Raw genomic sequence first — 57,671 nt, forward strand, 5'->3', positions numbered from 1 at the left:
AATTCTTTCCCTGTTCGGCCGAATTTCATTCCCTGATCCGCTGATTTAAGTTCCCTGTTCCTGAGGAGCAGGGAATTTGGCCGTAACCCACGGAAAACGCGCGATGATTCCAGGTGGAAAATCGCCAAACTGGCCCTGGGAAATCGAAATTCCCTGATAATTCCCTGTTCTTCGCGCGCGGGCAAACCGAACGGGATGCGCAGCCTGCGGAGACCAGGGGCGGGTTTGCAGGGAACTGAGGGAGGGTGCAGCGTCTTTCCTACAGGGAAACCGCCGTAACCTGCGGTTATTGGGGGCAGATTCCTTCCAGAACGGAAAGAGCAGGAATATCAAGGGGTTGATGGCGGAGACGAAGAGCGATGAACCCGCGAAGGCTTCCTGTGATTATCAATATAAAACAATTGGTTAAACAGACTTACCCTTGGGCGTGTGTAGCAGAATGTGTAGCAAGATGTGCAGCAGAAAAGGGAACTTGGTGAGCCTTGTCAGGGCTCGTCCACAGAGGCGGAGTGGACGACATTTCCGTATGTCCTGTCCAGATTCGGGTGAAGGCAGAGTCAAAGGTCGTTCCGGAAGAGCTACAACGGCCTACGACCTGACAACGCGTCCTAACACTCGTCGAATGCGGGACGGCGGATGTTACTCGCCGTTGCCGTAGATCCGGAGCAGAAGATCGGGATTTCCGCCTTCTCCTGCGAGTTCCGCTTTCAAGTCCTTGAGAATGGGAAGGTATTTGATCTTCTTCTTGCTGAAAGCCTCCCGCGCGCGGGCGTCGCTGGGCAAGGGCTGCGTCGTCAGATCGTGTTCTGCATCTTCGATCACTTTCAGGAGGTCGTCGGCCAGCGGGTCATGACCGAGTAGGAGGCCGCGTGGTTCTGCAAGACGCCATCGCAGAACACCTGCAACGAGGAACGGTGAATAGTTGAATGTCGTGTATGAGGTCCTCAAATTTCTTTTGAACTCGATGACGATCCGCTGGACCAGTTTCGTGACATCTTTCCGGTCGAGGGCCAGGGGAGCCGTGTTTGAACGCGACAGCAGGAACGCAATCGTGGCGCTTTCGTGCCGCCAGTTCCAATCACGGACCTCGGTATCCAAGAGGATCCTCAGGATGCGCCGTTCCGTCGTCTCGTCGCCCGTGATGCGACCAAGCCCCTGGTAGACGAGGATCCAGCTCGGATCACGCTGCACGAAGGGATGTCGGAACATCGGCATCCCGCGGCTTTCGATACAGTCGATCAGCCAATCGGCCACGACCGGCGGACAGCGGCGGAACTGCCATGTCAGGAACTTCAGCGCAGCGTTGTCGCTGTTCGAAGGACCGGGCCTGGCACACAGGCGGGCCTGCGTCGTCTCCAAGGCTCGTCGAGTGAGCGCATCCAGGCGCTCAATGTCGACCGCGTCGATCTGGTCGGGCAGGTCCCCATCGCTCGAAATGCAGTATTCCCCGAACGGGCGCGAGGCCATCCGCATGGCGAGTGTGTCCCAATCGACCGTGGCCTTGCGGCTTTCCTTCTCGAGCAGGGTGAATAGCCCGTCGGCCCGCTCACCGTCCTGCCAGGGTGCGAGGCCGGTCTTCAAGACGAGGCGTTCGGGGATCGAGGGGGCCTTGTCCATGACCGAGCCGATGATCGCGTCCCAGTCGCGCGGGTCGTCCTCAGCCTGCTCCCAGTCGATGGTGAAATGTCGCCCGAGTGCCGGTGCGTCGAGCACGATCCGGGCACGCCCTGCAGCGGGCTTCTGCTCGACCCAGAGCGACACCGGCGACGGCGACTTCAGCGGCACGTCGAGGGTCACCGTGGCCTTGCGCGGACGAGGTTCGGCCTCCTTGCGCAGGAAGACCGAGACGCTTGCGTGCCCGGCCGGGATCTGGAACTCGGCTGGTTCGCGGCTGCGATAGACGTGACCGGCTTCGAGAGTTTCGGTCTCATCGATCAGGTCGAAGTTGCTCGCCCCGTTGCGGCCAAATACGATGGTCGACAGACGCGGCAGGAAGTCGAAGTAGACCGGGTCGCCGTCGCTTCGCCTGCGGGCGGCGACGAGGGCGCCATGGGCAACGGCGGTCTGGGGAAGTGAGACGGGGTCGCGCCCGACCTCACGCGCGACCAGGGCAAGGAGGGCGTCGCGGACCGGCCCATCGGACAGGGTTTCGACGAAGATCGCCGAGCAGTCGCCGAATCTGGGCATCGGAGTATCCAACGCGATCTTCGGCAAGACAGTCTCACGCCCGAGGTCGATAAAGTCCCAGTCTCCTGTCGGTTGGCGCAGGACTTCGGTCGGACAGGGCAGGCCAAGGGCCAGGCGGCCAACCGAGCGGGCCCTGGCGAAGTGCGCTGTGCGGGCCGAGAACCCCTCGGGTCCGATGGCGATTTCGCGGGCTTTGCGGACGAGCGGCCCATAGCCGATTGCGCCGGGCACGAGGTCCGCGGCGCGCCGCCGTTCGGGAGCGAGGATTTCGCCGCTCCGGCCGCACGCCCGACGCAGGCGCAGTGTCTGCACGGAGAGTCCCCGCGCGGTTTGCGAGATTACCGCGACAGGGCCTTCCTTCGTGACGAGCCCAGCCTCGATGGCGGACAGCGCCGCCAGCACTGACCGCCAGACCAGCATGGGATTGCGCAGCCGCGCCTCTCCCGCGGCGGCCAAAATGCGTTCTCGCACCAGTTCGGTCGTTTCGGGTGTGTCGTCGATGGCGATGGCGTTCCAAACGGCGCCCTTGGCTGCACCTTCAAAGGCGGCGGAGAGCTCGGCCGGGTAGGTGCCCTGCCCTTCGAGTAGGGTCCGAATGTCGACACGACGCCCTTCAAAACCAACATCGCCCCAGCCGCCGCCATTTCCATGCGGGGCCACGTCTGCCTGACGTCCGCCGACCCAGCGCGAGCTCCGGCCTTCCCCAACCTTGACCACCGAGGTCAACGGTCCGCTTTCGCTGAACACGACCTCGCCGATCTGTTCGTCTTCGCCGGGCAACGAGGACCAGTTGCGGGCGGTGAAGTCCCGCCAGCCATTTACGTCGTGGCCGCCGACCTTGCGTTCGCTCATGGCAGGTCCCGATAGATCTCGCCCTTGATGAACGACCGAACCGCGTCGAGCCCGCCAGCCAGCGCCGCCCCCGACGCGCCGAGCGCGATGGCCTGGACCTGGATCCGGGCCTGGGTTTCCCAGGCGACCGCGGCCTCGCCATGGGCCGGGGTCAGGATCAGACCGTGGCGCAGGACTTCCTGAGTGGCGAGGGGTTGTAGCTCGTGCAGCAACCGAGCGGCGTCTTGCGCAGCCTCTTCGAGGTCGACCGGGCCCATCGCGTGGGGGGTCCAGACCGCCACCCGGCGCGGCACTTCGGCTCGGCTTGGATCGGTTATCCGCAGCGCGACGTGGGCGCGGGCTGCGGTGAGCGGACCGCCGGGCTTTTCCGGCCTGGCCTGGATTTCCACGATCCGGTTGGTCTCGCGCAGCCAGAAGACGGCGATCGGGCGATCCTGCTCAAACCAGCGGCCTGTCACGGCTTCGGCCCGCCACGAGATCGGCGACTGGGCGATGAGCTGGGCCTCGTCCAGTTCGTCGATAGCCAGCGTAATCGCAAGCACAGCAAAATCTGTCCAGGTCTCGGCCTGCCAGGCCCAGAGGTCATCCTCGATCTTGCGCCGGCGCAAGAGCTTCTCCCAGGCTTCCAGCACCGCGTGATAGCTGCGGTCCTGCATCAGCACGTAGTTCGGGATGACCCCAGCCTCGGCGATCGAGACGTCGAGCTCTGCCATCAAGGCGCCTATCGAGCGACAGGTTTTGCGGAAGGCATCGACGTCGCGAAACCTTCGGCTTTCCTTGGCGCGTGGGTGTTCGCGCATCCATTCGCGGGCCACATCGCTGGCCAGGCGCGAATAGGAATGCAGGACTCGGTTCTCGAGCGTGTCGAAGTTTTCCTTGCGCACGGTGGCAAGAATCCGTTGGGCCGCACCCGCGCGCTCGGGGACGTTGCGCCCGGGCTGGCGGCTGAGCCAGATCATCGAGGCGCGGTCCATTTCCTGGACCCGGTCGATCGGGGTGAGTTCACGGTGGCGGCGCAGCACCCGCCGGATTCGAGTAAGGAGGTCGCGCAAGATCGGGTGAAGGTTGCGGGCCTGGCGGACGATCTCGGCCATGCGCGGATCGGCCTCGTTCTCAGCCCGCTTCCAGGCCGCGCGCAACCGTCCCCAGGTGTCGTCGGGAACGTCCAGTGCTTCTTCGAGCTCTTGGATCCGGGCGAGCACCTCGTTCATTCGCTGAAGCACGGCCGCCCCGGCTTCTTCCGGCGGGTTGGTCGGGTCGTTGCCCTTGCGCGGACGCAGCGGGAAGCCTTCCCGGTCCGGATGGGCGGCGTGGTCGCGCTTGGGGTAGGGGAAGAGGGCGAGGTTGATGTCGTGCTCACGCTGGCCCCCTTGGCTGTCGCGCCGGCGCACACCTCCCCTCATGATCACTACATGTTCGATACCATGGGGCGGTTTGCCCTCGAACTCGCCCATCAGGCAATCGTCTGGACCGAATGCAGCACCTTCGGCCAGGAACTCGCGAGACCACGGGCGGGCACGCATATGCATCAGCGGGTCACCCCGGTCCACACGAATTGCCCGGTGCCGTCGTTGGCCAACTGGATCGACGCGTTGATGGCCTCGGCCAACTTGTCGTCGCCGAACTCGTCGCGCACAAGGCCCTCGAGGCGAGTGAACTCAGCGCTCGCGGTCTCGACCTCGATGCCACGCAGTTTCGGCAGGAGCCGCATTTCGACCTGGTCGGCCAGCGCGTCCTCGAAGGGCCGCGCCCCCTCGACCTCGGGGTAGTTGGCCACATAGGCCATGATCGCGCGACCGAGCCTGTGCCCGAACGGCCGCTTGAAGTCCTTCATCAGGTCAACCAGCTTTTCGACCTGCTGGGTGGCGCCTCCACGACGATCGGCCTCCGAGATCGGTCGGACCCAGCGTTGCCAGGTCTTGCGCGACAGGGCGAGCGAGGGCTCGACCGTGCCTTCCGCATGACCGCCCTTGATCTTCTTCGGCGCGGCGAAGCGCAGGATGTTGGCGCGGTCTACCACCTTTTCCGACAGTGACTGGGTGCTCTCGTCCTCGTTCATCGTGCCTGCAAACAGCAGGTTGTAGCCAGGGAAGATCCGCGGTGGGTTCACCATCTTGGGGATCTCCAGCTCGATCTCTGCGTCCTTGCGTTCATTCTTGTCCAAGACGGCGCCGGCAACGGGGCGGCTCTCGAGGCGGCTCAGGAAGTCCGAAAAGTAATACTCGACCCGGGCAAGATTCATCTCGTCGAGCAGGATCATCATCATTCGATCCTTAACGGCATCCTCGTTGTTGATCTCGTCGAGTGCCCAGAGCGCGCGGGCCATATCGGTGGGGCGAAACTTGCCCTCGATGTAGTTGTAGAACCCCATGAGGTCCTGCGGGCTGTCCCAGCGCGGCTGCACCGGGACCTGCAGGAAGCCGATCCCCATCCCTGCCGCATACTGGCGCGGCAGTTGGCTTTTGCCGGTGCCCGAGATGCCGGCGAGGACGGCCATCTGTGTTGTCTCATTGACCTTCATGGCGGTGTGGAATGCGCGCAGGGTCCGCGACGGATACTCGAGGCCCTTGGCCTTCAGGCGGCGCTCCACGCGGTGCAGGGCATCGGCCTCGTTTTCGCGTGGGGCAGGTTCCCAGTCGGCAATCGCCAAGATGACTGGCGGAGCGACCTTGAGCTCGCGCAGCTGGTCCTCTTTCTCAGTGCCGTCGCCATCGACCGTGCGACCTTCCGCTTTTGCGATTTCGGCACGGAGATGGGCAAGGCGCGCTTCAAGACCGGCACGCGCTTCGCCCAACCCTTCGATCTCGCCCTGGGTGCGCCGAAGCTCCAGACTGATCGCGGCCAGTTCCGCTTCGATCCCGCCGTGTCTGGCCTGCGCGTCCGCCAGCGTGGCACGTTCTGCCGCGACCCGGGTGGACACCTCTTCCAACTCGTCGGCCTGGGCCTGAACCCTCCCTTCGATCCGCGCGCATGCGCCCTCGAGTTCGTGCTTGCGGTCAGTCAGGATCTCGACTTGCTTCTCGGCATCCTCAAGGCGATGCAACTCGTCGCGCATAGCCTCGACTTTCTCTGCAATTGCATGGTGATCCGCCGTAAGCCGGTCGATCTGCCCGACAAGCACTTCAGCCTTCTCGAGGCGCTCCTTGATCGAGTTAAACTCGGCACGCAGCGGGGCGATCTCGCTTTCAAGTGCCATCCGCTCGGTCAACGCCGCTTCGACCTCCTGCCGCACTCCGAGAACCTCGTCGCGCCGCTGGCGGAGTTGCTCCCATTCTTCGAGCAGGTCTTCCTTCTGGCGGCGCAGCCCATCGACTTCCGCCCCAAGGTCGGCAACGACAGCCATTGCTTCCCGCCGCTTTTCGATCTCCTCCTCGAGATCGGCCATCAGGAGTCTTTTCTCCTCGAGCCGCTTGGCATAGATCGCCAGCTCCTCGATCGGACCGGCGGCAGTGATCGCCCGGTCGTGCCGCGACGCGAGAAAGAGCTGGACCATCGCGAGCAGGACCAAGCTCACCGCCACGACGAAGACCACCAGGATGATATCGGTTTCCATGTTCAATCGTCCTTAGCGCTATTGGGCAGGTGCGTCGGTTGGGGTCGGTGTCGCCAGAAGCCGGCCGAGGCGTTCGCGCTCGGCCGCTTGCTTGGCAAGGATGTCGTCAAGCCCGGTGCCCGCCCGATCAATCTGGCCCTCAAGGTCCTGCTTCCGGGTGGTCAGCCCGTCGATGGTGGACCGCAGCTGTGTTGCCTCGGCCTTGAGGGGGCCAAGGGTCGCCTCCATGGAATCGGTTTCGGCCTGGAGCCCCGCAACTACCTGAGCCAGCTCCTCGCGGCGTGGTGCGAGCGTCGCGATCTCGACGGTGAGCGTCTGGGCCTTCGCCTCTGTGGCGGCGGCGTCGCTCTGCGCTTGGGCCAAGTCCGCTTCGGCAGCGATCACCGCGGCCCGGGCGGATTCGGCCCGTTTCTCGAGGTCTGGCAGGGTGCTTTCCAATGCAGTCCGCTCTGCGTTCATCCGCGAGAGGGTTTCCTGCAGGGTTGCGACCTGCTGGCGCAGCGCATCCAGACCGGTGACGTCCTGTTGGGCCGCCTCGACCTTGGCGGTAAGGATTGCGAGCTCCTGTTGTTCCGTCGAAAGGTCGGCCTGCACGGCGGTAACCTGGCTTTTCAGGCTGTTGAGCTTCCCCGCAGCCTCGGTGACCCGTGCCTCTGCGGCCTGCGCACGCGCCTCGGCTTCCGCGGCGGCGGCCTGTTTTGACTCGAGGTCCGCGAGGAGGACCGCACGTTGCTGTTCCAGCTCGGCCACCTGGGCTTTGAGCCCGGTGATCTGCTGGGTCAGCCCGGCGAGTTCGGTCTGCTTTTCGGCGAGCTGGGCCTCTGCAGTGCGAAGGGCCTCGGTCGCCTCGGCGAGGCCGCTGCGCGCGGTCGCCTCCTCCTGCTTGAGCGCAGCGACGCTTTCGGTGAGGCGGTCCTCGTCCGCCTGCAACTGCTCGACCCGACGCATGGCTGCCTCCAGATCCACCACCTGCGGGCCGAGTGACTCGACCTGTTCCTGCAGGCCGTCGCGGACGGGCGTCAGGCTGGAGATTACCCCGTTGATCCGGTCGGCCTCAGCCTTGCGATCCGCCACGTCCCGTTCGACCGTTGCGAGCTCGGTCCGCCCCTTGGCAAGTTCAGTTTCCAACGCCCGTTTATCCCGTTCGAGCGCCGTGACATCCGCCCGCAGGCTGGCGACCGTGGCGATGGTTTCTTTGGCCTCGTCGAGCTGGCCGGAAAGCCGCCCGATATCATCCGCGAGGGCATCCCTGCGGGCCAGGACTCCCGCCAGTTCCTGGTTCTGGGTGGTGAGGTTGGCCTCGACCTGCGACAGATCCTCGAGTTTCGCAGTTGCTTCAGCGGTGGACTGGGTGATCTGATCTCGCGTCGCCGAAAGCGTCACGCGCGCGCCTTCGAGCTGGGACCTGAAGAACGCCTCATCAGCAATGATTTTGCCATATTGCGCGTCGAGCGCGTTGACCCGGTAGACGAGAAAGCCGGAGGCAGACACCGCGACGGTCGCGAGGACGGCCGCGATCACGGTGTTGCGGGTCGCCTTAGGAAAGGTCACGTTCGATGATGTCAAGGCATGCCTCCAGATCCCGTGCCAGTTCGTCGACCCAGAAGCGGCGGACTTTCCACCCCATCGAGGTCAGTTGATGATCGCGCCAGAGGTCCGACGTTTTGCGTCGCCCGTCCGGCCCTTCGTGCCATTTGCGCCCGTCCACCTCGAGGTCGAGCTTCACGCCGGTCTTGCCGAACAGCGCGAAATCGAGCCGGCGTCCGGCGATTTCATGTTGCGGGAAGGGCTCGAGATTCCGGCCCTTTAGCGCGTGGAAGACTTTGCGCTCCCAATCGCTGTCGAACACATCCTCTCCGGCGCGAGCGCGTGGCTCGGTCGCCCAAGCTGCAAGGCGTCGCAGGGCACTCAAGCCGCCGGTGCGCGCGAAGTCGAGGTCGCCAAAGATCATTGCGACAGCCCGCGCCCGCGAAATCGCCACGTTGAGCCGCCGCGCGTCCTTCTGAAAGAAGGTCAGCCCCGATTGCGGGCTGCGAGGCCCGATGCAGGGCGAGAAGAGGACGAGGTCGCGCTCCTGCCCCTGGAAGCCGTCGACCGTGCCGACCTTTAGCTCAGCAGCAACCTGGCGGGTCTCGGGGATCGCACCGGCGATCGCCTCCTGCAGCGCCTGAACCTGGGCCCGGAAGGGGGAAATGACCCCAATCGAGCCCTTGTAGTCCTGCTCGATCAGAAGCTTGCGCAGGTGGCGCACGATGGCGCTGACCTCGGCCGGGTTGACGTTGCCGTTCTGCGGCACCGCGGGCGCCGGGACGTGTTGCCAGGCCAGTCCAGGCTTGACCCCCGGCGGCACCACGAGCCGGTTCGGATCGCAGCAGGTCTCGAGCTGGCTACCGTAGAAGTCTTTGCTGATGTAATCCACGATCGGACCAGCCGACCGATACTGGTGGCGCAACGTCACGCGGGGCACGTTCGGCACCCGCGAGGCAAAGTCGAACAACGATCGCCGACTCTGGGCAAAGCGCCCCATACCGGATACCGGCAAGCCCTGCGTTTGCATGAGGTTGCGATCCTGGGACTGGCCGAGCTGGGCAATGAACGAGAGCTGCTTGTCGTCCCCCACCACCACCGCGCGCTTCGCCCGCGCGAAGAGGGGAATGGCCGTGGCGATATCGCACTGGCTCGCCTCGTCGAAGATCACGAGGTCGAAAAGCTCGTCGTCGAGCGGGATTCGTTTCGGCGTGCCGAGGATCGAGGCCAGCCAGAGCGGGCGGTGAGCCACCACAGCACGGGAGAGGTCGGTCGGCAGCTGTCCGCGCCCGCCGTCGAAGCTCCAGTCGTCATGGGCATCGGCCACCTTCTGGCGGCGTTCCTCATCGATATGGGTGCGGAGTGCCATCATCGCCGGCACGATCGAGGCCGCGAGTCCTTCGATCTCGGCACCGAGCGTAAATGGGTCCGCAGGGGTGCCGAGTGCCTGGCTCTTGTTCCTCAGGTATTCGCGCCGGCCCTCGATCTCCCGCAGGGTGGCCCCGGCGGAAAGCCCCGCTTCTTCGGGAGGTGGCACGGCTTTTCGGCTGCGGTCGAGAAGGGCACGGAACCAGGAGAAGACCCGGACGAACAGCGACGGGCGGCGCTGCGCGGCGGGCACGGGTTCCGCCTGCGCCGCAGCTCCGCCGAGCGCGGCAAGGCCCTGTCGGAACTCGAGCTTTTCCCACAGCTCCGCAATCTCACATTCGAGCACGGCCTTGCGGGCGATGTCATCCACGGCAGCGGCCCGGTGCCGCGACAGCTCCAACATGTGGGCCAGCTTCAACTCGTCGACCACCCCTGACCGGTGCGGAGTGTCGCGGTCGAGGATCTGTTTCAGCGCTTCGGGGAAACCCATGTCGAGATCGTCTTCGGGCTTCAGCGTCCGGGTGACGAAAGGCACCTGCGGTGCCAGCGCGCCGAGCCGATCTTCGACCGCGTCCAGGGCTTGGTGGTTCTTGGAGGCGACGAGGACGCTGCCCCCGGACAATAGCACCGAGGCAGCCATGGAGACGATGGCCTGGCTTTTCCCGGTGCCCGGCGGACCGGTCACGACACTGAGGCGGGCGCTGCATGCGTTGCGGACCGCGCGCAGTTGCTCGCCGTTGAGCGGCCCGACGTTGATCGCGGGGATGTCGGGCAGGTCGTTCGCGGGCGGCAGGCCAAAGACAGTGGCAAGCGAGCTGCGCGCGAGCCGATGTTCGGGCCAAGTCGCGATCCGGTCCAGATCCCGAGCTGCACCGGCAGTAAAACTTGAATCCGTCGGCAAGAAGATCGCGGCACTGTCAAAGATCCCTTGCGCGTTCGCGTCAAGTTGCGAGGCGAGATCCTGCCCCGCAATCCGCCCGCGAACCTGGCTTGCCACCGCGTCGCGCAGACGATCGACAAAGTCCTGTGCCCGCAGCCCGGCACCGTCAGTGGCGTCGAACAGGTCGGCAAGGCCGTCCTGCCTCCATCCGGTCGTGCGGGCCGCAGCCTTGATCCAGTCCGGATTCACCAGGACGTCGTCGGCATCGACCTCGAGCACGAGCTTGCCATCCCGCCGCTCCCATTGGGCGGCAAACAGACCGACAGGGCGGAACACCGGCACGCCGCCGTTGCGGGCCACAGACATGGGCCAGCCGATGGCGAGCGCGTTCTCGTTGCCTTCGCGCCGAACGAGGGCTTCGCGAAAGGCGGGGTCAATGGCCTCGAGGTCGAGGGTGACAGTGAGGGCCTGGTCCGCGCCGGGAATCAGAGGGCCACGTCCCGAGATGAGCGCCCATTCGACCCCGTGCTTGTCGGCGACCTGCGTCGTCGCGCCGCGCGGATCGGCCCGCAGGGCCGAGCGCCAGTAGCGCAAGAGCGCGTCCGGCGCAATGCGCGTTTCTGTCTCGACGCCTTCGTCCTCGCCTAAGACTGTATGAAGGAGGAAATTCGCCGAAGCGGCGAACAACACGTCTGGCGTCAATGCACTTGTCGGTGTGAAATGGTCGGTCGCGTGGCCGGACCTGATGGTCGGGTTGACCTGGCGCTGCCGCCACCTGCCGTCCCGTCCGCGTTCGATGAGCCCTCTGAGCGCATGCTCTTGAAGCTCGGCAAGTGCCGCCACCCGCTTGTCGTGCGAAAAGCCTGCCCCGACAAGCACAAGGACCTCTTCGGTCGTTCGACCGCGCGGGAAGGCCGAGATTGTTTTGAGAATAAGCGACATGGTGTCTGTTTACTTGGGCGTCACTGTGATGCTGATGATCGTCGAACGGCTGCCGTGACGGAAATCCGGATTCTGTGCGCCCCACCCCCGACAAACCTATCTCGACACCGGTTTCATTTTTCCCGCTGGTATTCAACCAAGCTTATGAAATATTTCCTTTTTCGATTGGTTGGAATCTGTCGATGGGCGGTCTGGTTCCTGCAGCTTTCGAAGCGCTCCCCCGTAGACATTTGGCCGTGGAGCGAGCATTCAGAATAGTGTCCGGCGCGGATGTCATACAACTTATTTCGCGATTTCGGCCAGTGTAAGCACGCGGAGAGCGCTCACTTGCTCAGCCCGTTCGACCGTCGTCGCGGGAGTGGTCACGTCTGCCGTTTCATCTTTCATTCGCGCCGGCCGAGTTCCGCGAACTCCCCATCGGCCGCTCGCTATCTTTGAAGCATCGCACATCGACGTGCATCAGCTTCAAGGACACCAGACATGACGACCACCCCCTTCGCGACCTCGCGCCTTGCCCGCTTCATCGACAAGCGCATTGGCGAGTTACACCACAAGACTCAGGCCGAGGTCGCCCGCGAGGCCGGGTTCAGGAACGCGAACTTCATTACCATGCTGAAGACTGGCAACGCCAAGCTTGCCATCGACCGTGTTCCGGCTCTGGCCAAGGCGCTCGAGTGCGACCCCAGCCTGATGATGCGGCTGGCCATCGAGCAGACCTACGGGCCCGAAATGCTGAAGGTCTTCACGGAACTGCTGCGGGAGACGATCACCGACAACGAGCGCGAGTGGATTGAGTTGATCCGCAGAGCATCTTCCTACAGGGATCCGGTCGTCACCATCTTTTGCCAGGTGAACATGCCCAAGATCCTGAAGATATAGGTGGCGAGGATGGCTGACCGCGTGATCGAAGGCTTCAAGCTGCCCTGGGACGGGGCACTGACCGAGAACGAACGCCTGTGGATCGAGATCCTGCGGATCGTCTGCAACGACCGCGTCCCGGCGCCGGACTACCATCAGGTGGTCTGGTTGAGAGAACGCTACGACTGTGGTCCGCACGCCTGGCACCAGATCGGCCAAGACGAGACTGGGTGAGGACTGCATGGCTCGAATGGGCCTCGCTTGGCGTTTCCTCGCAGTGCTAAGTGCGCAGCACCCACCGGAATATCGCCGCAACTTCCCGTCATGCGCCTTGTGCATGGCTGTGACCGGAGAACCTGCGGAATCTGGTTGTCAGATGGTTGACAGATGGTTGACACTTGGTTGTCGTTTCGGTTGAAAAACGGTTGTCACCTTGCGAGAAAGGTGCCCGAAAACGGGCCTTTTGGTTGACACTTTTGGGTGGTGTCAACCTAGAACTTCGCCAAAATAAGGGTTCGCGGCTCGTTCGATCCGCTTTTCGTTCCTTCGCTGCAAAAGGGGCGTTTTGTCAACCAGAGAGCCTTGCGATCACGGCATGGCTGAAGGGCATCTATTTGCCCCAAGAGGGTCTGAGAGGGCTGGCTTAGAGGCGTGAACGGCCGGTCAGCATGCGGACTGGAGGGCTGACACGGCGACGCGCGGTGAGGACTATCCAGAATGAGGATTCTGGCGGAAAACATGGCGCGGAAACGCGCCAGCATCCGCATCGGCCCTGACTCGACCTCGCCGGTCCTCCTGGGATCATCGCCAGCAAGCACGGCCCTTGGGTTGCTCACAGCCGCGCACGTGTCAGAAACCTAAGGTGTTCTTGAGTTCTTCATCAGAATCCGGAAGCGAACAGCCGAGACGACTATCTCTCGACCAAACAATCCTTGTTCGACTCGCACCCATCCCGCCGATTCAGACAAACCCGCTGGCTCGAAACAAGAACCCGCGCTCAAACCGTCGCTCGCGTTCCGTTTTGAAGACGGCATAGGTCCGCAACTATACGTTCCATCGCCTACAGGTCCCCAGAGTCACAGACCGCATACTCTGCAGGCGTGCCAGCTCGGCCGGAGTCGGAGCTGAGACCAGCAACCGCGGTCGGTAACCCGTCCCGTCGGGGGTTTATCTCCAATATGATAACAAGCGCACGATCCCTTCTCGGCTGATCCCAAAAATCGATGTCTCGACTCATTGGCAATCTGGGACGCCCTCAAGTGCGGCGAGAGGAACAGCGCGCAAATGCAGGATAAGCGTGATTTTCTGACCGATCTCTGGTTGGACTCCCACTTCTTCAACTGAACCCGTAGCTTCATCGTGAGAGATTAAAATTGAGAGGCGAACAGAATGGTTAAGACCATCCAAAGTCCCGATCGCGTCCAGGATTTCCACCTTGCCGACACCTCCGAAAAAGCGATTACCCATTATGCGCAGATGTTGTTCGAGCACGAGGGAGTAGTTCAGAGGTTGATCTAAGGGAAAAGTAGCTCCAACATCCAAACTCATACTGAAACCGTCATTCTCAGATGCTGGAACCCTAGAAATTTTATGCAGCTTTCCGTCTAAGGTAAGGCGCCCAGAAACGTCGCGATCCGCTCGGTAGTCCTCCGGGAGATTTCCTTGAATCTGAACTCCGGTGACGACAAACGAGGATGCTTTCTGCAGATTCTGATCAAGTTCCTGGATCATCGTTCGAAGAGAGAGATTTTCTGCGAACTCGGCCGTTGCGCTACTCAACGCCTGCAAAGCCCCGGGTCTGCGCTCGCGAAGATGCTCACGCATAGGCTCATATCTCGCTTTCAGGTTCTCGGCGAACCTGCAGATTTCAGCGTTGCCAACGCCCGACAGTTCTCGCAGCGTAAAATCGTGTTGCCGAACGATCTCGTCGGAATCCTTTTGAACCGCAACCGCACGGGCTGCAAAAGCCTTTTCAAACTTCGACCGTAGATCGACTTTCTGTTCATCAAGCATCTTAGAGAGGTAGGCTTGGAAATCATCGCGTGTCCAGAATTCGTCTAGCTTTACGATGGCGGAATCGGCAATGAACCACGCGGCGACGCCGCCAGCCGCGGCACACAGCCCGGCTCCCGGACCTGACCACAAACATAGAGTCGCGCCAGCTCCTGCACCCGTGCTCGTTGCAAGCAATTTCCCGCCGGCTTTCGCGGCAGCTTTTATCGCAAGTTTCGATGCAATTTTTTTTGCCATCGCGGTTGTGGCAACCTTGATCGCAGCAGCTGTGCCCAGGGTTGCGGCCGAACTAACCGGAACTGTGATCCGCATGCGCTTCAGCGCGTCATCTTTCGCCTTCTTGGTCAATGGTCCCAGGTCAATCTCGAATGCCCCAGATTCCAATTCCGACTGGAAGGTCGCATTGAAGACAATGTCCAACTCAACGCTGACTTGGTCGAGGCGTTCTTCGAGGCCGGAGAACAGCATCTCCTGCAATTTACTTCCGAGATATGGAAGGACTGCTGTGGTAAGCTCGGTGTATTCGCCCAAAACAGAATAGTGGAAATCCGCATAGATCGGAATTGCGTCGTAGACTGGCTCATATGCAGCATCAATCAGTGGTTCGACTTTCTTCTTGACGGCTTCTAGCGCCGCTTTGTTCGCTTTGTTTAGCTGTTCTTCAAGTTCGCTTGCACTTTTCTCAGCGGGTTCTCCTTCTTGGGAACTATTCTCTGCAGAGCCCGAGCCGACAGGCTCGTGGAGATCGCTGCTCTGTCGAAATATGGCTATGAAGCTTAATAGAATTGTTAGGACCGCCATCAGAATGATACCACCCCAGAACCAGCGTGCAAGGTTGGGAGGCTTCTTCATCTCGCCTATGTCACCTGCTCTCAGTTCTCCTGCATCGCTTCTTTTCGCTCTCCAACGCCCATCTTTGTTCCGAGATCGATTCTCTCCTCGAGTGGGTCCAGTTTTTACGATAGGCCCTTTTGTATCCATCGGCGGCTTGGTCATCTGAAACCCTCACCTATCACTTCTAAGATTCTCCCGAAAAGCTGCAGATTCGGTATCCTATGGGCATTTGTAGACTGTCGTTGGTAGCAGGTCGGTCTATTCACCGTTTCTAAGAACGTATGATTGAACAAAATGCGTCGAAATCACGCCCGCGCGACAAATAACAAAACTGAAAAGCGCCGTGTCAAGGCTGAACAGGACGCCAACAATTGGATATTCTCGCAATTGCACGACAGCCCAGAGTTTTGCGGCCTCATACCCGTAGGGAACGGATAGAATAGCCGCGATCCACCCGCCTCTTGCTGGCAGCCTGTTGAGACCGACCTGCAGCGCGTCCTGTAGACTAGCGTCGAGCATTGCACCGGGAATGCGCGCCCAAGCCCAAGTCGATAGCGCGATGATGAGGATGAAGGGCAACGCCACCACCCAGGTGCCAAGCGAAATTGCAAGGTCGCGGGCGAAGGGTGGGTGTAAGTGGCGCGACAGTAGGTTTTTGCTAGTCAGAAAGGCGCAGCCGGAAAGGAAATACGCCATGAGCATGATCGTTGCATCACTGACCGTGGCGATGGCTGCCTGCCATGCCAACAATATTACAGAAACTGAGGTGAAGCTAATCAAAACGAACAGCGTTCTTGTCTTGCCCGTTAGAATCCTGCCCAGCGGCGAGTTCTCACGCAAGGCGATTTGTAGGTGGGCCTTCCAGGGATCGAGCGTCAATCTCCACAGGCCGACGCCGATTACAATTGCGATGGGTATCAAAGCAAGGGCAGCCCAGTCGCTGGACGCATAACCAATGCGCCAGAGAAGAAGTGACAGTGTGGACAGTAGGGTTGCGGCGAAAGCTGTGAAAAGAGAGCGCATGAACCTTCGAATTCTGGATTCTCAAGCAGTTTTATACCAGTGTTCTTGGCAAGAACAGCGACAGCACTGACGAGGAGATCTGACGTGCAAGCTCGGATGATCGCATCGTGCCGATCGTCTTAGCGGTGTAAAGGGCTGACGCGGTCGAGTAGATTTCGAGCCGCGACTTGCCACCAGCAGTTCTGCCAGCAGCTTGGCGCTGCCCGCTTGGTATCGCCATCCCTACACCCCAAGCAGCAGAACCACCGCCATGATCTGCGGCGACAGGATGCGTAGGAACATCACCAGGGGATACACGGCGGCGTAGGACTGGGCTGCGGCGTCCGAGCCTGGATGGACGGCGTTGGCGAAGGCCAGCGCCGGCGGGTCGGTCATCGAGCCGGCCAGCAGGCCGCACAGGCTGAGGTAGTTCATCCGCAGCACGCGCCTGGCGAAGAGGCCGACGCCGAGAAGCGGGATCAGGGTGATCGCCGCGCCATAGGCCATCCAGGTCAGACCGTCGCCCCTGACCAGCGTCGCCACGAACCCCGCCCCCGACTCAAGCCCCACCACCGCGAGGAACAGCACGATGCCCAGCTCACGCAGCGCCAGGTTCGCACTGGGCGGCATGAACCAGTGCAATCGCCCGATGCTGCCCAGCCGCGCCAGGAGGATCGCCACGATCAGCGGCCCACCTGCCAGGCCCAGCCGCAGCGGCGCCGGCATGCCGGGCAGCACCACCGGCACCGAGCCCAGCAGCACGCCCAGGCCGATGCCGATGAAAATTGGCAACATCTGCACCTGGTTCAGTCGGGCCGGCACGTTGCCGACCTGCACGGACAGACGCTCGATCTCTTCGTGCGGACCGACGAAGTTGAGGATGTCGCCGAACTGCAGCACCGACTCGGGTCGCGCCACCAGTTCCACACCGGCCCGGTGCAGTCGCGAGATCACCACGTTGCCATGTGCCTGAAACGTCAATTCGGCGATGCGCCTGCCCAAGACGGCATCGCTGGTCACCACCGCGCGTTCGGACCGGAAGCTGGTTCCCCTGGTGGACAGCGACTCTTCCACCTCGACCCCGACCAGCAGCGTCGCGCGCTTCAGTGCCGCCGCGTCCGAAGCGACCAGATGCAGCAGGTCGCCGGCCGCAAGGCGCACCTCCGGGCCGGGCACCTTGAACGCGCCGCCCGACTTGAGCCGCGAGCAGATCACCCTGTCGCCGATCAGCTGGGCGAGCTCGGCAAAGGTGATGCCCACCACGCCGGCGTTGCGCACCGCGACGTTGGCAGCCATCAATCCGCCATGCCCGCCTTCATCGGCGGCCAAGCTGGCCGCCTCGGCTTCGACGCTGATGCCGAAACTGATCCGGATCAGCCACATCGACAGCAGGATCCCGACGATCCCGAACGGATATGCTATCGCATAGCCAAGTGCTGCCGTGCCGCTGCCGGGCAAAGAATGACCCAGTTCGACCAGCACCTGCTGCCCGGCGGCCAGCGAAGGGGTGTTGGTGACCGCGCCGGAATAGATCCCGAGCAGGACTTCGGGCGCTACCCCCATCCCGAAGTGCAGCGCCAGCGTGGTCAGCGCGCCAAGAAGCACGATCGCGGCAGCCAGCGCGTTCAGCCGCAGTCCGACCTTGCGCAGCGCGGAGAAGAAGCCAGGGCCGACCTGGTTGCCGATCGCGTAGACGAACAGGATCAGGCCGAAGTCCCTGATGAAGTGTAGCGCTTCACGATCGACGGCCCAGCCGCCATGGTGGACGACATGCCCCACCAGAATCCCGCCGAACAGCACGCCGCCGATGCCAAGGCTGACGCCTTTCAGGCGGATGGCACCAATCGCCAGGCCAAGAACGGCGATGACGGAAAGCAGAAGGATCGAGAACCCGATGCCGCTCACGATGTTCTCCAGCTGTGTTCAGGGTCCGTCTAAGCCCGTTGCCGACGACCGACAAACCCGGAACGCCGGAACTGACGACAATATGAGCCGTCGACGATGTCCGGGGCGCAAACGTGCTGTGCGAGGCGAAAGTCAGGCAGTCGGGACGTGCAGATCAGTTTACACAAAGTTAACCCGGTTCAGCGCATCATCGGCCATGCTCTTCAGGTTCCGCATATGCCACGATCCCATGCTCGCCGACTCCGCTCAAGGCTGGGTCGTTGCAAGGTCCGAAGATCGGGCACGACATCTCCTGGGGCGAAACGCACATCTTCAAAGGATGCATACCGCGCAGGAGCTAGATATCCCCGATGACACCGTCATCATGACGGATGGACTCCTTCCGCAGGCCGTCGCCGATCGAAAGGCTGACCTGTGTTCGATCGCCTAGACTGATGCGCCGCTGGTGCCGCGAAACAGCCTTTCAACAAGCATGCCGATCCCCACAACCGGTCCGCGCGTCGTGCTCGAGAATCAGACCTGCGATCAGGGTCAGCATGCGTCAGATCTCGGCGTGACGCGCCAGCTACCGCGCACATGCTCGGGATGGGCCGCCAGGCTTCGCAGGAAGCTCGCTGGTGAGACTTGTCGCCCTTTTCACTGAAGGACAGCAGAAAACACGCAGCACGCGCTGGTGAGCGTCTGACGAAGCCTGTGGATTTTGCGGCTGGCGAATAACCATCTCCCCTAGCGCTGGCTACCGGCCACCAGCGACATGGACAGCCCTCGACCATTTCAGGCCCGCGGCCTCAAGCGGTGTCTTGGCCACGACCAGGGGGCCAAGTCGTTAGTGTGCCGAGGGACAGGCAACCCCTTCCGTGCCATGTCCCAGGATTTTGGTCCGGGACCATGGGTCAGCCCCTGATCCTGGGAGCCGACGCAGAACCCCGAACCGCGGAGGAGGGCAGCCAAGCGGTAGTCGCATCGGGATGCGTGGAAGGTGCGGTCTTAAGACGAAGACCGTCTGCCCGCCTCCCAGCTCAGCTACGACCTCCGAAACGGCACGACGTTGTCCCCGCGCATGAACGCCAGGGCGCCTTCGCTCTCGAGCGCCTGGACCGCAGCGTTGCGGGCGTCCTTGTCGGTCTTGAACGTGTCGTCCCAGACGTGACTGGTGCCCTCATGGTCGATGACTTCGAGCGTTCAGGTGCTGTCGGTCTCCAGTCGGTAGATGTCGATGGAGAAGGGGAAGCCGTCCACGACTACGCGCTGACTCTTTCCGGATCGGACAAGGTTGGGCTCATCTTCGGTCATGCTGGATGAGATCTCCGCGGTGCACTTCCACCAATCCTCGCCTTCCTGTCCCGGAGACTCAATGCTGGAACGATCGAACGACCTGGACTCCGAGCGGGACCGGTCCCAAGTGCCGGGCAACTGCTGATCGATGACTGCGGACCTCGCCTCGGGCATCAGCGCCCGACCAGGAAGGGCCGCACATGTTCGGACTGCTTGGTCACGAGGGGAAACTTGCACGCGGTGAGGAATGGCTCAATGCTCCTCGGGGCACCGGTCGCATGGGATATTCGAAGTCCTAGAAGGATCCGAACTGAGCCATCGGGATGCCTTCTGGCCCAGCCAAGCCGGGGTGCCGCTATCCTCCTCATTCACGGGCTGGATTCAACGAGCGCCGAAACGATAGCCCTCTCGCATCTTCGGCGATCGTTGATCTGCGTCGTAGAGGCTTGATTGCAGTGGCCCATGGCTGGATAGAGTGCCGGTTTGTGATCTTGTGCCGGTCCTCATCGACGACCAAGTGCTGCACCAAGTGTCATTCGACATCGGCGCGTCAAGGTGACCGATGAGATTATCTTCGATGGCCTGCGGTCGTTCACAATGAGCATCGGCTTCCCGCGCTCCACGCCAAAGCTCAAGGGGCTGTGGCGTATTCAACGAACCGCACTTGCACCAAGCTGCCGCCTCGGACAACGTGGCGGGTGAAGCGCTTCGGTTGCGGGGACTTGGGTTCCGATGGCTCGCGTAAGCCTCTCTGAACGAGACATCTGCTCAAAGAGGATAACGCCCGCGATCGTGGCCGCCGGGTGGTGCCTGGATTCTCAGATCCGTGAGGAGGTCAGCTTCACGAAAGGCCGCATCATCGTGCGAGGGAAGCTGGTCAGTCGCGGAAAGGGCAAGCGGGCAGACTACATCCTCTCAATCAAGCCGAACATCCGGCTCGCCGTTATCGAAGCGAAGGACAACACCTGTTCCGTGGGTGACGGGATCCAACAGGCATTGGGCTACGCAGAAACCCTGAACCTGCCCTTTGCCTTTTCTTCGAACGGCGATGGCTTCATCTTTCACGACCGCACTGGTCTGAGCTCGACTCCAGAAACGTTCCTTGCGCTCGACCAATTCCCCTCTCCTGCTCAACTCTGGCAGCGCTACTGTGCCTGGAAAGGGCTCGACCCGCGGGCTGGAGGGATCGCGCTAACTGATTATCACGACGACGGCAGCGGCAAAGAACCACGCTACTACCAGATCAGCGCCGTGAACGCCGCTCTGGAAGCCATCGCGCGGGGCGAGGATAAAGTTCTCCTCGTCATGGCAACCGGGACAGGAAAGACCTACACAGCGTTCCAGACCATCTGGCGGTATCGGCAGGCATTTCCAGGGAAGCGGGTTCTGTTCCTTGCCGACCGGAACGTCCTGATCGATCAGACCATGATCAACGACTTCCGGCCATTCTCGGGCAAGATGGCCAAGCTTTCCACACAGTCGAAAACGGTTGAGCGGGCGGACGGGACGATGGTCAATCTACCCCTTGGTCTCGATCGCAAGCGGCGGATCGATCCGTCTTACGAAATCTACCTCGGGCTATACCAGGCCATCACCGGGCCTAACGAGAAGGACAAGATCTTCCGCGAATTCTCGAAGGACTTCTTCGACCTAATCGTCATTGATGAGTGCCATCGCGGCAGCGCCGCCGACGACTCCGCCTGGCGCGAGATCCTTGACCATTTCTCGAGTGCGGTGCAGATCGGTATGACCGCGACGCCGAAGGAAACTGAATACGCCTCGAACATAGCCTATTTCGGCACGCCCGTTTACAGCTACACCCTGAAACAGGGCATCCGCGATGGCTTCCTGGCTCCTTACAAGGTGATCAAGGTCCACATCGACCGAGACGTGCAGGGTTACCGCCCCGAGACAGGGCAGCTTGACCGCGATGGTCAGGAAGTCGAGGACCGCGTCTACCATGCCAAGGACTTCGACCGACGCCTTGTGCTTGATGACCGGACAACGGTGGTGGCAAAGAAGGTCACCGCTTTCCTGACGGAGAGCGGTGATCGAATGGCGAAGACCATCGTGTTCTGTGTCGACCAAGAACATGCAGCCCGCATGCGCCAGGCGCTGATCAACGAGAACGCAGATCTCGTGGCCCAGAACTCGCGCTATGTCATGCGCATCACCAGCAATGACAAGGATGGTCTCGATCAGCTTGGCAACTTCATCGATCCCGAGGTGTCTCACCCGGTGATCGTCACGACATCCCGCCTTCTGTCCACCGGCGTCGATGCCCAAACCTGCCGCCTGATCGTCCTGGATCGCGAAGTGGGCTCCATGACCGAGTTCAAGCAGATCGTGGGCCGAGGCACCCGAGTGCATGAGGACACCAGGAAATATTACTTCACCCTCATGGACTTTCGCGGCGCGACAAGCCATTTCGCCGATCGCGAATTCGATGGTGAGCCGGTTCAAGTCTACGTGCCCACCGGAACCGACCCCATCTTCCCGACTGACACCGACCCGCCGCCGCCGGGCCAGGCTGATCCGATTCCGCCAGAGCCTGGGGATGACGAAACCGTGCTGATCGACCCTATCGCCGGTCCTACCGGCGGCGATCCGATGCGCAAGGTCTATGTCGATGGCGTTGGGGCGATGATTTTGGCCGAGCGCGTTGAATACCTGGACGAACACGGCAGGCTCATCACCGAGTCTCTGCGGGACTATACTCGGAAGGCCTTGAAGCGGCGATTTGCCAGCCTCGACGACTTCTTGAAACGCTGGAAGTCCGAGGAGAGAAAGCAGGCGGTCCTAGATGAACTTGCGGCAGAGGGTCTGCCGCTCGATGTCGTTGCGCAAGAGCTTGGCAAGAACCTGGACCCCTTTGACCTCATCTGCCACATCGCATTCGATGCCAAGCCCCTGACGCGCCACGAACGTGCCGAGGGTGTCAAGAAGCGCGACGTCTTCGCCAAATACGGCCCCACAGCACGGGCCGTTCTGGAAGCGCTGCTCGACAAGTATGCCGACGACGGGATGATGAGCTTCGACGATCCCAAGATCCTGAAAATCAACCCCTTCGCCCATATGGGAACCGAGGTTGAACTCATGCGCGCCTTCGGCAAGAAGCAGGACTACCTGCAAGCCATGCGTGACCTGCAGGCCGCCCTCTACGAAGAAAGCGCCTGATCAACATGTCCGTCCGCACCCTCGTCAAATCCATCCAGGACATCATGCGCAAGGACACCGGCGTCGACGGTGACGCGCAGCGTGTCAGCCAGCTCTGCTGGATGTTCTTCCTCAAGATCATGGACGATCAGGACGAAGCGCTCGAATTCACCCGCGATGCCTACACTTCGCCCATCCCGCAAGACCTGCAATGGCGAACCTGGGCCGCAGACCCCGAGGGCATCACCGGCGACGAACTGCTGACCTTCGTCAATGACGAGCTTTTCCCCGGCCTCAAGAAACTGAAAGGCGCCTCGCCGCGTGCCCGCGTCATCCGTGACGTTTTCGAAGACGCCTACAACTACATGAAGTCCGGCCAACTCCTGCGCCAGATCATCAACAAGATCAACGAGGTGGATTTCAACAACCTGACCGAGCGCCAGCACTTCGGCGACATCTACGAGCAGCTTCTGAACGACCTGCAGAACGCCGGAAACGCGGGCGAATACTACACCCCTCGCGCCGTCACCGCCTTCATGGTCCAGCAGGTCGACCCGCACCCCGGCGAAATCCTGATGGACCCGGCCTGCGGCACCGGCGGCTTTCTCACCTGCGCCATGCGCCACATGCGCGACCGCTACATCAAGCGGCCCGAGCAGGAGGACGCCATGCAGGCCGCCTTCCGCGCGGTCGAGAAGAAGCCCCTGCCCCACATGCTCTGCGTCACCAACATGCTGCTGCATGGCGTGGAAGAGCCGCACTTCGTCCGCCACGACAACACCCTCGCCCGCCCGCTGGCAAGCTGGACCAAGGACGAACGGGTGGACATCGTCCTGACCAACCCACCCTTCGGCGGCAAGGAAGAGGACGGGATCGAAGGCAACTTCCCCACCTTCCGCACCCGCGAGACCGCCGATCTGTTTCTCGCCCTGATCATCCGCCTGCTGAAACCCGGCGGCCGGGCGGCAGTCGTCCTGCCCGACGGCTCGCTCTTCGGCGAGGGCATCAAGACCCGGCTCAAGGAACACCTGATGGAGGAGTGCAACCTGCACACCATCGTGCGGCTGCCGAACTCGGTCTTCAAACCCTATGCCTCGATCGGCACCAACCTCTTGTTCTTCGAAAAAGGCCAGCCGACGCAGGACATCTGGTATTGGGAACACCGCGTGCCCGAGGGGCAGAAAGCCTATTCGATGACCAAGCCGATCCGGCTGGAACATCTGGCCGACTGCGCCGCTTGGTGGGGCGGGGCCGCACGGCAGGGCCGGGTCGAGGGGCCGCAAGCCTGGAAAGTGACGGCGGCCGAGATCAAGGCGCGGGGCTACAACCTTGACATCAAGAACCCCCATACCGTCGCCGATGACCACGGCGACCCCGAAACCCTGCTGGCCGATCTGGATGCGGCCGAGGCGCAGGTGGCCACCCTGCGCGATCAGTTGAAGGCGATCCTGAACGAGGCTCTGGCCCGATGAAGGACGGAATCTTCTCCGCCGAGCGCCTGCTGGCGCTTTATGACCGCGTGGCCGAGGCCGAGGACGCCATCCCCCGACTGCGCCGCTTCGTGCTGGATCTGGCCGTGCGCGGTAAGCTGGTGGAGCAAGACCCGAGCGACGAACCAGCGGCGGAGTTATTGAGGCGGATCGCGAAGGAAAAGGCACGGTTGGTCAAGGCGGGCGAGATCAGGAAACCAAAAACTCTTCCTCCAGTAGATCTCCGCGATGTCCACATAGACATGCCGATTGGATGGCGCTGTGCGCGTGTAGGTGAGTTGTCGACTGTCATCACCAAGGGCAGCACACCTACTTCTTACGGGCACGCTTATGCCGTCACTGGTGTCAACTTCATAAAGGTCGAATCCATCCGGAAAGGCAGGATTGCACCTGACAGGATTACCAGCTTCATTTCGGAAGAGACTAACGAATTTCTGTCCAGATCAAAGCTCCGGGAAGGTGATCTGCTTTTTTCAATAGCTGGCACCATCGGGACGTGCGCTCTTGTCACTGCTGAAATTCTTCCGGCGAACACAAATCAAGCGCTGGCAATCATTCGGGGCACGGGCTTCGTTTTCGAGGCAGATTTCCTGATCGTTGCATTACGCTCCTTCGTCTCCAACGCTATCCTAGACAAGGCACGGGGCGGTGCGATGAATAACGTTTCGCTGGACGATATCCAGAATCTAATCGTCCCCCTCCCACCCCTCGTCGAACAGCAGCGGATCGTGGCCAAGGTCGATGAACTCATGGCGCTGTGTGACAGGCTGGAGGCGGCGCGGGCGGGGCGAGAGGCGGTGCGGGATCGGCTGACCGCCGCCACCTGGGCCCGCCTGACCGCCCCCGAGACAGACGCCGAAACCTTCCCCACCCCCTCCTTCCAAACAAACGCCCGCTTCGCCCTGAAAACCCTCCCCACCCTCACCACCCGCCCCGACCAGATCAAAACCCTCCGCCAAACCATCCTGAACCTCGCCGTGCGGGGCAAGCTGTTGGAGCAAGACCCAACCGACGAACCGGCGACGGAGTTGCTGAAGCGCATTTCTCGAGATAAGTCAGACCGCGCAGTCTCAGCGAGAGATAGGCGCGCGACGAAGATAAGGCCGCTGTCTAGCAACGAGGCTCCATCGGATATTCCCGCCAACTGGGTTTGGGCGTCTTTCGGCGACGTGGCCATTTCTCGTGATGGTGATCGCGTCCCAGTATCACGCGAAGAGCGTGAACGAAGGGCCAAGGTTTACGACTACTACGGCGCGTCCGGCGTGATCGACAAGATCGATGGCTTTCTTTTCGATAAGCCACTTCTCCTGATTGGAGAGGACGGAGCCAACCTGATCAACCGGTCGACCCCAATCGCATTCATCGCGCGAGGAAAATATTGGGTGAATAACCACGCCCACGTCCTCGACGGCATCTCTGAGGGGTTCCTTCGGTATCTTGAACTCTTCATCAACGCGATTGACCTGAAACCTTACGTTACAGGCACGGCTCAACCGAAGATGAACCAGGCGAAGATGAACAGTATTCCTGTTGCACTCCCACCCCTCGCTGAACAACGCCGCATCGTGGCCAAGGTCGATGCCCTGATGGCGCTCTGCGATCAACTGGAAGCCAGCCTCACCACCGCCACCACCACCCGCTCCCGCCTCCTCGAATCCCTGCTGCACGAGGCGTTGGCGCCGGTTGCAGAGCCAATCACGAAGGCTGCGGAATGAGAAGGTTCGGCAAGGATTCTTCCGAGGTGGTTGAGTTCATGGCCTTCTTTGCGCGCCTGAAGCTATACTCCGATGACGCCCCCGAAGACCTTGCCGAAATGGCCGCCAGAGACTCCAGTGTGATGAGCATCTGCGCACAACTCTTCTTGTCGGCGGACTACCTCAGGATGAACGAACGCAGGTCGCGTGTGCTGTTCGCCGCCCCGGTCGATCCAGCCTTCCTGGCCGCATGGCGCGACTACGAGGAACGTTACGAAACCATCGTGTCAAGCATCTGGTTATCCGAACTGCTGCCGGAACTGGCTAGCACCGAACCCTCCCGCGCTCCCAAGGCGGACCTTCGCTGGATGAATGCCGACGACGAAGCGGGCGATCAAGCTGGAGTGATCGAGGAGGCGATCGAGTTTGCGCAATTCAACGCTGATCAAGAGGATCGGTGGATTGATCAGCCGGATTTCATGGAGCGGGTTCAGGACGGCATCGCTGCATGGGAGCGACTGAGCCAGGACACGGGGTTTGATCTGCAAGGGGTTTTCCGGCGCCGAGCCCTTATTCCATTTGTGCTTGTGCCACGCCATATCGCCGCCAAGCATGGAAGCGCCGAAACGTTGTCGATGCTGAAGAACCTGCAACAGGCACACGACGCATTCATCTTCGGCGCGACCTTTGCAGCCGTTGCACTTATGCGGTCGATCATGGAGGCCGTCCTGCGCGACCATTACCGCGCAGAGGGCAAGGATCTGAGCGAACGCATCCGAAATGCGCGTGGACGTCTTCCGCCCGGTGCCAGTGAGGGAGCCCTGCACAGACTGCGAAAGCTGGCAAACGCTATCCTGCACCTTGATCACGAAAAGGATGAGGGATTGCTGAAGATGGATCAAGCGCCTCAGGAGAAAGAAATCGTATCGCTGCTTTTTGCGCTTCGCGCGTTGATCGAGCGGGCGGAGTGATTTCGCATCTCCGGTGAATAGTGGACAAGGCCGAGGCCCACCGAACGGTCGCATCTACTCTTCTGGCCGATACTGACGCTGAAAATCTGGTTTGGAGTCTGGACATGCCGATATCACACGCCGTCTGGACGGTGGGACATGATCCGAGGGAAGTGCCACAAGGGCTCCTACCCTCGGAACAGCTTCTGGAGGCGATGATTGTGTCCCAGCCACGCATCCTCTCGTCGGAGTGGATGCTGATCGGCCGGCAGGTCGATACCGGTTACGGCGGACGACTCGACCTCTTGGCCATTGCGCCGGACGGATCTTTGATCCTGGTCGAGTTGAAGCGCGACCGCACCCCGCGCGAGGTGGTGGCGCAGGCGCTGGACTACGCATCGTGGGTCGAGAAACAAGATGCCAATGACATCGCAGCGATCTACGGACGATTCCGTCCGGGCCACAACCTTTCTGCCGATTTTCGCGAGAGGTTCGGCCAGCCCCTCGACGAGGAAACACTGAACGACAGCCACCAGATCGTGATTGTCGCTGCCACCCTGGATGCGAGCAGCGAGCGCATCGTCAACTATCTGAACGATCGCGGACTGGCGATCAACGTTCTGTTCTTCCAGGTCTTTAACCACGGCGACCAACAGCTTCTCAGCCGGGCCTGGCTGATTGACCCCGGCGAAGTGCAGGTCCACGTTGCGAATTCCGGCATCCGCGGCGAGAAAGAACCCTGGAACGGCGAATATTACGTCAGCTTCGGTGAATCGCAGAGTCGGCTGTGGGAGGAGGCAACGAGATTTGGCTTCGTCTCTGGAGGCGGCGGGTCATGGTATAGCAATTCGCTGCGCATGCTCTCGCCAGGAGATCGCATCTGGGTGAAAATCCCGGGCGAAGGATTTGTCGGCGTAGGCAGCGTCACGGGCGCACGCATCGCTGCAAGGGAGTTCACTATCGGTGAACGTCCAGCTCTGGAAACCTTGAAAGGCGACTATCATCGCGCGTTAATCGACGACCCTGAAAAGGCAGAATACTTTGTTCCAGTTGAGTGGGATATTACGGTCCCACGCGAGAAAGCCGTGCAAGAGGTTGGCATGTTCGGGAACCAAAACACGGTCTGCAAACCCGTCACGCCGAAATGGCGCACGACCGTCGAACGGCTGAAGGAGGTTTTCGGCGTTCGGTGAGGATTGAACCTTCCAACCGACGTGGTCGGTTACATTAGGGCAAGAGAAGAAGCGCTTCATCCTGGGGATCACGGGACCGCGGGACCGGTGGGACTAAGACTGGTCCCACCGGTCACCCGCCTATTCTGACTTGAACGCCATGACGCGCCGACGGTGCACTGTGTAGAGCCTCGGACGGCCGGGGATCGCGTGCGGGGCCTTGCGCATCTGGCGACCGCCATCACCCGGCAAGAGCATGTCGAGGCCCAACATGGCCTTCGCGGCGGCGGTCGTCATAGGATCAGGGAAAAGGAGCAGCCAGGTCTCCGGCTTCAAGTAGACATGGCCGTCGTCCTTCCAGCCCGGCCCGCCCCCGACGGGTTCGTCCTTCCCAATATCCGTCAACTCATGGATGCGGGTCGCGAGGAAGTTCTGCATCGGCTGGATGACCTTCGAGATCTGGTCGATCCTGTCTCCGAACTGCCGGTCGTGCCAGTCCCGGAAGGCGCCGAGCGCTGCAGACCGTGCCTCACCCTTTTCCCAGCCCGTCAGTTTCATCATGGTGGCAAGCTCTCCGGCGAGTGCCAGGAGGCCGAACCGCTGCGCAACGCGATGCGAGATGCCGTCCGGCTCACGTGCAAGGGAACTTACCGCTTTGGCGCCAAAATTCCTGATATAGCGCGTCCCGATTTCCGAAATATGGTCCTTGCTCGCGACGAGCATTCTGATGAACTCGTGACCGACGGCGCCGTGACTGATCTGGGTAGCTGCCTTGATGCTGTCGGCAAACTCTGCTGCACACGCTGCACCATGAAGATCATCAAAGACGCCATGGGCACGGCCGTCAGCTTCGATGTCGATAAGCCGCACCTCCTGGCCCGCCATGGCCGTGAGCTTGGCTTCCTTCAGCTTTTCTTCGACGCTCATTTCGCCGGAAGAGATCAGGGCGAGCCGCCAGCGACCGGTGTCCTTCAGGACGGCGTCCGTGTTCATCCGCGCCTTGCCGGTCCCGTTCGCCAACATGTAGATGGCCTCATGAAGCGCGCGCGGTGCGATCTCGCCGATCTCGTCAACGGCGAGAAGCATGTCGTTCATGCCGACGGCGACTCCTTCGAGGCCGTTGCTGGTTGCCCGCCACTGATGGATCAGTTCACGGCTGCCCCATACCGAGGCTGCAAGGTGCATGAGGGTGGTCTTCCCCGAAGAAGAAGAGCCCCGGAAGTGCAGTCCACCCCCAGACATCCCGGTAAGGGCCAGGAGAGGCCCGGAGAAGGCCAGAGAGGCTGCCAGGAGCATCATGTGGTTGCCACGGCACTTCTCACCCAGTTCCGACCGCCAGCTCTCCAGCGAGCCGCTGACACGCAGGGACTGCGTCGACGCAGCGCCGGAGCCAAGCATCGGAAAAACGTTCCGCGCCCCGATCACATCGTTACCGATCACGAAGGTGGCCGGACCATCCGGCACCCAGCCCATGCGCGTGACCGAGGTCATCTGCGACTGGGGCTTCCAGTGCCGAAGGAGAGCAAGAAGGCGTTCCTTCGACTTCTTGTCACGCCCAAGCTCAAGTCCATGGTCCAGCAGCTGCCCGAGGATATCAGAGCTCCTGCAACCCAGGTCTCGATTGAGCACCGGGACATCGTGCCACTGCCCATCCCGGGAACGCACGGCGACAACCTTGCCCCATCCCTTCCCGGCAGTATCCGAGAACGAGGCATCGACGCGAAGAGGCGTGCAGACGAACACGGGCGCCGCACTGTCGTTCTCGGGCATCTCGTAGATGCCATCGTCGAACAGGGCGAAGCCTTCAGGGATGGACGAGACCGGGACAGGGATCGGAAGGGTGGCAGCAGGTGCGGGAACGGCAGCAGCAGGGACCGCCGGCGTGTTGTCCGTTTCTTCGGGAGAGGAAACCAGGTCTTTCATGTTGAACTCCTTGAGGGTTTCTTGCCGGATTTCGGCAAGGTTGGGTTGGTCACGGCCGAAGCGACCGTGGTGGTGAGTTGCGGGTGATGGGAATTCGAATCGACCGGACTCGGTGTCCGGAAGGATCAGCTGCCGGTGGATGCCGGTGAGATGTTGTTGTTTGCCGCCTGCAGTTTCCGGGCGCGGACAGCCTCGTAGTGGTCACGCACCAACCGGGTCATCGAATGAGAGACCCACCAGAGCCTGCGATCATCGGCAAGTGACAGCAGCTTCTGCGTGAAACCCTTGTCCTTCAACAGGTAGTTCGACCACCCATCCGGCGCGAAAATTTCCTTCGCAAAGAACTGACGGGATCCGGAACGACCGGGGACGTATCCGACCGCCCTGCGCATCGCTTTCTGGATTGCCTGTTCCGGAACACCATTCGCGATAAAGGCGCCATGCAGATGCGGACGTCTGTCACCCTTGGTAGCCTCGAGAACCAGGAGGATCGGCAACCGATGAAGATCAAGCTTCTTCAGTTCAGCGTGCGTCCTCTTTCCGACCTGACGCATCGGCGCTTCGTTACCCATGAGGTAATTCGCGAAGTCCGGTGAGAGGTTCAGCGTGACCGCACGCCCGCGATTCTGATGTGCCAGACGCACGATCTCGCGGTTCTTCTCCGTCTTGGTCAGCTTGCTCCAGGGGCTGAAGGAGAGCGAGTGCTTCGGCGAGATCTCAACATTCATCGTCTTTGTCATGATGGTTTTCCATGGTGTGCTGTTGCTTTCGTTTGAGGGAGTGGTCGTGGTGGTTGGTGTGGTGAGAGGGTCAGAGGCGTGGAGAGCTGGAGAGCTAAGGGGCTAGAGAAAGAACGAGGAAGAGGAACATGAGGAACAGGGAACACTGGACAACGTCACGGCATGAGCCTTCCCGGCCCTGAAAACGCTGGGCTTTCAGGTCACTTCCGGAGGGTGGTTTTTTGGACATTTCTTGCCGGTCGGGCCAGAGAGCTGGCCCGTCAATTCCGGCTGGGTGGGAACTCGATCAGTCTGTCAGGGTTCGGCGGACCGCTGGATCAGATGGACTGCGAGGTTGGCTGGAAGGCTCCGCGGCTGCGGGCTGATCTGGGGCTCAATCCGTGATCTGCCTGTTCTGCGCCAACTCGACGCTGATGAGGTGGCGCACCGCTTTTGCAACGAAATCCGGCTCGGAGACTCGCAGTTCTCTTGCCAGGTTGCGCAGTGCCACCACATCGATGTTCGCCACCGCGCCGGTCACGACACTTTCAATCCACGCGGGCGACGTCCCGATCGAGCTTGCAAGCACATCAGCATTCTTCCCACTGGCAACCACGGCCTTCTGCAAAGCCTGGTCAAAGGTGAGGTCAGGGCTGGCGAGAATGTCGGTGATGGCAATGTCTGAGGAGTCCTTCATCGCCACACGGTTCGGCACGAAACCACGTCGCCGAGACAGCCAGCGCAACGCTTCGGCGCAGCTCAACTTGGCACTCTTATCGTCGTCGCGACGCCCGGTGTCGCCCTGGGCTGCAACCACGTCGAGCTTGAAGCCCTCCTTGCTGAGAGAGGTCCGCACAGCCGGGATCGTCATGTTCGAAAGAAGCGACAGTGCTCGAACCGATAATCCCCAGTCGTATTCCTCGTTGTAAAGGTCCCAACGGGCGATAAAGGTCTCGAACATCCGGCGCAGCGGAAAGTCGTTTATACTGCTCAGTGGCGATGGCTCGCCGTCCTCGTCCGACTGCGGAAACCCACCGACCAAGGCGCACTCGACGCAGTGGTAGTCTTCGTAGTTTGCAGCTTCGCAACCATCCAGTTGATATGCATAGGCGAAAGCATTGCGCGCCAAGCGATGCAGATAGTGGCGATGCAACGGGATGGACTGCAACACTTCCTCCAACCAGCCCGCTTTCCGATCAGGATCATAGTTGTCCAGCAGATCGGGATCGATGCCGAGATAGAGTTCTCCGAGCTTCTCAGAACTTGGGCCGAAAAGCCGCAGGATCGACAGCTGACAGAGGATCGCTTTGCGCACCTGATCCTCGATTTCTTCCCAGGTGTAGGGGGCGGAGTTTGATCTGTTCATCGGCGCTACCTTCGCTCCAATCGTGATGCTGATGATATACTGCCATCATGATTGGACTGCAATAGTGATCTCGCTATGATAGCAACATTTCCATATCTCCCCGGAAGGGAGGAGGCGGTAGCGACCCCGGAAGCGTCCGAAAGCCCACAAATGCTCATCGCAGCTGACGATGACTTGGCCCGAAGCGACTGGTTGGCTGGCTCGCCCCACCTTGCAGCTGGTCCCACCGGTCCCACTGGGACCGTGGGACCAAGGGACAACAGGATGGATATCAAGAGTGCTTGCACGCCTCAGGCAGGCCACCAGCGCAAGCGCCGGGAATCATCCCGGTGGAGCATCGGTGAACAGGTTGGGGAACAGCCGCTCGCGGTAGTCCAAGGGGAAGGCGAGTCGCACAGGGGTCTTGGGGCTGTCGGAGGTCAGGAACCCTGCCCTCACCAGGTCGCCCAAGGTCTTGCGCGCCGTGACGGCCGAGACCTTCAGCACGATCGCGGCATCCCCCCGTTCCATCCGGCCAAACTTCAGCACGGCCGAAATCAGGTCGGGTGCGCGCCTGTCGCCGGTCACATCGGCGACGAGCCGGCGATAGCGGTCCTCGAGGCCGGCAACGTCGAACAGTCGGCTGGAAAAGGTTATCTGGTCCAGCATGACCTCCATGAACCAGCGCGTGAAGGTCTCGAGCGCAGCCTCGGACAGGTTTCCCCGACCATCCCGATCGCCGCGCCGGGGACTGTCAGCCATGTCCATCATCCGCATATATTCGCCACTGTCCTTGAGCCCTCGCGCGAGGCCGCGTGACACGGACCACAGCCCATGCCCGCCGATCCCGGCCTGCAGTGCCATGGCATGGGACATCAGGCGGCTGACCCTGCCGTTGCCGTCCGGGAAGGGGTGGATGTAGTTCAGCCGGTGGTGTGCCGCAGCAATCGCAATGATGCGGCCACTCGGCGACGCTTCGGCCGACCGGAACCGCATTGCGAAATGATCAAGGAACGCGGCAACCCGATGAGAGGAGGGCGGTTGGTGCCGTCCGACCGCGACCTCGTGATCGCCTTCGCCCCGAAATCGTCCGGGGATGATCGCTGCTGTCGTCCCATCGGGATAGGTCACAAAGCGGAATTCGGGTGGCATCTCGCTGTAGAACGCCTGGTGCACCCAGGCGAGGAACGCCGGATCCGTTGCCGAACCCAGCCGACCTTCCCTGAAGCGTCGGTCGATCTCGCGCTGGACGATCACGTGTGCCCGCGCCTCCAACGCCAGTGGGCGGGTTTCCTCGGCGAGTTCGGCGCCCGCTAGGGCAGCTTCAATGTCCCTCGGACGGGTGTTGTGACCCTCGATCAGGTTCGAGTAGTAGCAGTTCATCATCCGGACGAGGTCAGCCAACTCGGCCGCGCTGTCAGGATGCAGCCCGCGGCCCAACTGGTCCGCCGCGCGCATCAGTTCGACGGCCAGATCGGCCAGGACCGCAGGAACCCGTTCTTCGAACAGGCAAGGTTCGATCCGTCCGGGAGTCTCGATCATTCTGTCGATCCTGGTTCCACCTCTTCCCCCTAACATATATGGGAAATTTGTGCATCTGGATAGATTTCTGTCGATCTTTGCTGTCGATCTTCGGTTTCGATGGGGCCGAGCGGGCACAGTTGTCGAAAGTCTCAACCACTCGGCAATGCGCACCGTCGAGGGCTGGTCTACCTCTCCAGAATCGCGACCTGGTCCATGCGCACCCCAGCAAGAAGGCCCTCTGCACACCCTTGACGCGGGGACTTCGGCGCAGTATGTGATTGTTATCGTCACATTCACCATCACGCAGCGAGGCCCCGAAGATGGCAATGACCGCAGCCGAGCGCAAACGCCTTCAGGTCGAACGCGACCGAGCCCGAGCCAAACGGCAGCTTGACCTGGTCTATGTTCTGCCCCGCCCGCCGTTCGGCACCTGGCTTGACGACGATGATCGGGCGTCAGCCGTCGATCATCTTGCGATCTGCTACGATGGCATGAACCGTGAACCCCCGAACTTCCAAGATGACAATGACCCCGTCTCGGCCTCGGGGCACTTCGAGTTCCCGTCGACCGAAGACGGAGAGCCGAGTTACCGCGGCGCACTCGGGCGTGCCGAACTGGAAGTGGACTTGCTGATCGAGGCCGCGAAGACCCTCGCCGACCTCATCAACGACTACAAGCGAGAGGTCATTGCCGATCGTATTCGGCAGATCGAACTCCACGACCTCGACGAATCAGATACGCGCAAGGAACGGCTGAAGGAGATCGTCGAGCTGAACAAGGCGCTTGAACGGCTGGACAGGTCTGTGCGGGCCGAACTGCCCCAGTGGCAGCTTCGAGGCTGATAGCGTCGAGATCCCAAGAGCATGGAATGCACTCTTCCCCTTGAAGCCGAGCGCGACCGTCTCGAGATCGCCCTGGGCGTTCTCGCGGCGCTCGTCGCGAAGGACACAGCATTCCTGCCCTTCTTCCAGCACATCGAAGAGGAGTTGAACCGGATGAACGCGAGCACTTCAGCCCTGGATCGCGCCCGGCAGATCGCGGCTCGTCAAAGGGCGATGCGCTGAACGATCTCGTGCGCCTGCTCGAGAGACGCGCCACTGCCATAGCGTTCGCGGTCGAGGGCATGTCCCATCAGGTCCCTACGAATGCGCTCGTCGACCCCGGCGGCCAGCAACCGGTCCTCGAACGAGTGACGCAGGCTGTAGACGACATGGTCGTCGCTCTCCATCAGTCTGTTCTCGCGCAGGAACTTGTTGATGGTGGCCGACAGGCCCGGCTTGTCGCGATACCGCGGAAAGCCGTTCCGGCACTCCCGAAGCGCCTGCAGGCTGACACCTGCGAGCGGGATCGTCCGCTTCGCGTTCCGGGTCTTCAGTTGCCGCCCCTCCGGTCGGATCAGGATATGGGGCACCGTGCCGTCCAGCTGGATGTGCGTCGGCAACAGGGCTGCACCCTCGCTTGGCCGGTAGCCGGTGTTGATCATGCCCAGAAGGATGCAGCGCGCTTCGGTGTTCAGGCCGGAGAGCGCACCTGGTGCGAGCAGCCGCGTGGTGATCCATTCGCGCGAGAACGGTGGGCGCTGGTCGGCATCGCCCTGCTTGAAGGCCAGTCCACCGAGGGGAAGGTCCAGCCCAAGGCGCTTGAGCTCGTTGACCCGCTTCAGCACCTTTCCGATATGGGTCAGATCCTTGTTCGCCGAGTTCGCGGTCAGGTCGCCCTTCTCCATCCGCTCGGCCCACCAGTCGCGGAAATCCAGCATGTCATCGCGGCTGATTGCGTCGATCCGCTTGTCGCCGATCACCTCAATCAGGTTCCTGACGGCCTTCGTGACCGGGTTCTTCGCACGGCGAACCTGATCCTCGCTCTTGCCGATCAGGTCGCTTGCGGTCAGCTGCCAGAAGAGATCAAGCGCCCGGCTGATCTTGAGACCGGGGTCCGGAACTGTGCCGAGGAGTGCCTCGGCTTCCCTCTGGCTGGGAACGCCCTTCCTGACGGCGATCGCCTCGACGCGCTTCAAGAGCTGTTGGACGGGCTGCTCAAGCAGGGTGCTTGCAGGTGTATAGGAAAACCCCTTGGCCTCGACCAGTTCCCTGGCCACATCGAGCCTCGCCTCCGCGTCAGTCGTGTCGCCGGCCAGCAGCGCGTCCCATCTGGCGATCTGCTGCTGCCAGATCGTGACGGCCCGCGCTTCCGCGACCGAGGGAGAATCCGTATCCAGGGAAACCCAGACGAACGTTCGCGGCTCGACCGCCGCATACTTCCTCGGCACGCGGCGGCGCAGTTCAAGAGTGCCCTTCTTCGATCGCGGCTTGATGGTCATGCCCGCTCCGTCGGCGCCACGACTGCCCGAAAAGAGGCGCAGTTGTGCAGCAGAATGTGTAGCAAATTGTGTAGCAAAGGCCACTCATCACCCATGCTCCACCCATATCAATAGCTAAATTTTCAAGGGAATTCAAGCGCCTGACTTGTCGATGCGCTTGATGGGGGTGGCGGAGACGAAGGGATTCGAACCCTCGAGACCCTTTAGAGGTCTGCGCCCTTAGCAGGGGCGTGCCTTCGACCACTCGGCCACATCTCCGCCGGCGTGTTTATTGAGGAAGGCGGGCGGGGGCAAGGGGAAAAGGGCCTTGGATCGCGGCGCTTGAACTCCCGGTTCCAACGCATAAGCTGGTGATTGAGCGTATCAGAGGCCAGTCATGCCAAGTTCCACCAACGACAAGCGCATCCTCGGAGATGTGCTCCGGTTGGATGGCTGGATCGCCGCATTCACCAAGGCCGGCACCGCAAGCGTTCACCTCGACTGCGTCTTCCGAACGGTCGAACTCGGCAGCCGGACTGAAGACGAAATCTCCCTGCGCCTGGCCCTGCGACGCGCAGAAAGCTACCTGCGCACGATGGACGGAGACCCCTACGCCATCGTGAAGGGCTCGCAGGGGTCTTTGCCGGTCACCCCCGTCAAGGTACAGACCGCAACCCACAGGAAGCAAAGCAAAACCGGTCGAACGGCCATCGCCTCCACGCTGACAAGTCCCGGAGCGCGCGTCTCTGGGAAATTCGCCCTGACCGATTCCACAAGCGAGGCCGAAAAGTCCTTCCGTCTGCCCCACCGCGTCCAGCACCTCGCCGACGTTCGCGACGGCGACGGACCGGGTTTCGAGGTCCGGACGGCCGAAGAGGTCGGCGTCCTCGAAGGCCATGCCTGGCAATCCCCGCGCGCGTGCCCAATGGTGTTGTTTTCCTGCATTCTGGAAAGGCAGGTGTGCACGGTGTGGAGTCAGACGGGCTGGTCCGTGCCCAGCGCCGCCGCTGTGTTTCGGCAATCCTCACGCGTCCTTCTGCCTCTTGGCCCCGGTGGATTTCCCGCCGTGAAACTTGCAGCGCCGCTTGCCGGGTTCACTCAGCAGCCGAGAGGCAAGCCCCTTGTGCGTTCTCGCCCCGCAAAGCACGCGGGCCTTGGCCCGGCGCTGGGCGTCTCGTGCCTTGATCCGCGTCCCCTCCGCAGCCACCAAGCGGTCAATCATCGCTTGCAGGGGGTCGGTAACACGCCATCCCCACGTGCACGCACTTGATAGGATGAAATCCCGCAGTTCGGGCAGGTCCAGCACTTCGGCAAAGCGGCGGGGCGCGCCGTAGCGAAGCGGGACAACCGGCTTGGCTTCCCAATAGAACACCGCCTCCCGGTCGAAGCCCGCGCGTGCCGCCCGTTCGGCCTGTGTCAGCCGCGCGGCCATGCGTTGTTCGCGCAGCTTCGCGCCGGTCATCCATGAAGGAAGTTAGCACTATCGGCGTCGACCTGGCAAAGAACGTGTTCCAGCTGCACGGCGCGGCCGCGGATGGTTCAGTCATGTTCCGCAAGAAGCTGTCGCGACCGCAGTTCCAGCGCTTCATGGCGGAGCATCCGCAATGCCTCGTGGTGATGGAGGCCTGCGGTGGTGCGGATCACTGGGCGCGGGAACTGGTGCGGGTCGGCCATGAGGTGAAACTGATCGCACCGCGCTATGTCAAGCCGTTCATCAAAAGGCAGAAAAACGACGCGGCGGACGCGGAGGCGATCGTGGAAGCGGCGCTGCGCCCGACCATGCGCTATGTCGAGCCGAAGACCAGCGACCAGCAATCGCGCTCCATCCTGTTCCGCACTCGCGAGCAGTTCGTGAAACAGCGCACAGAAGCGGTCAATGCGCTGCGGTCGCACCTGTACGAGTTCGGTTTCATCGCGCCCGAGGGGATCGGCTATCTTCCGCGCCTTGGCGCCCTCATCAAGGACGCAAACTCCGATTTGCCGCCGCTCGCCCGGGAAATCTGCAGTGAACTCCTGGACCAGATCACGCATCTGACCGCCCGTATCAATGCCATGAAGAAGAGGATCGACGCGATTGCAAGGGAAGGCGAGACATCCCGCCGCCTGCAGACAATGCCGGGTGTGGGTCCGATCAGCGCTCTGGCAGTCGAGACCTTCGCGCCGCCGATGGAGCAGTTCAAGCGCGGCCGCGACTTTACAGCTTGGCTTGGGCTCGTGCCGCGACAGGCGTCGACCGGCGGCAAGCAACGGCTTGGAAAAACCTCGAAGATGGGGCAACGCGACATTCGCCGTCTGCTGATCACCGGCGCAATGGCCGTGATCCGCTGGGCCCTGCGCCGAGGCACACCGCAAAACCCCTGGCTTGAGCGCATGTTGGAACGCAAGCCACCGATGGTCGCGGCCTTCGCACTGGCCAACAAGATGGCGCGCGGACTCTGGGCGATGCTCACGCGCGGTAAAGACTATCGCGATCCGGTGATCGCCAGCGCTGCTTGATCCGGCAGCAGAACGCGAAACCGGAACGCAGAGTTATGAGGAAGGCATGATCCGAATGGGCAAATGATCGACATGATCCGGGTTGGGCAAACCAGAAACCTTCTCAGAGTTTCGAGCTCGTTGTTGGAGATTTGGTCGCGGTCCGCGCATCTCCATCTTGGCCAGCGGCATCCAATAGGCCGCGCTATCAGGCCTGACAAGAGTCCGCACTCGATCACATGTCTAAGGTTCAGAAATTCCTTGCAAATGAGGGCGGCATCCACAAGAGAAGGTTCGACCGCAGGCCTGTTCCCGCTGCCAATTTTTCATCACAACCATATGAAATAATTTGATTTTACTGCAGAGCTTGGAGCATGTCCCCATCTTTGTTCCCACTCCAGACTGGCGGCCCCACCTGGAATGCCACGTATCGCCTGATGCCCGTTTGAGCAGCTAGCCCTGGTTTTCGGGCGGAGGTCACCAGGATCTGGATCAACTGCAGCGAATCCCCTTCCTCTGTAGGTGTGCCCTGCACGCGATCGGCCTTGCGCTCAGAGCAAGGCGAAATACGTCATGTTCTCTTGTGGGCCCTGTCGCACCAATCCCGTCCGGGAGTCACCGCTTGAATCCGGCGTGAGAGTTGGGGTGGTTGAGCAGACCGAACACACCGGCTTGCAGGACCCTGACCTGGCCCGTGCATGACAGGGCGCTCAAGCGCCGCGGGTCGCTGACGGTCTGGTTTGATCCTGGCCCGGCCTGGGCGGCGCAGGATCCATCTCGGGATCGATGAGGAAACACTGGAGATCAGGGCGGTCGAGGGCACCAGCGGCGACATCGGCGGTGCGCCCATGCTGCCCGGACTACTGGCCCGGATCCCCGCCGATCAGGACATCGCCAGGGTCACGGCCGACGGCGCCTGCGGCACTCGAAACGGCCACGACGCCATCGCAGAAAGGGGCGCTGCCGTCATCCCGCCCCGCAGGAATGCCAAGCCGTGGAAGGCGATCACGGCAGGGGCTGCCGCGCGCTCTGGCGAAGGCGGAGCGGCTACCACCGCAGACGCCGCGTCGAAACCTGGATGCACCGGGTGAACCGAAGGCCCGCGAAGCGAAACTGCCGGGCCAGCGCCTCATGGCCCGGGACTTCGACCGTCAGGCCGCGGAGTCCCGGGTTCGTGTTCATCGCAGGTCGCTGGAACCGGTGGCGCGCACCTGCGATATCCTGAACGGTCACACCGCCCTCGGCATCCCCGTCACACAGGCCGTGGGACAGGTCTGTCCGGGGAAACGGGCAGTCTGGCCGTCAGCCGATCTGTGCAACAGCACCTGCATGGCCAAATCCTTCTGATCCTGCCTGGATCACTGTGGCACAAGTGCCGTCAGGAGGAGCCAGCCAACCCATCGTCAGAGCCATCTTGATCGCGACGAAACCGGTGGACTTCCGCTGTTGTCGCCGTGGCCGTCCGCTCTGCGCGCCCGGGACCAGTCTGACCGGACGCGGTGCGCCGGCCGGATCAGACCCGTCGGTATTCGATCCCGTGGGCCAGCCAGCAGCCCAGGGTCAGGCCGACGATCCTGCCTCCGCCGTCGCGCCGGACGAGCAGCGTCCAGTCGCCAGGCGCAGGAGCATCCATCGAGCGCCGGGTGGCGATGATCCAGACGTCCTTGCCGGCCGGCTCGATCCGTTCCATCCGGCCCTTGCCCAGCATGCCGGCGAACCGTGCATGGACACCGCCATCCCGCGCCTCGATGGTCACGTCGGCCTCAAGCTCGGTCGATGCGTAGCAACCGGCAAGTTCGGCCGCATCGCCCGCGTCGACCACGGCCAGCGGAGGCAGGATCGCACTGGTGTTGTCGGCAATGCGCTGCATCTCCAGCCGGTCGCCCTGGCGCCGCAGCACCACGCCGGGCGCGACCAGCGTGCCATCAGGGGCCAGGGTCACCGTGTCAGGAATCGTTGCGTGCGAGAGCACGGCCGAGGTGCGGCCACAGGAGATGCGGGTCACCAGGTTGTCGGGGCCCAGCCACTGGCCGTCCCAGCCATCCGGGATCGGCGGGGCGGCGGGTTCGGGCTGGCCCAGGGCCGCAAGGACCAGGCTTTCGGCGGCGGCATGGCAACTGGCCTCGTGATTGAACATCACCACCACCGACAGCCGCGCCTCGCGCGCGTTCAGCCTTTGCGCGCGGAACCCCCGCAGCGCGCCGGCATGACCGGTGAAGGCCAGCCCGGCGATGGTTTCATGCGCCAGGCCATAGCCGTAGTAGGCCGGGGTGCCGTCGGAAAACGTTGGCGGGGCCGAGGCGCGGCGGTACAGGCTGGCCGGGTCGTCGCGGGTGGCGTCGATCCAGGCCTCGTAGGCCAGCATGTCGGTCAGCGAGGCCGAAATGCCGGCATCGCCGATCCAGAAGATGGCGTTGTCGGCGGGGAAATACCCGGTCGCCTGGGTGCCTTCGTAGCCCACGACGCCATCGGCCGGATGGCGCGTGTCGGCGGTCAGCACGGCAGTCTTCATCCCGGCCGGTTCCCAGATGTGGCGGGCGTAGAGCCGGTCCAGCGGCTCGCCCGTCTCGCTCTCGATCAGTTCCGAGACGATGCGGAAGTTGCAGTTGCAGTAGGAATAGCGGCTGCCGGGGGCGAAATGCCCGGTCTTCATCCGCGCGATCAGCGGCAGGGCGTCGGCGCGCGCGAAGGTCTGTTCGGCGAAGGCCCCGTGCAGCACCGTCAGGGCCCAATAGTCGCGCAGGCCCGACTGGTTGGCGCAAAGCTGGGTCACGGTCGGCAGCGGGCCGGTGAAGTTCGGCAGATACTCGGCCACGCGGGCGTTCAGCCGGTCGGGATCGCCCGCGGTGGCCAGCAGCACCTGGCAGGTGAACTGCTTGGAGATCGAGCAGATCGGCAGCCGGGTGCCGGGGGTCATCGGCACGCCGGTGTCGACATTGGCGTGGCCCCAGGCGCGGGCGGCAACAACCTTGCCGTCCTGCATCACGCCGGCCACGCCTCCGGGGCCGGGAAAGCGCTTGGGCAAGGCGTCAAGTGCTGCGTCAAGGGCGGCTTGGTCGATCCGGGTCATCGTGGCACCTGTGCAAGAGAAAGCGGCGGCCCCGGTGAATGGAGCCGCCGCGAGGCTGTCATTCGGATTTCGTCGTTTCCTCAAGGAAGAACCGGCCCAGCGGGTTCTGGCCGAAGTTCGCAATCCCCTTGCGGGTCACGCTGATGTAGGGGCTGTAGTAGAGGTCGATCCAGTGGGTGTCGGCCTTGGCCAGCTTCTGGATCTCGGCATAGATCGCCGCCCGCTTGGCGGGGTCCATCTCCAGCCGGGCATCGGCCACCAGCTGCTTGACCGTGTCGTTCTGGTAGCGGGTCATGTAGTTCATGTTCACGTCATGGCCCAGGACGAAGGTGGTCTTCTGGTCGGGGTCGAGGATGTCGTTGGTCCAGTACATCACCGACAGGTCATACTCGCCGTTGATCAGCATGTCCCAGGTCTGGCTCGGGTCCATCTTCTGCAGGTTCGCGGTGATGCCCACGGCGGCAAGTTGCTGCTGCAACAGCACGGCGATCTGCTCGTCCACCTCGTTGCCGGCGTTGACCACATAGGTCAGCGCGACATCGCCGACGCCCGCCTCTGCCAGCAGCGCCTTGGCCTTTTCCGGGTCGAACCCGCGCGCGCCGTTGTCATCGCTGTGGTAGAGCGCGCCCTTCGGCACATAGCTGTTGGCCACCTCGCCCTGGCCGAAGAGAACGGTATCGACAATGGCCTGCTTGTCGATGGCAAGGTCGATCGCCTCGCGCACCTTCGGATTGTCCAGCGGCGGGTGTTCGTGGTTCAGCAGCAGATGGTCTTCGCGGGTGGACGGATCGATGACCATGGTCAGGTTCGGGTCGGCCGACAGCTCGGCCACGCGTGAGAACGGCACGAAGATCGCTGCGTCCAGTTCGCCCGCTTGCACCGCCAGCATGCGGGTGTTGTCGTCGGGCACGGAAATCCACTCCACCCCGTCCAGACTGACATTGGCAGCGTCCCAGTAGTTCGGGTTCTTGACCAGGATCACCCGGTCGCCGCGCCGCCATTCCTGCACCATGAAGGCGCCCGAGCCGACCGGCTTTTCGGCAAAGGCCTCTTCGCCCATCGATTCCATCGCCGCCTTCGAAACGACCGAGGCGCCGGGCATGGCCAGGGTGGACAGGAACGGCGCCGAGGGGCCGTTCAGGGTGATCACCAGGGTCTTGGCATCCGGGGTCTGGATGTCCTTGATGATCTTGTAGCTGTCCGACCAAAGCGACAACTCGCTGTCGCGGATGCGGGTCAACGAATAGGCGGCGTCCTCGGCGGTGACGGGGCTGCCGTCCGAGAATTTCGCCTCGCGCAGGCGGAAGGTGTAGGTCAGCCCGTCGGCCGAGGCTTCCCAGCTTTCGGCCAGGCCCGGCAGCAGCTCCTGGCCGGCCTTGTCCACCCGCACCAGCACGTCGAACACGTTGGAGAACACCCAGAAATCCACGTTCTGCGCCGTGGCGATGGGGTCGAAGGTGGTGCCATCCTCGCGCCGGCCGATGGTCAATACGCCTTGCGCCTCGGCCACCGAGACAAGCGCGGTCGAGACCGCAAGCCCAAGAAGGGCGGCTTTCGCCCAATTCCGTATCATGTCGCAAGCTCCTGCTGGTTGGGGGTTGGGGTGCCGCCGTTGATGGGGCGGTCTGGGTCGATGTCGGGGATCGCGGCGATCAGGGCCGCGGTATAGGGACGTTCGGGCCGGGCGAAGACACGGGTCGAGGGGCCGTCCTCGACGATTTCGCCATGATGCATGACGACGACCCGTTCGCAAAGGTGGCGCACGATGGCCAGGTCATGGGCGATGAACACCAGCGTCAGGCCCGAGGTGGCGGTCAACTGCCGGAACAGGTCAACGATCTGGGCCTGGATGGTCACGTCCAGCGCGGCCACGCATTCGTCGGCGATGATGACGCGCGGGTTCACCGCCAGCGCCCGGGCGATGCCGGCGCGCTGGCATTGCCCGCCCGACAGGCTGCGCGGGCGGCGGCGGGCGAAGCTGGCGTCGAGGCCGACCATGGTCAGCAATTCGTCGATCCGCGCCGGAATGCGCTCGGGCGGGGTTTCGCCCTGCGTCCGCAAGACCTCGTCCAGCGTGGCGCCGATGGTCATCCGCGGGTTCAGCGAGTTGAACGGGTCCTGGAACACCATCGCCGCCTCGGACCGCAGCCGCCGCAGGGTGGCGGCGCGGTCGGCGCTCAGGTCCAGCCCGTCGAACAGCACCGTGCCCGAGGTGATGGGCGTCAGGCCCAGCATCGCCCGCGCCAGAGTGCTTTTCCCCGACCCGCTTTCGCCCACGATCCCAACCGTCTCGCCCGGCCAGATGCGCAGGGTGACGCCCTTGACCGCCCGCATCTCCTGCTTGCGGCGGAAGAGCCCGCCGCCAATGGGAAACCGTACCTCCAGATCGCGGGTTTCGAACACCGGCTGGTGGATGCGGTCGGGGGGCAGATGGTCGCCCGCATGGGCCAGCGAGGGATGCGAGGCAATCAGATCGCGGGTATAGGGGTGCTGCGGCCGCGCCAGCAGCGCCCGCTTCTCACCCGTCTCGACAATCTGGCCTTGGCGCATGACGGCGATCCGGTCGCAGGTCTGCGCCACCACGCCCAGGTCATGCGTGATCAGGATGATCGACAACCCGCGCCGGTCACGCAACTCGGTCAGCAGCCGCAGGATCTGGGCCTGGATGGTCACGTCCAGCGCGGTGGTCGGTTCGTCGGCGATCAGCAGTTCCGGATCGCAGGCCAGCGCGATGGCGATCATCGCGCGCTGCCGCATCCCGCCCGAGAACTGGTGGGCATGGGACGCACAGGCGCGGACCGGATCGGGAAAGCCCACCTGCGCCAGGAGCGACACCGCCTCGGCCCGCGCCTCGGCACCGGTCAGGCCGCGGTGATGGCGCAGGCCTTCGCCGATCTGGGCGCCGATCCTCATCATCGGGTCCAGGTGGCTGGTGGGGTTCTGGAAGATCATGCCGATGCGGCGGCCGCGGATCAGGTCCAGCCGGGCGCCGGACAGGATTTCCTCGCCGTCCAGCCGGACCGAGCCGCCCGTCACCTGCAACTGGCGCGAGGGCAGAAGGCCCATCACCGCGCGGCACAGCAGGCTTTTGCCCGAGCCGCTTTCGCCGACCAGGCCCAGGATCTCGGCCCGGTTCAGGCTCAGCGAGATGCGGTCCAGGAGCAGCTTCTCGCCCTCGGGGCCACGATGGACGACGGAGAGATCGTCGATGGCCAGTTGCGGGGTCATTCATGCACCCCCATCAGATCGGCCAGCGCGTCGCCGGTCAGCGAAAAGCCGAAGGCGAGGGTGACGATGGCCAGGCCCGGGAACAGGGTGATCCACCAGGCCTGGGTCAGAAAGCCCTGCGCCTCGGCCACCATGATGCCCCATTCGGCCATGGGGGGCTGCACGCCCAGGCCCAGGTAGCTGATCGCGGCACCGTTCAGCAGCACCAGCACCGCGTCGGACATGACGAAGACCAGCGATCCGGCCAGCGCGTTGGGCAAAAGGTGGCGGAACATGATCCGGGTGCGGGAAAACCCCAGGCTGGCGGCGGCAACGGCGAAGTCCTGCGTCTTCAGGACCAGGATCTGCGCCCGGATCAGCCGCGCGTAGCTGACCCAGCCGACCAGCGCCATGGCGATGTAGAAACTGCCCAGCCCCGGCCCCAGGATGGTGATGATCGACAGCATCAGCACCAGGAAGGGAAAGGCCAGCACCACGTCGACCAGCCGCATGAAGACGGTGTCGACCCAGCCGCCGAAGAACCCCGCCACCGTGCCGACCACGGTGCCGATCAGGAACGGGAACGCCACGCCGATCACGGCGATCTGCAGGTCGATCCGCGCGCCCCAGATCACCCGGCTCAGCACGTCGCGGCCGAAGTTGTCGGTACCGAAGGGATGCGCCAGCGAGGGCGGCAGCAATTCGGCCCCCTTGCTGTGCAGGATGGGGTCGTAGGGGGCGATCCAGGGCGCCAGCACGGCCAGCAGGACGAAGCCGCCCAGAATCGACAGCCCCGCGGCCAGCATCGGGCGCCGGCCGAACCGGGCGCTCCAGCGCGGGGCGAAGGCGGGCCGCGCGGTCACAGCTTGACCCTTGGATCAAGCGCGACGGTGATGATGTCCGCCAGGAAGTTCACCAGCACGGTCGCCACCGCGAAGGTCAGCGCCACGCCCTGCACCACCATGTAGTCGCGGCTGAAGATGCCGCGGACCATCAACTGCCCCAGTCCCGGAATGGCAAAGACGCTTTCCACCACCACGGTGCCGCCGATCAGCCAGCCGATGTTGACGGCCAGCAGATTTACCGTGGGCACCAGCGCGTTCGGCACCACATGGCGCCAGAATACCACGCCTTCGGGCATCCCGCGCGCCCGCGCCGCGGTGGCGATGTCCGACGACAGCCCGGCGATCATCCCCGCCCTGAGCGACCGCGTGATCACCGCCGACAGCGACAGCGCGATGGTCAGGCCGGGCAACACCAGGTGCACCAGCTTGTCGGGCAAGGTCTCGCCGTAGCCCGAGACCGGCAGCCAGTCGAGCTTGAGCGAGAACAGGATGATCAGGATTGCCCCCAGCCAGAACGACGGAAACCCTATGCCCGCGGTGGAGACCAGCCGCACGGCATGGTCCGCCACACTGCCCTGCCGGCGGGCAGAGACGGCGGCAAAGGGCACCGAGATCACCAGCGCCAGGACCACGCCGACGGCCACCAGGGCCAGCGTCGGCTCGATCCGGGTGGCGATCAGGCGCAGGACGTCGATCTTGTACAGCGTCGAGCGGCCCATCTCACCGACCGACAGGTTCTTGAGGAAATAGAGGTATTGCATCCACATCGGCTCATCCAGGCCATACTGGGCGCGGATCTTGGCGATGGCCGAGGCGGTGGCGCGGGTGCCCAGAAGGATACGCGCCGGGTCACCCGGAATAAGCCGGACCAGCACGAAGGTGATCACCGAGATCCCGGCCAACACCGGAAGCATCTGGAACGGGCGCAACAGGACAAAGCGGTAGCGGTGCATGGCGGTTCAGCTTCCGGACCCGTCGCCGGACCGGAGTGCCCGTCCGGCCATCGGTGCGGTTCGGGGGCTTGCCAGCCTGGTGGCACGCGACGGTCTTTTCATGGCCCGACCGAAATCCTTCTTGCGGCCAGGGGACAGCCGCGCCGGATGCCACTCCGACACCATCAGACTGCGCCACCCCGCCGGGACCATTCCCTGCGCCACCCCGGAAGCAAAGTCCAGTTGACGCTCGGCGTCAAGGATGGTGACCCGTGCGCGGGTCGCTGAGGGCGGTTCTGTCGCGACCTTTGACGCGTGATGCTTGGGTTTCGGTGGATCGACGATCCTTGCCTTGCGCAACATCCGCGGGATGACATGCTATGATCCGGTGTTGTCAGAAGAACTTGGCCCGGGCCGACCTGGGTGCCCGGCTGGCCGCCCGGGATGACCGAACGCTCCCCCTTCCGCCACTTCAAGACGAGCCCCGAGATCATCCGCCTGGCGGTGATGCTCGATATCCGATTCCCGCTGTCACTTCGCAACGTCGAGGATCTCCTGCACGAGCGGGGCATCGAGATCAGCCATGAGACCGTGCGGTACTGGTGGAACAGGTTCGGCCCGATGATCGCCGCCGAGATCAGGGGCCGAAGGGTGGAGGCGATGCGCGCGCATCGTCACTGGCAGTGGCACCTGGACGAGGTCTACGTGAAGATCAACGGGGTGACGCATTACCTTTGGCGGGCTGTCGATCATGAAGGCGAGGTGCCGGAAAGCATCGTCACCAAGGCCCGCGATCGCAAGGCAGCGCTGAAATTCCTCAAGAAATCGATGAAACGGCACGGGCGGCCCGAGACCATCGTGACGGATCGGCTGCGGTCCTATGGTGCCGATCTGAAGGACCTGGGCCGCGGCGACGACTGCGAAACGGGGCGCTGGCTCAACAACCGGGCCCAGTGCTCGCACCTGCCGTTCCGATGACGGGAGCGGGCGATGTTGCGGTTCCGGCGCATGCGACCGCTGCAGAAGCTCGCCTCCGTCCCTGCCTCGGCCCACACCCGCTTGCCGACGGAGCGTCACCTGCAAGACCGCAACACCTACAAGCAGACCCGCGCCGCCGCTCTCGCCGAGTGGCGCGGCCTTCTCGCGGCCTGATCGGCAAGTGGGGCTGGGGGAACGGAGACGGGTTCGCCTTCGTTTGACAGCACCTGCGCCCGCGCCTGGAAACGGGCGACAAGGCCCTCGACCACCATGCACAACCGCTTTTCGGCTGTGACCGGTGCCTCTACCGTCGACCACTGCCGCTGCAGGCGCGGCTTCTCGCTGGCGGCCTCATCCTCGGTCAGGTCCTTGATCTTGGCATCGACCTTGGGCTTTTCCCCCTCGGGCAGCTCGATGGGCTCCAGGCGGCTCTCGTAGCAGACCGGCACTGTCGCGCACCAACTGCCCGGCATCGAAGGCCATGAGCAGGCTCTTGCCCGACCCTTGCGTGTGCCCGATCACGCCGGCCTTGCGGTCGCCACCCGACCGGCCGGCCTCAACCGTGCCAGCCGCGGCCCGCTTCCCTGCGTGGTCTTGGTGATGGCCCGCGACGATCTTCGCAATGCCGCCGGGTGTGTCGCCGAACACCGCAAGATCCTGCATCAGCGGCAGAAGGCGCGGCCGCGTGAACACTCCCTCGATCCGCACCGGCATTTCCGGGGCGCCCTTGTGCGCCGCATCGGCGCCATCGGTCGGACGTCAGGGCATGAAGCGTTCCGGATCGGCGGTCAGCGAGCCTGTGCAGGCCTGGAGACCGTCGGTCGTGACCAGCACCGCATGGGCGCGGAACAGCAAGGGGATCTGCGACTTGCAGGTCTGCAACCGGTTGACAGCCGCGCCCAGCGTCGCGGTCTCGGCCCCCGGCTTCTTCACCTCGATCACGCCAACCGGCAGCCCGTTCAGGAACACCACCACATCCGGGCGCCGGTTGTTGCCGTTGTCGATCACCGTGAACTGCGCGATGGCCAGCCAGTCGTTCAGCCGGTCCTCCGGATTCACCAGCCGCACGGCATCGCCGCGGATCGTTCCATCCTCGGCCTGCTGCAAAGCGCCGCGACGAGACCGGTGATCATCTGACTGTCCATCGGCGCGCAGGACTGACCCCGGATCGGCATCCAATCCTGACCGCCCGGTGGGGCGAAATCACCGCCTGAGCCGACCGAACTTGCAGGTGGGGGAGGCGGCTCAGGTCCTGATCATGGGCGCGGCGTGATGGCCGGCGCGGTTCTTGAAGCGCCCGCTTTCGTTGCCGGTGTCGTCGATCTCGCAGTGGTGGGTCAGGCGGTCGAGGAGCGCTGTCGTCATCTTGGCGTCGCCGTAGACGGTGGGCCATAGGCCGAAGACGAGGTTGGTGGTGACGATGATCGACGTGTTTTCGTAGAGGCAGCTGATCAGATGGAACAGGAACTGGCCGCCGGACTGGGCGAAGGGCAGGTCGCCCAGCTTGTCCATGATGACGAAGTCGAGACGCGAGAGTGCGTCGGCCATGCGGCCCTGCCTGCCACCGCGGATCACCGCATCCATCTTGGCGGGCGCGACGGGAAACGGCCGGCAATCCCGTTCCTTTTCGGTCTTCGAACCCTGAAATAGCCCGCAGTCGACCAGGACAACGCGGTGATCGGTCTCAAGGAGAAAGCAGGGTCCAGTCACTGATGGAGCCGCACCGCGAGACGTCAGGCAGGGGCAGGCCGTCGGATAGCCCTTACAGGTTGTGGCACCGCGGCTCAGGTCTGCAGGACGTAGCTGCCGGGCGCGGCGGCCAGCGGGAGAAGACCGCGCTGCGGGGCGCCCATCGCGGGGGGTGAAACCGCTTCGCCGCCCTCTCTCCTCAGCCAGTCCGCCCAGGCCGGCCACCACGAACCGGGCAGCGGCTCGGTCTGGGCCAGCCAGCCGTCGGGGCCGACGTAAAGCGCGCCCGCCGGGCGGTGCGAGATGCGGTAGTGTCTGTCCTTGTGCCCAGGTTCGCTGAGGATCCCGGTGTTGTGCCCGCCCCTGGTCAAGACGAAGGTCAGGTCGCAATGGGTGAAAAGCTGGGTCTTGTAGACCGACCGCCAGGGCGCGATGTGGTCGGTCTCGGTGCCCACCACGAACAGCGGCACCGACAGGTCCTCGAGCGCGATCACCCGGCCCTCGACGGCGAACCGCCCCGCCGTCAGCCGGTTCTCGAGGAACAGCGCGCGCAGGTATTGCGAATGCATCCGCGCGGGCATCCGGGTGGTGTCGGCCAGCCAGACGCCGATGTCGGTCGGCACATCCTCGCGCCCGAGGAAATAGCGCTGGACGGCGCGGGTCCAGATCAGGTCTTCGGCCCGGATGGCGGCAAAGGCGCGGGCCATCTGCGGGCGGTCGAGATAGCCCTGTTCCCACATCAGATCCTCAAGGAAGGAGACCTGGCTCTCATCTACGAACAGCAGGAGTTCGCCCGCCTCGGCGAAATCGACCTGCGCTGCCATCAACGTGACCGAGGCCAGCCGGTCATCGCGGTCGCGCGCCAGGGTCGCTGCCGCGATCGCCAGGATCGTGCCGCCAAGGCAATAGCCGACGGCATGAACCGTGGTGTCCGGCACGATCGTCGTCACCGCGTCCAGCGCCGCCAGGACGCCCTCTTTGCGGTAGTCCTCCAGCGACAGCTCGCGATGCTGGGCCGTCGGGTTGATCCAGGAGATCATGAAGACGGTGAAGCCCTGCGCCACCAGGTAGCGCACCATCGAGTTCGCGGGCGACAGGTCGAGGATGTAGTATTTCATGATCCAAGCCGGAACGATCAGGACCGGCCGCGCCTGCACCTGCGGGGTCTGCGGGGCATACTGGATCAGTTCCATCAGGTCGTTGCGAAAGACCACCTGACCCGGGGTGCAGGCCAGATCGGTGCCGATACGGTAGCCTTCGGGGGGCGGATCATGCCGGCTCGTCAGGGTCTTGACCGCATCCTCAAGGAAATGCGCCGCGCCTTCGGTCAGGTTGCGGCCGCCGGTCTTCACCGTCTCGGCGATGATCTCGGGATTGAGCAGCGGCTGGTTCGAGGGCGACAGCACGTCCAGCGTCTGGCGGGCCAGAAACCGGGTGCGGTCGGCATCTTCGGGGCGCAGGCCGCGCATCGGTTCGGTCGCCTGGTCCCACCAGTCCTGCACGGCCAGGAACCCCTGTTGCCACAGCTGGAAGGGGAAGGTCTGCCAGCCGGGATGGGCAAAGCGCTTGTCATAGGGCTTGGGCACAAAGGGCGGCGCGCCGCCCGGGCTGGCGGCAAGCGCCATGACCTTCAAGAGGTTCTGCTGGGCATGCTCGGCCAGTTCCAGCTGGCGGCCGGGCGAGCGCGCCAGATGCTGCGCCCAGTCGCTCCAGGCCTCGATGAAGGCGTGCGGCGACACCCCGCCGCTCAGCTTTGCCAAGGCGCCCCGCGCCGCACGGTCGAGGGTGTCGTGCGGATGGGTCTGCTGCGGCTCTTGCAGGGGGGGCACGACGGCGGGCAGCTGCACCGGAGGCTGGGCAGCGGCCGGACGGGGGACAGAAGGCGGCTTGCGTCTTGTCGGTCGCGTCATGATTTCAACCCCAGTCTGATCTGTTTCTCGATCTCGATCAACGCGAAGAATGCCGCCCCGATGCCGACGATCAAGAGGCCGTCGAACAGTGGGATCGGCGCGGTGCCCAGCAGGGCCTGCAAGGGCGCAAGATAGGTGACGGCGAACTGCGCGGCCGTGATGAGGACGACCACGGTCCAGACCACCCGGGTCCCGCGCGCGGCGGCCCAGGTCAGCGAGGTGCTGTGGATGTTGCGGATGAAGAAGAGGTGGAAGATCTCGAGCACGACCAGCGTGTTCATCGCCATGGTCTGCGCCAGGGCCAGCGGATGGCCCTTGTCGATGGCGTAGGTGAAGACGCCGAAGACCGCCGCCAGGAACAGGGTCGCGACCAGAACGACATGCCAGACCAGCTGGCCCGACAGGATCGGCGCATGGCGGGCGCGCGGCGGGCGGGCCATGGTGCCGGTCTCGGTCGGCTCGAAGGCCAGGGCAAGGCCCAGGGTGATGGCGGTGATCAGGTTGACCCACAGGATCTGGACGGCCGTCACCGGCAGGGCAAGCCCCAGCAGCAGCGCCAGCACGATGACCACCGACTCGCCGGCATTCGTGGGCAGGGTCCAGCTGATGACCTTTTGCAGGTTGTCCCAGACCGTCCGACCTTCGCGCACGGCGGCGGCGATGGAGGCGAAGTTGTCGTCGGCCAGCACCAGGTCGGCGGCCTCCTTGGCGGCCTCGGACCCCTTGAGGCCCATGGCGATGCCTGCATCGGCGCGCTTGAGCGCGGGCGCGTCGTTCACCCCGTCGCCGGTCATCGCCACCGACAGGCCGTTCGCCTGCAGCGCGGTCACCAGGCGCAGCTTGTGTTCGGGGCTGGTGCGGGCGAAGACGCTGGTGCCCACGACTTCCAGCGCCAGTTGCGCATCGTCCAGCTTGTCAAGGTCATGGCCGGTCAGCACGCGGTCGGGGTTTTCCAGCCCGATCTGGCGCGCGATGGCGGCGGCGGTGCCGGCATGGTCGCCGGTGATCATCTTGACCCGGATGCCGGCCGCCCGGCATTCCGCGACGGCGGCAATCGCCTCGGGGCGCGGCGGGTCGATCAGGCCGACAAGGCCAAGGAAGGTCAGCCCGCCTTCAAGGGTCGCGGGGTCGATGCGGTCGCCCGTCTCGGCCCGCTCGGCCAGCGCCAGGACGCGCAGGCCCTGCCGGGCCAGGGCCTCGGCCCGGTCGTGCCACGGGGCATGGTCCAGCCCCGCGCACATCCGCAGCACCCGTTCCGGCGCGCCCTTCACATGGGTCAGCCGGCCCTGCGGCGCATCGGTCAGCACCGCCATGAAGCGGTGGCGGCTGTCGAAGGGGATGGCATCCAGCCGGTGCGCGGCATGATCGCCCGCGACCTTGCCGGCGAAGGCCAGAAGCGCGCCCTCCATCGGGTCGCCCTCGACGGTCCAGACCCCGTCCTTGCGGTGCAGCTGCGCGTCGTTGCAGAGCGCGGCGGCCAGGGCCAGCCGGCCCAGATCACCCGTGGGCGTGACCGCGCCTTCGGGCGCATAGCCCTCGCCGGCGATGGCGAAGCGGCCTTCCGGCGTTTCGGCGGCGGCCACCACCATCTCGTTGCGGGTCAGCGTGCCGGTCTTGTCGGTGCAGATGACCGAGACCGAGCCGATCGCCTCGATCGCGGGCAGGCGGCGGATGATGGCGTTGCGGCGCGCCATGGCCTGCACGCCGATGGCCAGCGTGATCGTCATCACGGCGGGCAGGCCCTCGGGGATTGCCGCCACCGCCACCCCGACGACCGCCATGAAGAGGTCGGAAAAGGGCAAGTGGCCGACGAAGTAGCCGTAGGCCAGCAGAAGCGCGGCGCAGAGCAGGATCAGGAACGACAGCCAGCGCGCGAAATGGTCCATCTGCGCGACAAGCGGGGTGGTCAGCTGCTCGACCCCGGCCAGAAGCCCGCCGATGCGGCCGATCTCGGTGCCCGCCCCCGTGGCCACCACCAGCCCGCGCGCCGTGCCCTGCGTCACCAGCGTCCCCGACCAGAGCATCGACCGCCGGTCGCCCAGCGCGGCCCCGGCTGCGACCGGCTCCGGCCCCTTTTCCACCGGCACGGATTCGCCCGTCAGGATCGCCTCCTGCGCCGCCAGCCCGCGCGCCTCGAGCACGCGCAGGTCGGCGGGCACCTTGTCGCCTGCCTCAAGAAGGACGATGTCGCCGGGGACAAGGTCGGCCCCGTCCAGCGTCACCCGGCGCCCGTCGCGCAAGGTCGCGGCGCGGGGCGCCAGCATGGTGCGGATCGCGGCCATCGCCGCTTCGGCCTTGCCCTCCTGGACGAAGCCGATCACGGCATTGGCCAGAACCACGGCCAGGATCACCCCGGTATCGACCCAGTGCTGCAAGGCCCCGGTCACCACCGCCGCGCCCAGGAGCACATAGATCAGCACGTTGTGGAACTGCATCAGAAGCCGCAGCAGCGGCCCGCGCCCCCGCACCTCGGGCAGGCGGTTCGGGCCATGCACGGCAAGGCGCAGCGTCGCCTGGGGCGTGGTCAGGCCTTCCGGCGCAGCTTCCAGCGCCGCAAGGCAATCGGCGGCGGGGGTCGTGTGGGGGGTGGTCAGGGTCATGTCAGCGCGCAGTGTAGCCGCCATTGATGACGATTACCGCCCCGGTCAGGGATTTCGCCTGCCTCCGCCATGCGCAGCACGGAGGCGCGGCCGTTCCCGACGGCGCCCGCGGCCACGATCGCCGTCCTGCCAGCAGGTCTGTTCATGGCAATTGTCCCTTCGTTTCCGAATGATCGACCCACGTCATCCCGTTTCGCGACCCTCGGCCGCGATCTCGGGGAACTCGGTCCGTTCTTCTCCTGCGGCGCCGCACAACAGCTCTACCGCACGGTCGGCGGCGTCCTGGAAGGGCTCCAGCACCAGATCGATCCCCGCGCCGAACAGCACCTCGGTGTCGCCCGCACTGTGTGAGGCGGCCGCCATCCGGCCCGAGAACCCGGCCGAGCGGGCGAGCTGGATCAGGGTCCGGCGGGTGTCTTCGTGGCTTAGCCCCGTGGGGTGGATCGGCACCGTCGACACCATCCACTCGGCCCCCCGGAACGGCAGTTCGGCGACAAACTCGGGGTCGCTGGCATCGCCGAAGTCGGCCTCGAGGCCGAGGTTGCGCCAGCGCCGCACGGCCTGCGGGTTGAAGTCCACGCCCAGCACGCGGATGCCCCGCTTCTTCAGGCGCAACCCGATGGCGGTGCCGAACCGGCCCAGGCCGAAGATGATGACCTTGTAGCTGCTGGCCGCATGCGCGCCCGCCTCGGACGGCTCGCGCGGGGTGCCCTTGCGCTCGAAGGCGCCAAGCAGGGGCTCGAACACCGCATACAGCCGGTGCGAATAGGTGATCATGTAGGTCGAGGCCGCGATGGTCACCAGGCCCACCATGGTGACAAGGCCAAGCGCGTCCTCGGTCACATGGCCCAGCGAGACGCCCATGGCCACGAAGATCAACGAGAACTCGCTGATCTGCGCCACGGTCAGCCCGGCCAGAAAGCCGGTGCGCTTGCGGTAGCCCATCGCCCCCATGATCGCCAGCACGATCAGCGGATTGCCGATCAGGACGAAGAGCGAGAAGAGGATGGCCCCGGTGACATGTGCGCCCAGAAGCGACAGGTCAAGCGTGGCCCCCAGCGCGATGAAGAAGAACAGAAGCAGGAAGTCGCGCAACGGCGCCAGCCGGGCGGCAATCGTCTCGCGGTAGGGGGTCGAGGCCAGCGCGACACCCGCCATCAGGCCGCCCACCTCCTTGCCCAGGCCAACGACATCGCCGATCGCGGCAAACATCGCGGCAAGCGCGATGGCGAAGATCACCAGAAGCTCGGGCGCGCGGGCCAGCCGTTCGGTCAGCGGGTTGGCGGCATAGCGCACGAAGAGGACCACCGTCGCCACAAGCGCCAGCCCCGATGCCAGCACCGTCAGCACCGACCCGCCGCCATGCCCGGCATCGGCAGCGCCGATGCCGATGGCCGACAGCACGATCATGGCCAGCACCACGACAAGATCCTGCACGATCAGGAAGCCCAGCGCGATCTGGCCGTGCAGCGCGTCGATCTCGCGTTTGTCGGACAAAAGCTTGACGATGATGATGGTCGAGGAAAACGTCAGCGCCACAGCGACATAAAGGCTGGTGACGTGGCCAAGCCCCAGGCCAAGGCCGATCAGGTAGCCGAAGAAGGCGGTGAAGATGATCTGCCCGAGGCCCGTCAGCACCGAGACCACCCCCAGCGACCGGATCAGCTTCACGTCCAGCTTGATGCCGACCAGGAACAGGAGCACCGCAATGCCAAGCTCGGACAGAAGGTCGATCTGCGCGTCCGAATGCACGACATCCAGCGCCGAAGGCCCCGCGATCAGCCCGACGGCGATGAAGCTGACGATCAGCGGCTGCCGTGCCAGCGTGCCGACAAGGCCGATCACGGCCGCCATGACCAGAAGCACGGCGATTTCGGCAAAGGAGGTCAGGACCGGCACTATGCCTCCGCCTGCGGACCACGGCCATTCAAGCCAGCCGGGTGTCTTCTTGGTGCGGTCTGGTGGGCCATCAGGAATTCGGCCAGGTCGGCATCGGCGATGCGCCAGCCCTTGCCGATGTCGATCGCCCGCAACTGGCCAACCTTGATCCAGTGGCGGACGGTCGCCTCGGCGACCTTCAGGCGGTCCGCCACGTCCTTGACGGTCTGATACTGGTCCTTCGGCATGACCTTCTGCCCTTTGTGCATTTTGGTGAAGAATAGCGAAGGATTGTAGCGTTTGGTTGACCCGCATCAATCAGTGATGCGAATGGACGTGATTTCATCGACCTCATCCCCGGGGCCGGAGGGCACACCATGCAGCGCATCATGTTGGCCACGGATTTTTCCGAACGGTCCGATCGTGCGCTGCGCCGCGCGGTGATCCTGGCCCGCCAGCATGGCGCCGCCCTCGATCTGCTGCATGTCGTCGATGATGACCGGCCCCGCCGGATCGTCGATCACGAGGTGAACGATGCCCGCCAGCTGCTGGCCGAACTGGCCCGAAGCCTGAAGGACCTGGACGGTGTCGCCTGCACGACCGAGATCCTGCTTGACGATCCCTTCGCCGGCATCGTCAAGGCGGCGGCGAAGGCGTCTCCCGACCTGCTGGTGATCGGGCCGCATCGGCGCCAGATCCTGCGCGATGCCTTTGTCGGAACGACAGCGGAGCGCACCATCCGCTCGGTTGGCTGCCCCGTGCTGATGGCGAATGGTCCGCCCGTCGGCCCGTGGCGCCATGTTCTGATGACGACGGACCTGTCCGACCATGCCAGGACCGCCCTGACGCGCTTTCTTGCGGCCGGGCTTGCAGGCGATGCGCCACGCTCGCTGCTTTACGTCTTCGACGCGCCCGCGCTGCGGATTGCGATGTCCGACAGCATGGGGCCGGAGGGAGAGCGCGACTACCTTGAGGACCTTCGCCGCGAGGCGTGGAACGGCCTGTCCCAGTTTACCGGAGGTGGCGGCCTGGGACAGGCCGAGCGGATCGTCCGGCACGGAGGGGCGACCGTCGCCGGTGAAATCCTGAAGACCGCCGACGAGGTGAAGGCGGATCTGATCGTCGTCTCGACTCAGGGCAAGGGCGCGATGTCGCGGATGGTGCTGGGCAGCGTGGCGCTGCAAGTGCTGAAGGACGCCCAGAGTGACGTCCTCGTCATGCCCACAGAACTTGCCTGATCATCGACCGGCACGGTCAAAGGCTGCGCATCCGGCAACCCGCAGATCCTGCCCGGTCAATCGCTGGAAACCGAAGAAGGACATTTCGCCATGCCTGATCGCATCGCCTACATTCCCTTGAACACCTATCCCGAAGGCCCTTCAGACGCCGCAATCCTGGCTACAATCGGTTTGGCCGAGGCGCTGGGTTGCGGGGCGCACGTCGCCACCTTCGCGGTGGAAATCCCACCCGTCGCTTCGCCTCTGGGCGGATTCCTGATTGACGTCGAAGCGATGGCCCGCGCGGCCGAAGACCGCAGCAAGGCGGAATGCAAGCGTCTGCGTGCCCTGATCGAGGCGGGGGCAAAGGGCACCTGCGCTCTTCAGTTCTCCCACCACAGGCCGGTGATGGGCGCGGCGCCCGAATGGGCCACGTTCGAGTCGCGCTACTTCGATCTTGCTCTGCTGCCATGGTCGCCCGACGCGGTTTCGGCGCAGGACATGGCGCAGTCACTGGTTTTCGGTTCCGGCCTCCCGGTTGTCCTCGTGCCGCCGTCAGCGCAGACCGAGCGTGTCGATCATATCGCGATTGCCTGGGATGAAAGCCGCGTGGCTGCACGCGCGCTCGGCGATGCGCTGCGATTGCTGACCGATGGCGAAAGGGTGACGGTCCTGACGGTCCAGGACGAGAAGGCGCTGAGTGGTTCGGGCATCGCCGAGACCCTCGCGGCTTCGCTGGAATTGCGCGGATACGCCGCCAGGGCCGTGAACCTGAAGCTCGGGGGCAAGACCATCGCGGAGGCTCTTCAGGACGCAGCGATCGGCGAAGGCGCACAGATTCTGGCGATGGGCGGATTCGGCCATTCCCGACTTCGGGACTTTGTCCTGGGGGGCGCAACGAAAGGCGTGCTGGCGGATTTGCGCCTTGCGACACTGTTGGCACATTGATCGGACTATCGAATCCACTCCTCTTGGGGGGCGGAGAAGGCTCGAGGTCAGGACCCCCTCTCCCTCACGGGACCTTGAAATAGACGGTCATCGTTGGGCCCGCCGCGGAGAAATCCCGGATCTCGATCCCACTCGGTTTGCCGTCATCCCAGAGCGTATTCGCCGGCACCGAAGTCGATGTGACATCATAGGAATGGGCTGGGCTTCCAGCGTGCCAAAGGCCGCCGCCCACCGAGGTGTCTAGGCTGCGATAGCCACCGATCTGGACACCGTCCGGTTTGACAAGCTGTACCGTTTTTCGGCCAACGTGGTTTGTACCCACTCCATCCTGGCTTCGCTCGTGAATGTGCCAGATCGCAATGCCTTGCGCTCCAAGCCCTGCTTCGGACGACCCCGCCGGCCACCGGTTCTCAACAATGAAATACTCTTGTTCACCACGCGCGGGATCATACAG

At 63.6% G+C, this 57,671-nt stretch carries 38 protein-coding genes, 1 tRNA gene and 4 pseudogenes (1 of these 43 running past the window's edge); 14 read left to right on the forward strand and 29 right to left on the reverse strand.

Annotated features, from left to right (window positions below; genetic code table 11):
- Positions 1-639: 639 nt before the first annotated feature.
- From LHP98_RS12875 to LHP98_RS12895, 5 genes are all read right to left on the reverse strand, one after another.
- Positions 640-3,039, reverse strand: coding sequence for a hypothetical protein (locus LHP98_RS12875; RefSeq protein ID WP_227252953.1), 2,400 nt, complete (start codon positions 3,037-3,039; stop codon positions 640-642).
- Entirely contained in the window at positions 3,036-4,493 is a 1,458-nt protein-coding gene (locus LHP98_RS12880) for a hypothetical protein (RefSeq protein ID WP_227252954.1), read from the reverse strand. Before LHP98_RS12880 ends, LHP98_RS12875 begins: the two co-directional genes overlap by 4 nt.
- 74 nt (positions 4,494-4,567) lie before the next feature.
- On the reverse strand, positions 4,568-6,592 hold the full coding sequence (locus tag LHP98_RS12885; protein WP_227252955.1) for a chromosome segregation ATPase-like protein: 2,025 nt from the start codon (positions 6,590-6,592) through the stop codon (positions 4,568-4,570).
- Positions 6,593-6,610: 18 nt separating this feature from the next.
- Positions 6,611-8,158: a hypothetical protein gene (locus LHP98_RS12890; RefSeq protein ID WP_227252956.1), complete on the reverse strand. Its 1,548-nt coding sequence runs from the start codon at positions 8,156-8,158 to the stop codon at positions 6,611-6,613.
- A complete protein-coding gene (locus LHP98_RS12895) occupies positions 8,130-11,309 on the reverse strand; it encodes an AAA domain-containing protein (protein WP_227252957.1) in 3,180 nt (1,059 codons plus the stop codon). Before LHP98_RS12895 ends, LHP98_RS12890 begins: the two co-directional genes overlap by 29 nt.
- Before the next feature lie 480 nt (positions 11,310-11,789).
- Here LHP98_RS12895 and LHP98_RS12900 point away from each other — a divergent pair, with 480 nt between their 5' ends.
- Entirely contained in the window at positions 11,790-12,188 is a 399-nt protein-coding gene (locus tag LHP98_RS12900; RefSeq protein ID WP_227252958.1) for an XRE family transcriptional regulator, read from the forward strand.
- A gap of 9 nt (positions 12,189-12,197) precedes the next feature.
- Complete coding sequence (locus LHP98_RS12905) at positions 12,198-12,401, forward strand: hypothetical protein (protein WP_227252959.1); 204 nt, start codon at positions 12,198-12,200, stop codon at positions 12,399-12,401.
- A 999-nt stretch (positions 12,402-13,400) separates the two neighbouring features.
- Here the strand turns inward: LHP98_RS12905 and LHP98_RS12910 are convergent.
- The 3 genes from LHP98_RS12910 to LHP98_RS12920 all read right to left on the reverse strand — a co-directional run bounded on the left by LHP98_RS12910 (position 13,401) and on the right by LHP98_RS12920 (position 17,921).
- Complete coding sequence (locus LHP98_RS12910; protein WP_227252960.1) at positions 13,401-15,176, reverse strand: hypothetical protein; 1,776 nt, start codon at positions 15,174-15,176, stop codon at positions 13,401-13,403.
- Between the two features lie 96 nt (positions 15,177-15,272).
- Positions 15,273-16,037 (reverse strand): hypothetical protein, encoded by a 765-nt coding sequence (locus LHP98_RS12915; protein ID WP_227252961.1) that lies wholly within the window; start codon positions 16,035-16,037, stop codon positions 15,273-15,275.
- Positions 16,038-16,259: 222 nt separating this feature from the next.
- On the reverse strand, positions 16,260-17,921 hold the full coding sequence (locus tag LHP98_RS12920; RefSeq protein ID WP_227252962.1) for a putative transporter: 1,662 nt from the start codon (positions 17,919-17,921) through the stop codon (positions 16,260-16,262).
- 2,007 nt (positions 17,922-19,928) lie between these two features.
- Here LHP98_RS12920 and hsdR point away from each other — a divergent pair.
- The 5 genes from hsdR to LHP98_RS12945 are packed head-to-tail and all read left to right on the forward strand — an operon-like array spanning position 19,929 to position 27,679.
- Entirely contained in the window at positions 19,929-22,373 is a 2,445-nt protein-coding gene (gene hsdR / locus LHP98_RS12925; RefSeq protein WP_227252963.1) for an EcoAI/FtnUII family type I restriction enzme subunit R, read from the forward strand.
- Between the two features lie 44 nt (positions 22,374-22,417).
- Entirely contained in the window at positions 22,418-23,824 is a 1,407-nt protein-coding gene (locus LHP98_RS12930) for an N-6 DNA methylase (RefSeq protein ID WP_413687711.1), read from the forward strand.
- Positions 23,821-25,557 carry a restriction endonuclease subunit S gene (locus LHP98_RS12935; protein WP_227252965.1) on the forward strand — a complete coding sequence of 579 codons (1,737 nt, stop codon included), beginning with the start codon at positions 23,821-23,823 and terminating at the stop codon, positions 25,555-25,557. The genes LHP98_RS12930 and LHP98_RS12935 overlap by 4 nt, the downstream gene beginning before the upstream one ends.
- Complete coding sequence (locus tag LHP98_RS12940; protein ID WP_227252966.1) at positions 25,554-26,507, forward strand: DUF4145 domain-containing protein; 954 nt, start codon at positions 25,554-25,556, stop codon at positions 26,505-26,507. The genes LHP98_RS12935 and LHP98_RS12940 overlap by 4 nt, the downstream gene beginning before the upstream one ends.
- A 20-nt stretch (positions 26,508-26,527) precedes the next feature.
- Positions 26,528-27,679, forward strand: a complete 1,152-nt coding sequence (locus tag LHP98_RS12945) for a nuclease (protein ID WP_227252967.1) — start codon at positions 26,528-26,530, stop codon at positions 27,677-27,679.
- A gap of 120 nt (positions 27,680-27,799) precedes the next feature.
- Here LHP98_RS12945 and LHP98_RS12950 read toward each other — a convergent pair whose 3' ends face one another.
- From LHP98_RS12950 to LHP98_RS12965, 4 genes are all read right to left on the reverse strand, one after another.
- On the reverse strand, positions 27,800-29,581 hold the full coding sequence (locus LHP98_RS12950) for a DUF927 domain-containing protein (RefSeq protein WP_227252968.1): 1,782 nt from the start codon (positions 29,579-29,581) through the stop codon (positions 27,800-27,802).
- 125 nt (positions 29,582-29,706) lie between these two features.
- On the reverse strand, positions 29,707-30,321 hold the full coding sequence (locus LHP98_RS12955) for a hypothetical protein (RefSeq protein WP_227252969.1): 615 nt from the start codon (positions 30,319-30,321) through the stop codon (positions 29,707-29,709).
- 373 nt (positions 30,322-30,694) lie between these two features.
- Positions 30,695-31,666 (reverse strand): hypothetical protein, encoded by a 972-nt coding sequence (locus LHP98_RS12960; RefSeq protein ID WP_227252970.1) that lies wholly within the window; start codon positions 31,664-31,666, stop codon positions 30,695-30,697.
- A gap of 321 nt (positions 31,667-31,987) precedes the next feature.
- Complete coding sequence (locus LHP98_RS12965; RefSeq protein ID WP_227252971.1) at positions 31,988-33,187, reverse strand: Fic family protein; 1,200 nt, start codon at positions 33,185-33,187, stop codon at positions 31,988-31,990.
- A gap of 308 nt (positions 33,188-33,495) precedes the next feature.
- Between LHP98_RS12965 and LHP98_RS12970 the strand changes: the two genes are divergently transcribed.
- Positions 33,496-34,011 (forward strand): hypothetical protein, encoded by a 516-nt coding sequence (locus LHP98_RS12970; RefSeq protein ID WP_227252972.1) that lies wholly within the window; start codon positions 33,496-33,498, stop codon positions 34,009-34,011.
- 21 nt (positions 34,012-34,032) lie between these two features.
- Positions 34,033-34,233, forward strand: coding sequence for a hypothetical protein (locus LHP98_RS12975; protein WP_227252973.1), 201 nt, complete (start codon positions 34,033-34,035; stop codon positions 34,231-34,233).
- On the opposite strand, the gene LHP98_RS12980 is transcribed toward LHP98_RS12975, so the two are convergent.
- The 3 genes from LHP98_RS12980 to LHP98_RS12990 form a co-directional block, all read right to left on the reverse strand.
- Positions 34,215-35,489, reverse strand: a complete 1,275-nt coding sequence (locus LHP98_RS12980) for a tyrosine-type recombinase/integrase (RefSeq protein WP_227252974.1) — start codon at positions 35,487-35,489, stop codon at positions 34,215-34,217. The genes LHP98_RS12975 and LHP98_RS12980 overlap by 19 nt on opposite strands.
- 167 nt (positions 35,490-35,656) lie before the next feature.
- Positions 35,657-35,747, reverse strand: a tRNA-Ser gene (locus LHP98_RS12985).
- Positions 35,748-36,492: 745 nt separating this feature from the next.
- Positions 36,493-36,930, reverse strand: a complete 438-nt coding sequence (locus LHP98_RS12990) for an HGGxSTG domain-containing protein (RefSeq protein ID WP_227252975.1) — start codon at positions 36,928-36,930, stop codon at positions 36,493-36,495.
- 2 nt (positions 36,931-36,932) lie between these two features.
- Here LHP98_RS12990 and LHP98_RS12995 point away from each other — a divergent pair, with 2 nt between their 5' ends.
- Positions 36,933-37,964 carry an IS110 family transposase gene (locus tag LHP98_RS12995; RefSeq protein WP_227252976.1) on the forward strand — a complete coding sequence of 344 codons (1,032 nt, stop codon included), beginning with the start codon at positions 36,933-36,935 and terminating at the stop codon, positions 37,962-37,964.
- A 743-nt stretch (positions 37,965-38,707) separates the two neighbouring features.
- Positions 38,708-39,290 (forward strand): annotated as a pseudogene (locus LHP98_RS13000) (transposase); the annotation flags it as partial.
- A 166-nt stretch (positions 39,291-39,456) separates the two neighbouring features.
- Here the strand turns inward: LHP98_RS13000 and LHP98_RS13005 are convergent.
- From LHP98_RS13005 to LHP98_RS13025, 5 genes are read right to left on the reverse strand one after another with little or no spacing between them, the layout of a single operon-like run.
- Complete coding sequence (locus LHP98_RS13005; protein ID WP_227252977.1) at positions 39,457-41,013, reverse strand: D-aminopeptidase; 1,557 nt, start codon at positions 41,011-41,013, stop codon at positions 39,457-39,459.
- 58 nt (positions 41,014-41,071) lie between these two features.
- The gene (locus LHP98_RS13010; RefSeq protein ID WP_227252978.1) at positions 41,072-42,586 is read right to left on the reverse strand and encodes an ABC transporter substrate-binding protein; all 1,515 of its coding nucleotides are present in this window, start codon (positions 42,584-42,586) and stop codon (positions 41,072-41,074) included.
- Entirely contained in the window at positions 42,583-44,241 is a 1,659-nt protein-coding gene (locus LHP98_RS13015; RefSeq protein WP_227252979.1) for a dipeptide ABC transporter ATP-binding protein, read from the reverse strand. The genes LHP98_RS13010 and LHP98_RS13015 overlap by 4 nt, the downstream gene beginning before the upstream one ends.
- Positions 44,238-45,083, reverse strand: coding sequence for an ABC transporter permease (locus LHP98_RS13020; RefSeq protein ID WP_227252980.1), 846 nt, complete (start codon positions 45,081-45,083; stop codon positions 44,238-44,240). The genes LHP98_RS13015 and LHP98_RS13020 overlap by 4 nt, the downstream gene beginning before the upstream one ends.
- Positions 45,080-46,018 carry an ABC transporter permease gene (locus tag LHP98_RS13025; protein ID WP_227252981.1) on the reverse strand — a complete coding sequence of 313 codons (939 nt, stop codon included), beginning with the start codon at positions 46,016-46,018 and terminating at the stop codon, positions 45,080-45,082. Before LHP98_RS13025 ends, LHP98_RS13020 begins: the two co-directional genes overlap by 4 nt.
- Before the next feature lie 423 nt (positions 46,019-46,441).
- Here LHP98_RS13025 and LHP98_RS13030 point away from each other — a divergent pair.
- Positions 46,442-47,149 (forward strand): annotated as a pseudogene (locus LHP98_RS13030) (IS6 family transposase).
- On the opposite strand, the gene LHP98_RS13035 reads toward LHP98_RS13030, so the two are convergent.
- The 8 genes and pseudogenes from LHP98_RS13035 to LHP98_RS13070 form a co-directional block, all read right to left on the reverse strand.
- Positions 47,092-47,448 carry a hypothetical protein gene (locus LHP98_RS13035; protein ID WP_227253265.1) on the reverse strand — a complete coding sequence of 119 codons (357 nt, stop codon included), beginning with the start codon at positions 47,446-47,448 and terminating at the stop codon, positions 47,092-47,094. The pseudogene LHP98_RS13030 and the gene LHP98_RS13035 overlap by 58 nt on opposite strands.
- 37 nt (positions 47,449-47,485) lie before the next feature.
- Positions 47,486-47,689, reverse strand: a pseudogene (locus LHP98_RS19705) (hypothetical protein); the annotation flags it as partial.
- Between the two features lie 45 nt (positions 47,690-47,734).
- Positions 47,735-48,154, reverse strand: a complete 420-nt coding sequence (locus tag LHP98_RS13045; RefSeq protein ID WP_227252982.1) for a type I restriction endonuclease — start codon at positions 48,152-48,154, stop codon at positions 47,735-47,737.
- Between the two features lie 66 nt (positions 48,155-48,220).
- A pseudogene (locus LHP98_RS13050) lies at positions 48,221-48,547 on the reverse strand (ATP-binding protein); the annotation flags it as partial.
- Between the two features lie 212 nt (positions 48,548-48,759).
- The gene (locus tag LHP98_RS13055; RefSeq protein ID WP_227252983.1) at positions 48,760-50,511 is read right to left on the reverse strand and encodes a PHA/PHB synthase family protein; all 1,752 of its coding nucleotides are present in this window, start codon (positions 50,509-50,511) and stop codon (positions 48,760-48,762) included.
- A 59-nt stretch (positions 50,512-50,570) separates the two neighbouring features.
- Complete coding sequence (locus LHP98_RS13060) at positions 50,571-53,174, reverse strand: cation-transporting P-type ATPase (RefSeq protein ID WP_227252984.1); 2,604 nt, start codon at positions 53,172-53,174, stop codon at positions 50,571-50,573.
- Positions 53,175-53,357: 183 nt separating this feature from the next.
- Complete coding sequence (locus tag LHP98_RS13065; RefSeq protein ID WP_227252985.1) at positions 53,358-55,073, reverse strand: cation:proton antiporter; 1,716 nt, start codon at positions 55,071-55,073, stop codon at positions 53,358-53,360.
- Positions 55,073-55,300, reverse strand: a complete 228-nt coding sequence (locus LHP98_RS13070; protein WP_227252986.1) for a helix-turn-helix domain-containing protein — start codon at positions 55,298-55,300, stop codon at positions 55,073-55,075. The genes LHP98_RS13065 and LHP98_RS13070 overlap by 1 nt, the downstream gene beginning before the upstream one ends.
- 129 nt (positions 55,301-55,429) lie before the next feature.
- On the opposite strand from LHP98_RS13070, the gene LHP98_RS13075 reads away from it, so the two are divergent.
- Together LHP98_RS13075 and LHP98_RS13080 are read left to right on the forward strand one after the other, a co-directional pair.
- Positions 55,430-56,290 carry a universal stress protein gene (locus LHP98_RS13075; RefSeq protein WP_227252987.1) on the forward strand — a complete coding sequence of 287 codons (861 nt, stop codon included), beginning with the start codon at positions 55,430-55,432 and terminating at the stop codon, positions 56,288-56,290.
- A gap of 90 nt (positions 56,291-56,380) precedes the next feature.
- Complete coding sequence (locus tag LHP98_RS13080) at positions 56,381-57,217, forward strand: universal stress protein (RefSeq protein ID WP_227252988.1); 837 nt, start codon at positions 56,381-56,383, stop codon at positions 57,215-57,217.
- A 64-nt stretch (positions 57,218-57,281) separates the two neighbouring features.
- Here LHP98_RS13080 and LHP98_RS13085 read toward each other — a convergent pair whose 3' ends face one another.
- On the reverse strand, positions 57,282-57,671 hold the end of the coding sequence (locus tag LHP98_RS13085; protein WP_227252989.1) for a hypothetical protein. 2,328 nt of this gene lie beyond the right edge of the window; 390 of the gene's 2,718 nt are visible here — the last part of the coding sequence; its start codon lies beyond the right edge, outside the window — the gene reads right to left on this strand; the stop codon is at positions 57,282-57,284.

The organism is Rhodobacter sp. Har01, assembly GCF_020564565.1.
Lineage (GTDB): Bacteria > Pseudomonadota > Alphaproteobacteria > Rhodobacterales > Rhodobacteraceae > Pseudogemmobacter.

What these genes read in the sequence shown, in the direction of transcription:
- LHP98_RS12875 (WP_227252953.1), bottom strand. Translation starts at nt 3,039, where the DNA reads ATGAGCGAACGCAAGGTCGGCGGCCACGACGTAAATGGCTGGCGGGAC.
- LHP98_RS12880 (WP_227252954.1), bottom strand. Translation starts at nt 4,493, where the DNA reads ATGGGCGAGTTCGAGGGCAAACCGCCCCATGGTATCGAACATGTAGTG.
- LHP98_RS12885 (WP_227252955.1), bottom strand. Translation starts at nt 6,592, where the DNA reads ATGGAAACCGATATCATCCTGGTGGTCTTCGTCGTGGCGGTGAGCTTG.
- LHP98_RS12895 (WP_227252957.1), bottom strand. Translation starts at nt 11,309, where the DNA reads ATGTCGCTTATTCTCAAAACAATCTCGGCCTTCCCGCGCGGTCGAACG.
- LHP98_RS12900 (WP_227252958.1), top strand. Translation starts at nt 11,790, where the DNA reads ATGACGACCACCCCCTTCGCGACCTCGCGCCTTGCCCGCTTCATCGAC.
- LHP98_RS12905 (WP_227252959.1), top strand. Translation starts at nt 12,198, where the DNA reads ATGGCTGACCGCGTGATCGAAGGCTTCAAGCTGCCCTGGGACGGGGCA.
- LHP98_RS12910 (WP_227252960.1), bottom strand. Translation starts at nt 15,176, where the DNA reads ATGACCAAGCCGCCGATGGATACAAAAGGGCCTATCGTAAAAACTGGA.
- LHP98_RS12915 (WP_227252961.1), bottom strand. Translation starts at nt 16,037, where the DNA reads ATGCGCTCTCTTTTCACAGCTTTCGCCGCAACCCTACTGTCCACACTG.
- hsdR (WP_227252963.1), top strand. Translation starts at nt 19,929, where the DNA reads ATGGCTCGCGTAAGCCTCTCTGAACGAGACATCTGCTCAAAGAGGATA.
- LHP98_RS12930 (WP_413687711.1), top strand. Translation starts at nt 22,418, where the DNA reads ATGCGCAAGGACACCGGCGTCGACGGTGACGCGCAGCGTGTCAGCCAG.
- LHP98_RS12935 (WP_227252965.1), top strand. Translation starts at nt 23,821, where the DNA reads ATGAAGGACGGAATCTTCTCCGCCGAGCGCCTGCTGGCGCTTTATGAC.
- LHP98_RS12940 (WP_227252966.1), top strand. Translation starts at nt 25,554, where the DNA reads ATGAGAAGGTTCGGCAAGGATTCTTCCGAGGTGGTTGAGTTCATGGCC.
- LHP98_RS12950 (WP_227252968.1), bottom strand. Translation starts at nt 29,581, where the DNA reads ATGAAAGACCTGGTTTCCTCTCCCGAAGAAACGGACAACACGCCGGCG.
- LHP98_RS12955 (WP_227252969.1), bottom strand. Translation starts at nt 30,321, where the DNA reads ATGACAAAGACGATGAATGTTGAGATCTCGCCGAAGCACTCGCTCTCC.
- LHP98_RS12960 (WP_227252970.1), bottom strand. Translation starts at nt 31,666, where the DNA reads ATGAACAGATCAAACTCCGCCCCCTACACCTGGGAAGAAATCGAGGAT.
- LHP98_RS12965 (WP_227252971.1), bottom strand. Translation starts at nt 33,187, where the DNA reads ATGATCGAGACTCCCGGACGGATCGAACCTTGCCTGTTCGAAGAACGG.
- LHP98_RS12970 (WP_227252972.1), top strand. Translation starts at nt 33,496, where the DNA reads ATGACCGCAGCCGAGCGCAAACGCCTTCAGGTCGAACGCGACCGAGCC.
- LHP98_RS12975 (WP_227252973.1), top strand. Translation starts at nt 34,033, where the DNA reads ATGGAATGCACTCTTCCCCTTGAAGCCGAGCGCGACCGTCTCGAGATC.
- LHP98_RS12980 (WP_227252974.1), bottom strand. Translation starts at nt 35,489, where the DNA reads ATGACCATCAAGCCGCGATCGAAGAAGGGCACTCTTGAACTGCGCCGC.
- LHP98_RS12990 (WP_227252975.1), bottom strand. Translation starts at nt 36,930, where the DNA reads ATGACCGGCGCGAAGCTGCGCGAACAACGCATGGCCGCGCGGCTGACA.
- LHP98_RS12995 (WP_227252976.1), top strand. Translation starts at nt 36,933, where the DNA reads ATGAAGGAAGTTAGCACTATCGGCGTCGACCTGGCAAAGAACGTGTTC.
- LHP98_RS13005 (WP_227252977.1), bottom strand. Translation starts at nt 41,013, where the DNA reads ATGACCCGGATCGACCAAGCCGCCCTTGACGCAGCACTTGACGCCTTG.
- LHP98_RS13010 (WP_227252978.1), bottom strand. Translation starts at nt 42,586, where the DNA reads ATGATACGGAATTGGGCGAAAGCCGCCCTTCTTGGGCTTGCGGTCTCG.
- LHP98_RS13015 (WP_227252979.1), bottom strand. Translation starts at nt 44,241, where the DNA reads ATGACCCCGCAACTGGCCATCGACGATCTCTCCGTCGTCCATCGTGGC.
- LHP98_RS13025 (WP_227252981.1), bottom strand. Translation starts at nt 46,018, where the DNA reads ATGCACCGCTACCGCTTTGTCCTGTTGCGCCCGTTCCAGATGCTTCCG.
- LHP98_RS13035 (WP_227253265.1), bottom strand. Translation starts at nt 47,448, where the DNA reads ATGCCGGGCAGTTGGTGCGCGACAGTGCCGGTCTGCTACGAGAGCCGC.
- LHP98_RS13060 (WP_227252984.1), bottom strand. Translation starts at nt 53,174, where the DNA reads ATGACCCTGACCACCCCCCACACGACCCCCGCCGCCGATTGCCTTGCG.
- LHP98_RS13070 (WP_227252986.1), bottom strand. Translation starts at nt 55,300, where the DNA reads ATGCCGAAGGACCAGTATCAGACCGTCAAGGACGTGGCGGACCGCCTG.
- LHP98_RS13075 (WP_227252987.1), top strand. Translation starts at nt 55,430, where the DNA reads ATGCAGCGCATCATGTTGGCCACGGATTTTTCCGAACGGTCCGATCGT.
- LHP98_RS13080 (WP_227252988.1), top strand. Translation starts at nt 56,381, where the DNA reads ATGCCTGATCGCATCGCCTACATTCCCTTGAACACCTATCCCGAAGGC.